At 69.6% G+C, this 56,115-nt stretch carries 53 protein-coding genes and 1 tRNA gene (2 of these 54 cut by a window edge); 23 read left to right on the plus strand and 31 right to left on the minus strand.

What is annotated here, in order from left to right:
* Positions 1 to 23, plus strand: the final stretch of a protein-coding gene (locus tag WI697_RS00820) for an Lrp/AsnC family transcriptional regulator (protein WP_345957072.1). 469 nt of this gene lie to the left of the window's left edge; only the last 23 of its 492 coding nucleotides appear in the window; its start codon lies off the left edge, out of view; the stop codon is at positions 21 to 23.
* Between the two features lie 18 nt (positions 24 to 41).
* On the opposite strand, the gene pdxY is transcribed toward WI697_RS00820, so the two are convergent.
* Positions 42 to 908: a pyridoxal kinase gene (gene pdxY / locus WI697_RS00825; RefSeq protein ID WP_345957073.1), complete on the minus strand. Its 867-nt coding sequence runs from the start codon at positions 906 to 908 to the stop codon at positions 42 to 44.
* Positions 909 to 1,355: 447 nt separating this feature from the next.
* On the opposite strand from pdxY, the gene WI697_RS00830 reads away from it, so the two are divergent.
* From WI697_RS00830 to WI697_RS00860, 7 genes are all read left to right on the plus strand, one after another.
* Positions 1,356 to 2,228 (plus strand): HpcH/HpaI aldolase/citrate lyase family protein, encoded by an 873-nt coding sequence (locus tag WI697_RS00830; protein ID WP_062770486.1) that lies wholly within the window; start codon positions 1,356 to 1,358, stop codon positions 2,226 to 2,228.
* Between the two features lie 10 nt (positions 2,229 to 2,238).
* Positions 2,239 to 3,306 carry a MaoC family dehydratase gene (locus WI697_RS00835; protein WP_345957074.1) on the plus strand — a complete coding sequence of 356 codons (1,068 nt, stop codon included), beginning with the start codon at positions 2,239 to 2,241 and terminating at the stop codon, positions 3,304 to 3,306.
* Positions 3,307 to 3,535: 229 nt separating this feature from the next.
* Entirely contained in the window at positions 3,536 to 3,922 is a 387-nt protein-coding gene (gene sdhC, locus WI697_RS00840) for a succinate dehydrogenase, cytochrome b556 subunit (RefSeq protein ID WP_062770480.1), read from the plus strand.
* A gap of 49 nt (positions 3,923 to 3,971) precedes the next feature.
* Positions 3,972 to 4,352 carry a succinate dehydrogenase, hydrophobic membrane anchor protein gene (gene sdhD / locus WI697_RS00845; RefSeq protein ID WP_014746789.1) on the plus strand — a complete coding sequence of 127 codons (381 nt, stop codon included), beginning with the start codon at positions 3,972 to 3,974 and terminating at the stop codon, positions 4,350 to 4,352.
* A gap of 7 nt (positions 4,353 to 4,359) precedes the next feature.
* Complete coding sequence (gene sdhA, locus WI697_RS00850; protein WP_014746790.1) at positions 4,360 to 6,150, plus strand: succinate dehydrogenase flavoprotein subunit; 1,791 nt, start codon at positions 4,360 to 4,362, stop codon at positions 6,148 to 6,150.
* A 43-nt stretch (positions 6,151 to 6,193) separates the two neighbouring features.
* Positions 6,194 to 6,967, plus strand: coding sequence for a succinate dehydrogenase iron-sulfur subunit (locus tag WI697_RS00855; RefSeq protein ID WP_062770477.1), 774 nt, complete (start codon positions 6,194 to 6,196; stop codon positions 6,965 to 6,967).
* Positions 6,968 to 7,148: 181 nt separating this feature from the next.
* A tRNA-Ser gene (locus WI697_RS00860) sits at positions 7,149 to 7,238 on the plus strand.
* A gap of 81 nt (positions 7,239 to 7,319) precedes the next feature.
* Here the strand turns inward: WI697_RS00860 and WI697_RS00865 are convergent.
* From WI697_RS00865 to WI697_RS00875, 3 genes are all read right to left on the minus strand, one after another.
* Positions 7,320 to 8,621, minus strand: coding sequence for a cation:proton antiporter domain-containing protein (locus WI697_RS00865; RefSeq protein ID WP_345957075.1), 1,302 nt, complete (start codon positions 8,619 to 8,621; stop codon positions 7,320 to 7,322).
* A gap of 84 nt (positions 8,622 to 8,705) precedes the next feature.
* Positions 8,706 to 8,951, minus strand: coding sequence for a DUF1272 domain-containing protein (locus tag WI697_RS00870; protein ID WP_062770471.1), 246 nt, complete (start codon positions 8,949 to 8,951; stop codon positions 8,706 to 8,708).
* A gap of 112 nt (positions 8,952 to 9,063) precedes the next feature.
* On the minus strand, positions 9,064 to 10,209 hold the full coding sequence (locus WI697_RS00875; protein WP_062770468.1) for a Fic family protein: 1,146 nt from the start codon (positions 10,207 to 10,209) through the stop codon (positions 9,064 to 9,066).
* 323 nt (positions 10,210 to 10,532) lie between these two features.
* On the opposite strand from WI697_RS00875, the gene WI697_RS00880 reads away from it, so the two are divergent.
* Positions 10,533 to 11,831, plus strand: coding sequence for an Hsp70 family protein (locus WI697_RS00880; protein WP_345957076.1), 1,299 nt, complete (start codon positions 10,533 to 10,535; stop codon positions 11,829 to 11,831).
* A 22-nt stretch (positions 11,832 to 11,853) separates the two neighbouring features.
* Here the strand turns inward: WI697_RS00880 and WI697_RS00885 are convergent, their stop codons facing one another.
* Positions 11,854 to 12,660 carry a YggS family pyridoxal phosphate-dependent enzyme gene (locus tag WI697_RS00885; protein ID WP_345957077.1) on the minus strand — a complete coding sequence of 269 codons (807 nt, stop codon included), beginning with the start codon at positions 12,658 to 12,660 and terminating at the stop codon, positions 11,854 to 11,856.
* A gap of 121 nt (positions 12,661 to 12,781) precedes the next feature.
* Positions 12,782 to 13,750, minus strand: a complete 969-nt coding sequence (locus tag WI697_RS00890; protein WP_345957078.1) for a hypothetical protein — start codon at positions 13,748 to 13,750, stop codon at positions 12,782 to 12,784.
* A 142-nt stretch (positions 13,751 to 13,892) separates the two neighbouring features.
* On the opposite strand from WI697_RS00890, the gene WI697_RS00895 reads away from it, so the two are divergent.
* Entirely contained in the window at positions 13,893 to 14,774 is an 882-nt protein-coding gene (locus WI697_RS00895; RefSeq protein ID WP_345957079.1) for a hypothetical protein, read from the plus strand.
* A gap of 7 nt (positions 14,775 to 14,781) precedes the next feature.
* On the opposite strand, the gene WI697_RS00900 is transcribed toward WI697_RS00895, so the two are convergent.
* On the minus strand, positions 14,782 to 15,579 hold the full coding sequence (locus WI697_RS00900) for a DODA-type extradiol aromatic ring-opening family dioxygenase (RefSeq protein WP_345957080.1): 798 nt from the start codon (positions 15,577 to 15,579) through the stop codon (positions 14,782 to 14,784).
* Positions 15,580 to 15,628: 49 nt separating this feature from the next.
* On the minus strand, positions 15,629 to 16,072 hold the full coding sequence (locus WI697_RS00905) for a DoxX family protein (protein WP_062770438.1): 444 nt from the start codon (positions 16,070 to 16,072) through the stop codon (positions 15,629 to 15,631).
* Positions 16,073 to 16,260: 188 nt separating this feature from the next.
* On the opposite strand from WI697_RS00905, the gene WI697_RS00910 reads away from it, so the two are divergent.
* Complete coding sequence (locus WI697_RS00910; protein ID WP_062770435.1) at positions 16,261 to 17,217, plus strand: LysR family transcriptional regulator; 957 nt, start codon at positions 16,261 to 16,263, stop codon at positions 17,215 to 17,217.
* Here WI697_RS00910 and WI697_RS00915 read toward each other — a convergent pair.
* The 3 genes from WI697_RS00915 to WI697_RS00925 form a co-directional block, all read right to left on the minus strand.
* Positions 17,192 to 18,022: a PhzF family phenazine biosynthesis protein gene (locus WI697_RS00915; protein ID WP_345957081.1), complete on the minus strand. Its 831-nt coding sequence runs from the start codon at positions 18,020 to 18,022 to the stop codon at positions 17,192 to 17,194. The genes WI697_RS00910 and WI697_RS00915 overlap by 26 nt on opposite strands.
* A gap of 17 nt (positions 18,023 to 18,039) precedes the next feature.
* Positions 18,040 to 18,849 (minus strand): SDR family NAD(P)-dependent oxidoreductase, encoded by an 810-nt coding sequence (locus WI697_RS00920; protein WP_014746812.1) that lies wholly within the window; start codon positions 18,847 to 18,849, stop codon positions 18,040 to 18,042.
* 66 nt (positions 18,850 to 18,915) lie between these two features.
* A complete protein-coding gene (locus WI697_RS00925; protein WP_345957082.1) occupies positions 18,916 to 19,893 on the minus strand; it encodes a DMT family transporter in 978 nt (325 codons plus the stop codon).
* A 230-nt stretch (positions 19,894 to 20,123) separates the two neighbouring features.
* Here WI697_RS00925 and WI697_RS00930 point away from each other — a divergent pair, with 230 nt between their 5' ends.
* Positions 20,124 to 21,080, plus strand: coding sequence for a LysR substrate-binding domain-containing protein (locus WI697_RS00930; protein WP_345957083.1), 957 nt, complete (start codon positions 20,124 to 20,126; stop codon positions 21,078 to 21,080).
* Positions 21,081 to 21,149: 69 nt separating this feature from the next.
* On the opposite strand, the gene WI697_RS00935 is transcribed toward WI697_RS00930, so the two are convergent.
* Complete coding sequence (locus tag WI697_RS00935; RefSeq protein WP_345957084.1) at positions 21,150 to 22,268, minus strand: alkaline phosphatase D family protein; 1,119 nt, start codon at positions 22,266 to 22,268, stop codon at positions 21,150 to 21,152.
* 170 nt (positions 22,269 to 22,438) lie between these two features.
* On the opposite strand from WI697_RS00935, the gene WI697_RS00940 reads away from it, so the two are divergent.
* On the plus strand, positions 22,439 to 24,166 hold the full coding sequence (locus WI697_RS00940; protein ID WP_062770417.1) for a monovalent cation:proton antiporter-2 (CPA2) family protein: 1,728 nt from the start codon (positions 22,439 to 22,441) through the stop codon (positions 24,164 to 24,166).
* Positions 24,167 to 24,190: 24 nt separating this feature from the next.
* Here WI697_RS00940 and WI697_RS00945 read toward each other — a convergent pair whose 3' ends face one another.
* Entirely contained in the window at positions 24,191 to 24,820 is a 630-nt protein-coding gene (locus WI697_RS00945; protein WP_345957085.1) for a carbonic anhydrase, read from the minus strand.
* 255 nt (positions 24,821 to 25,075) lie between these two features.
* Between WI697_RS00945 and WI697_RS00950 the strand changes: the two genes are divergently transcribed.
* From WI697_RS00950 to ugpC, 5 genes are all read left to right on the plus strand, one after another.
* Positions 25,076 to 25,858: a glycerophosphodiester phosphodiesterase family protein gene (locus WI697_RS00950; RefSeq protein ID WP_345957086.1), complete on the plus strand. Its 783-nt coding sequence runs from the start codon at positions 25,076 to 25,078 to the stop codon at positions 25,856 to 25,858.
* 96 nt (positions 25,859 to 25,954) lie between these two features.
* A complete protein-coding gene (gene ugpB, locus WI697_RS00955) occupies positions 25,955 to 27,283 on the plus strand; it encodes a sn-glycerol-3-phosphate ABC transporter substrate-binding protein UgpB (RefSeq protein WP_062770408.1) in 1,329 nt (442 codons plus the stop codon).
* A 96-nt stretch (positions 27,284 to 27,379) separates the two neighbouring features.
* The gene (gene ugpA, locus WI697_RS00960; RefSeq protein ID WP_345957088.1) at positions 27,380 to 28,267 is read left to right on the plus strand and encodes a sn-glycerol-3-phosphate ABC transporter permease UgpA; all 888 of its coding nucleotides are present in this window, start codon (positions 27,380 to 27,382) and stop codon (positions 28,265 to 28,267) included.
* A gap of 21 nt (positions 28,268 to 28,288) precedes the next feature.
* Positions 28,289 to 29,137, plus strand: coding sequence for a sn-glycerol-3-phosphate ABC transporter permease UgpE (gene ugpE, locus WI697_RS00965; RefSeq protein WP_041606774.1), 849 nt, complete (start codon positions 28,289 to 28,291; stop codon positions 29,135 to 29,137).
* Between the two features lie 250 nt (positions 29,138 to 29,387).
* A complete protein-coding gene (gene ugpC, locus WI697_RS00970) occupies positions 29,388 to 30,545 on the plus strand; it encodes a sn-glycerol-3-phosphate ABC transporter ATP-binding protein UgpC (protein WP_345957090.1) in 1,158 nt (385 codons plus the stop codon).
* 17 nt (positions 30,546 to 30,562) lie between these two features.
* On the opposite strand, the gene WI697_RS00975 is transcribed toward ugpC, so the two are convergent.
* From WI697_RS00975 to WI697_RS00985, 3 genes are all read right to left on the minus strand, one after another.
* Positions 30,563 to 31,465, minus strand: a complete 903-nt coding sequence (locus WI697_RS00975) for a mechanosensitive ion channel family protein (RefSeq protein ID WP_345957091.1) — start codon at positions 31,463 to 31,465, stop codon at positions 30,563 to 30,565.
* Positions 31,466 to 31,531: 66 nt separating this feature from the next.
* Positions 31,532 to 31,876: a TM2 domain-containing protein gene (locus WI697_RS00980; RefSeq protein ID WP_014746823.1), complete on the minus strand. Its 345-nt coding sequence runs from the start codon at positions 31,874 to 31,876 to the stop codon at positions 31,532 to 31,534.
* Positions 31,877 to 31,983: 107 nt separating this feature from the next.
* Positions 31,984 to 33,093, minus strand: a complete 1,110-nt coding sequence (locus tag WI697_RS00985; RefSeq protein WP_345957092.1) for an NAD(P)H-dependent flavin oxidoreductase — start codon at positions 33,091 to 33,093, stop codon at positions 31,984 to 31,986.
* 121 nt (positions 33,094 to 33,214) lie between these two features.
* Here WI697_RS00985 and WI697_RS00990 point away from each other — a divergent pair, with 121 nt between their 5' ends.
* Positions 33,215 to 34,072: a LysR family transcriptional regulator gene (locus tag WI697_RS00990; protein ID WP_345957093.1), complete on the plus strand. Its 858-nt coding sequence runs from the start codon at positions 33,215 to 33,217 to the stop codon at positions 34,070 to 34,072.
* Positions 34,073 to 34,078: 6 nt separating this feature from the next.
* Here the strand turns inward: WI697_RS00990 and WI697_RS00995 are convergent, their stop codons facing one another.
* Positions 34,079 to 34,783: an alpha/beta hydrolase gene (locus tag WI697_RS00995; RefSeq protein WP_345957094.1), complete on the minus strand. Its 705-nt coding sequence runs from the start codon at positions 34,781 to 34,783 to the stop codon at positions 34,079 to 34,081.
* Between the two features lie 37 nt (positions 34,784 to 34,820).
* Positions 34,821 to 35,585 carry an alpha/beta hydrolase gene (locus WI697_RS01000; RefSeq protein ID WP_345957095.1) on the minus strand — a complete coding sequence of 255 codons (765 nt, stop codon included), beginning with the start codon at positions 35,583 to 35,585 and terminating at the stop codon, positions 34,821 to 34,823.
* A 138-nt stretch (positions 35,586 to 35,723) separates the two neighbouring features.
* On the opposite strand from WI697_RS01000, the gene WI697_RS01005 reads away from it, so the two are divergent.
* On the plus strand, positions 35,724 to 36,152 hold the full coding sequence (locus WI697_RS01005; protein WP_345957096.1) for a nuclear transport factor 2 family protein: 429 nt from the start codon (positions 35,724 to 35,726) through the stop codon (positions 36,150 to 36,152).
* A gap of 132 nt (positions 36,153 to 36,284) precedes the next feature.
* A complete protein-coding gene (locus WI697_RS01010) occupies positions 36,285 to 37,010 on the plus strand; it encodes a MarC family protein (RefSeq protein ID WP_014746830.1) in 726 nt (241 codons plus the stop codon).
* A gap of 53 nt (positions 37,011 to 37,063) precedes the next feature.
* Here the strand turns inward: WI697_RS01010 and WI697_RS01015 are convergent, their stop codons facing one another.
* A complete protein-coding gene (locus tag WI697_RS01015) occupies positions 37,064 to 38,602 on the minus strand; it encodes a Ppx/GppA phosphatase family protein (RefSeq protein WP_345957097.1) in 1,539 nt (512 codons plus the stop codon).
* A gap of 69 nt (positions 38,603 to 38,671) precedes the next feature.
* Positions 38,672 to 41,059, minus strand: a complete 2,388-nt coding sequence (locus tag WI697_RS01020) for an RNA degradosome polyphosphate kinase (protein ID WP_082828831.1) — start codon at positions 41,057 to 41,059, stop codon at positions 38,672 to 38,674.
* A 145-nt stretch (positions 41,060 to 41,204) separates the two neighbouring features.
* On the opposite strand from WI697_RS01020, the gene WI697_RS01025 reads away from it, so the two are divergent.
* Positions 41,205 to 41,723: a SixA phosphatase family protein gene (locus WI697_RS01025; RefSeq protein ID WP_296712867.1), complete on the plus strand. Its 519-nt coding sequence runs from the start codon at positions 41,205 to 41,207 to the stop codon at positions 41,721 to 41,723.
* Here WI697_RS01025 and WI697_RS01030 read toward each other — a convergent pair.
* From WI697_RS01030 to WI697_RS01045, 4 genes are all read right to left on the minus strand, one after another.
* Positions 41,717 to 42,061, minus strand: coding sequence for an antibiotic biosynthesis monooxygenase family protein (locus tag WI697_RS01030; RefSeq protein ID WP_014746834.1), 345 nt, complete (start codon positions 42,059 to 42,061; stop codon positions 41,717 to 41,719). The two genes, WI697_RS01025 and WI697_RS01030, sit on opposite strands and share 7 nt — an antisense overlap.
* Positions 42,058 to 43,359: a serine hydroxymethyltransferase gene (glyA, locus tag WI697_RS01035; protein WP_345957098.1), complete on the minus strand. Its 1,302-nt coding sequence runs from the start codon at positions 43,357 to 43,359 to the stop codon at positions 42,058 to 42,060. The genes WI697_RS01030 and glyA overlap by 4 nt, the downstream gene beginning before the upstream one ends.
* Before the next feature lie 35 nt (positions 43,360 to 43,394).
* The gene (locus WI697_RS01040) at positions 43,395 to 44,552 is read right to left on the minus strand and encodes an aspartate aminotransferase family protein (RefSeq protein WP_345957286.1); all 1,158 of its coding nucleotides are present in this window, start codon (positions 44,550 to 44,552) and stop codon (positions 43,395 to 43,397) included.
* Between the two features lie 77 nt (positions 44,553 to 44,629).
* Positions 44,630 to 45,865, minus strand: a complete 1,236-nt coding sequence (locus WI697_RS01045) for a benzoate/H(+) symporter BenE family transporter (protein ID WP_345957099.1) — start codon at positions 45,863 to 45,865, stop codon at positions 44,630 to 44,632.
* Between the two features lie 318 nt (positions 45,866 to 46,183).
* Between WI697_RS01045 and pdxR the strand changes: the two genes are divergently transcribed.
* Entirely contained in the window at positions 46,184 to 47,647 is a 1,464-nt protein-coding gene (gene pdxR / locus WI697_RS01050) for a MocR-like pyridoxine biosynthesis transcription factor PdxR (RefSeq protein ID WP_062768989.1), read from the plus strand.
* A gap of 295 nt (positions 47,648 to 47,942) precedes the next feature.
* Here pdxR and WI697_RS01055 read toward each other — a convergent pair whose 3' ends face one another.
* The 7 genes from WI697_RS01055 to argE form a co-directional block, all read right to left on the minus strand.
* Entirely contained in the window at positions 47,943 to 48,770 is an 828-nt protein-coding gene (locus WI697_RS01055) for a glycerophosphodiester phosphodiesterase family protein (RefSeq protein WP_345957100.1), read from the minus strand.
* A 4-nt stretch (positions 48,771 to 48,774) separates the two neighbouring features.
* Positions 48,775 to 51,528, minus strand: a complete 2,754-nt coding sequence (locus WI697_RS01060) for a bifunctional acetate--CoA ligase family protein/GNAT family N-acetyltransferase (protein ID WP_345957101.1) — start codon at positions 51,526 to 51,528, stop codon at positions 48,775 to 48,777.
* Positions 51,529 to 51,648: 120 nt separating this feature from the next.
* Positions 51,649 to 52,521 (minus strand): TIGR01459 family HAD-type hydrolase, encoded by an 873-nt coding sequence (locus tag WI697_RS01065; protein ID WP_062768945.1) that lies wholly within the window; start codon positions 52,519 to 52,521, stop codon positions 51,649 to 51,651.
* 66 nt (positions 52,522 to 52,587) lie between these two features.
* Positions 52,588 to 53,877, minus strand: a complete 1,290-nt coding sequence (locus tag WI697_RS01070; protein ID WP_345957102.1) for an EAL domain-containing protein — start codon at positions 53,875 to 53,877, stop codon at positions 52,588 to 52,590.
* The gene (locus WI697_RS01075) at positions 53,846 to 54,928 is read right to left on the minus strand and encodes a quinone-dependent dihydroorotate dehydrogenase (RefSeq protein WP_345957103.1); all 1,083 of its coding nucleotides are present in this window, start codon (positions 54,926 to 54,928) and stop codon (positions 53,846 to 53,848) included. Before WI697_RS01075 ends, WI697_RS01070 begins: the two co-directional genes overlap by 32 nt.
* Complete coding sequence (locus WI697_RS01080; RefSeq protein WP_345957104.1) at positions 54,925 to 55,326, minus strand: DUF952 domain-containing protein; 402 nt, start codon at positions 55,324 to 55,326, stop codon at positions 54,925 to 54,927. Before WI697_RS01080 ends, WI697_RS01075 begins: the two co-directional genes overlap by 4 nt.
* 55 nt (positions 55,327 to 55,381) lie before the next feature.
* On the minus strand, positions 55,382 to 56,115 hold the 3' portion of the coding sequence (gene argE / locus WI697_RS01085) for an acetylornithine deacetylase (RefSeq protein WP_345957105.1). 553 nt of this gene lie beyond the right edge of the window; only the last 734 of its 1,287 coding nucleotides appear in the window; its start codon lies off the right edge, out of view — the gene reads right to left on this strand; it ends in the stop codon at positions 55,382 to 55,384.

Consider the following 56,115-nt stretch of genomic DNA (forward strand, 5'->3'; position numbering starts at 1 on the left):
ACGGCTGGCAGCGCGACGGCTGAGGCAAGGGCAGGCCGACGTCAGAGCGGATGGACCCCGACCGCACGGTAATCGGCGGCCAGCATCGCCTCCTGCGCCGCCACCAGGGCCAGTTCCGGCCCGCCCAGCTTGCGGCTTTCCTCCACCACCGCCCAGGTGGCGGCGACGGCCCGGCGGATGGCGCGGGCCAGGTCGCGATGGGTCAGCCAGTCGGCGAGCAGCACGGCCGAGAACATGTCGCCGGTGCCCGAGAAATGGACCGGCACCAGCGGGGTCTCGATCCGGAAGCGGCCGGCGCGGCCGACCGCGATCACCTCCACCGACCCCGCCGCCGTCTCGGCAACCTTGACCGAGGTCGCCACCGCCATCTCGGGCCCCATGGCCGCCAGCCGGTCCAGCGCCTCGATCACCTCGGCGCGGGTGCGGGTGTGGCGGCCGGTCAGGTGGTCGAGTTCGAAATGATTGGGCACCACCAGATTGGCGCGTGGCAGCAGGTGTTCGACCATCGCCTCGGCCACGCCCGGCTGGACATAGCGCCCGCCCGGATAGTCGCCGATCACCGGATCGAACAGGTAGAAGGCCCCGGGCACCCGCCGGCGGACGCGGTCCACCGCATCCGCCGCCACGGTCACCTGGCCGGCGCTGCCGAAATAGCCGGTCAGCACCGCCCGCACGAAACCGAGCCCGCCGCCCGCCTCTTCGGGCAGGGCGTCCAGCCCCTCGACGATGCCACGCATCTCGGTCTCGTCGACCACGGTGCCTCGCCAGCCGGGATAGCGGGGGTTGCTGCTGAACCGCACCGTGTCGATCGGGCAGACCTCCTGGCCCAGCCGCTCCAGCGGCAGTGTGGCGGCACAATTGCCGACATGGCCGAAGCTCACCCGTGACTGGATGCTGAGGACAGTCATCGGCGGTACTCCCAAAACGCAGGGTCCGGCAGCGCATGCGGCATCGCGCGGGCTGCACCGGACATAGAGGGGATCAGGGGCGGGAGACGGAAGTCGGGGGTGGCGACCGGCTTCCGGCGGCAGCCCGTGTTCGCAGGCGCCGCGGACCTGGATGCTTGCACGGCCGGGCCGGAGGCTTCAACCCCTGCGCACCGTCGGCGGCTGCAGCCCGGACCTGCACCTCCTGCAGGCGCGGGTCGGCAACTTTGTTGCGCTGCGGAACGGATCTGCGCAACGCTTTCGCAGCGGCACAAGGTGGTTTATAGTCGCGCGCGAGCCGGCCGGGCCTTCTTCCCGTCCCGCCGCACGGATCCCTGCCCGCGGATCCGGCGCCGCGGGTGCGGCCTTCTCGGGGTCCGGCCGGGGATCGCCTTTCCGCCATTCACCCCAGCCACGGAAGCCCGCGACATGGCCAAGACCAATCGTCCCCGCCGCAGCATGCTTTATATGCCGGGTGCCAATACCCGCGCCCTCGACAAGGCCCGTAGCCTCGCGGCCGACGCGCTGATCCTGGACCTGGAAGACAGCTGCGCGCCGGATGCGAAGGATGCCGCCCGCGCCAATGTGGTGGCGGCGCTGGCCGAAGGCGGCTACGGCAATCGCGAGCTGATCATGCGCGTGAATGCGCTCACCACCCCCTGGGGCCATGCGGATCTGGTCGCGGCGGCGAAGAGCGGCGCCCATGGCGTGCTGGTCCCCAAGGTCGACGGCGCCGAGGGCGTGCGGCAGGCGGAAGCCGTGCTGCGCGATGCGGGTGCGCCCGACGATCTGAAGCTGTGGGTGATGATGGAAACCCCGCTCGCGATCCTGAGGGCCGAGGAAGTCGCCGGCGCCACCCCGCGCCTTGCCGGCCTGGTGCTCGGCACCTCGGATCTCGCCAAGGATCTCCACTGCGCCCATACCCCGGAGCGCCTGCCCTTCCTCGCCAGCCTGTCGCTGTGCATCCTGGCCGCCCGCGCCTTCGACCTCGCGGTCATGGACGGCGTGCATCTGGATCTGGACGACGAAGAGGGCTTCGCCCGCGTCTGCCGCCAGGGTGCGGAACTCGGCATGGACGGCAAGACCCTGATCCATCCCAAGCAGCTCGCCGCCGCCAACGAGGCCTTCGGCCCGTCGGAAGCCGATATCGCCAAGGCCGGGAAGATCATCGCCGCCCATCAGGCCGCGGTTGCCGAGGGCAAGGGCGTGGTCGTGGTCGACGGCAAGCTGGTCGAGAACCTGCATGTGGTCGGCGCCCGCCGCCTGCTCGACATGGCAGAGCAGATCAAGACCCTGGGCTGAGGCGGAACCGATGGCACAGAAGACCAATCCCGGCCGCTTCTTCGAAGACTTCACCCTGGATGAGGAAATCGTTCACGCCACCCCGCGCACGGTGACCGAGGGCGACCAGTCGCTGTATACCGCGCTCTACGGCACCCGCTTCGCGGTGAATTCCTCGGCCGAATTCGCCCGCGGCCTGGGTCTCGGCGGCGCGCCGATCGACGATCTGCTCGTCTTCCACGTCGTCTTCGGCAAGACCGTCCCCGACGTCTCGCTGAACGCGGTCGCCAATCTGGGCTATGCCGGCGGCCGGTTCGGCGTGCCGGTCTTTGCCGGCGACACGCTTTCCACCCGCTCCACCGTCATCGGCCTCAAGCCCAACGGCAACGGCCAGACCGGGGTGGTCTGGGTGCGCTCCACCGGGCGCAATCAGCGGGGCGAGATGGTGCTGGACTACGTCCGCTGGGTGATGGTGAAGCGCCGCGCCCCCGGCACCGACGTCTCGGCCACCCATGACTGCCCGCCCGCCGATCTGCCCAGGGCGGTCGATGCCGCCGATCTGGTGGTGCCGACCGGGCTGGATGCCCGCGGCTTCGATTTCGCCCTCTCGGGTGAACCGCACGCCTTCGAGGACTACAGCCCCGGCGAGCGCATCGATCATGTCGACGGCATGACCATCGAAGAGGCCGAGCATCAGATCGCGACGCGCCTCTATCAGAACACCGCCAAGGTCCATTTCAACCAGCTGGAAGCCAATGGCAACCGCTTCGGCCGGCGGCTGATCTATGGCGGTCACATCATCAGCCTGGCCCGGTCGCTGTCGTTCAACGGCCTGGCCAACATCGTCCGGGTGGCGGCGATCAATGCCGGTGCCCATGCCAACCCCACCTTCGCCGGCGACACCATCCACGCCTGGTCCGAAGTGATCTCGGCCGACGCCCTGCCCGGGCGCACCGATCTGGGTGCATTGCGACTGCGTCTCATTGCCACAAAGAATCGGGCCGCCGCCGACTTCCCGCTCAAAGATGCCGACGGCAAATATCTTGCCGACGTCGTTCTCGACCTAGATTACACCGTGCTGGTGCCGCGCCGCGGCTGAACAGCACCGCCGCCCACAACCTTCGGGCGCCCGGTTCCGGCCCCCTGTGCCTGCGCATGGCACGGGGGGTGCGACTTTCGCCGGGCTTTCGTTGACTTGGGCGGCGGGTGGGCCTATTCAGTACGGCGTGACGAAAGGCGTGCGTTTTCAAGCCGTAAACGTTGAGCCGCCCGGCGGGGTACCCTCGCCATGCCGGGACGAGCCCCTGGAGTGCAGGTTCTAGAAGCCCATGGCCAAGACCGACAACCGACCGCTTTCGCCGCATCTGCAGGTCTACCGCCTGCCGCTGACGGCGCTCATGTCGATCTCGCACCGCGCCACCGGCGTGGCGTTGAGCGTCGGCACCCTGCTGCTCGCCTGGTGGCTGATCGCCGCCGCGACGGGCGCTGAGTCTTTCGAAACCGTGCAGGGCTTTCTTGGCTCGTGGTTCGGCATGCTGCTGATGTTCGGATGGAGCCTGGCGCTGTTCTACCACATGGCGAACGGCATCCGGCACCTGGTCTGGGATGCAGGCTACGGCTTCGACATCAAGCAGGCCGAGAAGATGGGCCGCATCGTGCTGGTCGCCGCCGGCGGCCTGACCCTGCTGGCCTGGATCATCGGCCTGTCGGTCTGATGGGCGAGAAAAGACTGCAGAAACTGCGGCTGGTTCGAGGACGATCAAGATGAGCTTGCGCAATCCCCTCGCCCGCGTTCGCGGGCTGGGCTCGGCTAAAGAAGGTGTCCAGCACTGGTGGCTTCAGCGGGTGACCGCCATGGCCATGGTGCCGTTGACCCTGTGGTTCGTGATTTCGGTGATCGCGCATCTGGGCGCCGGCCGGCTGGAGATGGTGGACTGGATGTCCTCGCCGGTCTCCGCCGCACTGATGATCGCTTTCCTGGTCAGCCTGTTCTGGCATGCGAAACTGGGCCTGCAGGTCGTCATCGAGGATTACGTGCACAACGAGGCATGCAAGATCGCGTCGCTGACCGCCATGACCTTCGCCGTGGTCATCGTCGGCATCGCCTGCGTCGTCTCGGTGCTGAAGCTCGCCTTCGGAGGCTGAACGCGAAATGACCACGGCTTACAAGATCATCGACCATGAATACGACATCGTGGTCGTCGGCGCCGGCGGCGCCGGTCTGCGTGCGACCATGGGCATGGCCGCGAAGGGTCTGAAGACCGCCTGCATCACCAAGGTGTTCCCCACCCGCAGCCACACCGTGGCGGCGCAGGGCGGCATCTCGGCCGCGCTCGGCAACATGGGCGAGGACGACTGGCGCTGGCACATGTACGACACCGTCAAGGGGTCGGACTGGCTGGGCGACCAGGACGCCATCGAATACATGTGCCGCGAGGCGATCCCCGCGATCATCGAGCTCGAGCATTTCGGCGTGCCGTTCTCGCGCACCGAAGAGGGCAAGATCTACCAGCGCCCCTTCGGCGGCATGACCACCCGCTTCGGCCAGGGCCGCGCCCAGCGCACCTGCGCCGCCGCCGACCGCACCGGCCACGCCATCCTGCACACCCTCTACCAGCAGGCCCTGAAGAACGACGCCGAGTTCTTCATCGAGCATTTCGCGCTCGACCTGATCATGGACGACGAGGGTGCCTGCCGCGGCGTGATGAGCTGGGATCTGGCGACCGGCATCCTGCACCGCTTCCGCTCGCATCTGGTCGTGATCGCCACCGGCGGCTACGGCCGGGCCTATTTCTCCTGCACCTCGGCCCATACCTGCACGGGTGACGGCAATGCGATGGTGCTGCGCGCGGGCCTGCCGCTGCAGGACATGGAGTTCGTGCAGTTCCACCCGACCGGCATCTACGGCGCCGGCTGCCTGATCACCGAGGGCGTGCGCGGCGAGGGCGGCTATCTCACCAACTCCAATGGTGAGCGCTTCATGGAGCGCTACGCCCCCTCGGCCAAGGATCTTGCCTCGCGCGACGTCGTCAGCCGCGCGATGACCATCGAGATCCGCGAGGGCCGCGGCGTCGGCAAGCGCAACGACCACATCCATCTGCACCTGGAGCATCTCGACCCCGAGATCATCCATCAGCGCCTGCCGGGCATCGCCGAAACCGCGAAGGTGTTCGCGGGTGTCGACGTGACCAAGGAGCCGATCCCGGTGCTGCCGACCGTCCACTACAACATGGGCGGCATTCCGACCAATCATCGCACCGAGGTCGTCCGTCCCACGGCCGGCAATCCGGACGAGGTCGTGCCCGGGCTGATGGCGATCGGCGAGGCGGCCTGCGTGTCGGTGCACGGCGCCAACCGTCTGGGCTCCAACTCGCTGCTCGACCTGGTGGTGTTCGGCCGCGCGGCCGCGATCCGCGCCGCCGAGATCGTCACCCCCGGCCAGCCGCACAAGGCGATCGGCGCCGATGCCTCGGAACGGGCGATCGCCCGCTTCGACAAGCTGCGCCATGCCAACGGCACCGTCTCGACCGCGGAGCTCCGCGACGAGATGCAGCGGACCATGCAGAACAACTGCGCCGTCTTCCGCACCGGCGAGGTGCTGGAAGAGGGTCTGGCCGAGATGCACAAGATCTACGCCCAGCGCGACAACCTCCGCGTCACCGACCGCTCGCTGGTCTGGAACTCGGATCTGGTCGAGACGCTGGAGCTGGACAATCTTCTGGGGCAGGCGCTGGTCACCATCGCCGGTGCCGCCAACCGGCCGGAAAGCCGGGGCGCCCATGCCCGCGAGGATTATCCGGACCGCGACGACAAGGACTGGATGAAGCACACCGTCGCCTACTGCTCGGACGAGGGCGAGGTCGCCTTCGACTATCGCCCGGTGCATATGACGACGCTGACCAACGAGGTCGAGGTGTTCCCGCCGAAGGCGCGCGTCTACTGACGCCGCCTTAACGACCCCACGTCGACCGAGGACGAGACGAGCGATGGCCCAGTTCCGGCTTCCCAAGAATTCGCAGATCCGCCAGGGCAAGACCTACAAGGCGGACGGCGCGAAGAACGTCAAGGTTTTCAAGATCTACCGTTGGAACCCCGACAGCGGCGAGACGCCGTCGGTGGATACCTACGAGGTCGATCTCGATCATTGCGGCCCGATGGTTCTGGACGCGCTGATCAAGATCAAGAACGAGGTCGATCCGACCCTCACCTTCCGCCGCTCCTGCCGCGAAGGCATCTGCGGCTCCTGCGCCATGAACATCGACGGCGGCAACACGCTCGCGTGTCTGAAGCCGATCGAGGACGTGGCGGGCGAGGTGAAGATCTACCCCCTTCCCCACATGCAGGTGGTGAAGGACCTCGTTCCCGACATGACCAACTTCTACGCCCAGTATGCGTCGATCAAGCCCTGGCTGCGCAGCCAGAGCCCGGCGCCGGCGCGCGAACGCCTGCAGAGCCCCGAAGAGCGCGAGCAGCTCGACGGTCTCTACGAGTGCATTCTCTGCGCCTGCTGCTCGACCAGCTGCCCCAGCTACTGGTGGAACAGCGACCGCTATCTGGGTCCGGCGATCCTGCTCCAGGCCTATCGCTGGCTGGCCGACAGCCGCGACGAGGACACCGGCGACCGCCTCGACACGCTCGAGGATCCGTTCCGCCTGTATCGCTGCCACACCATCATGAACTGCGCGAAGACCTGCCCCAAGGGCCTGAACCCGGCCAAGGCGATCGCGGAGATCAAGAAGATGATGGTTGCCCGCCGCTGAGGCGGGACGATGATCGCCCGCCGCTGAGGCGGGACGATGATCGCCCGCCGCTGAGGCGGGCTGCCTGCCATCGGTCCATGAAAACGGCCGGCCCTGGTGACGGGGCCGGCCGTTTTCATTCCGTCACAGACAGGGCTTGCGCCCCTGCCCCTCTTCGGATAAGGTCCGCGCCGTCCCGAGCGGAGAGGTGCCAGAGTGGTCGATCGGGGCGGTCTCGAAAACCGTTGTGCGCGCGAGCGTACCGTGGGTTCGAATCCCACCCTCTCCGCCATTCGCTCCCGCCGGTTCCGGCGGTGAACGGACGACCGGTTTCGAACGGCCCGGCGCTGCAAAGTGCCGGGCCGTTTCGTATTCAGGACCGATCGTCCCGGGCGGCCCTGGCATAGAGCCGGGTGAACGGCGCCGCGGTCAGCCCATGGGCAAGAATGGAGCCGGCGATCAGGAAGCTGGTGATCGGCCAGAGCCGCGGATCCGCCAGTTCGCGATGGGCCGCACCGGCATAGAACATCGCCGACAGGCCGATCGGGCCGAACCAGCCATAGAACCAGACATCGCGCGGCGCCCGGAAGGGGCGCGGGTCGACCCCGTCGCGTGCCTGATCCGCCGCCGAAGGTGCCGGCCGTCCCGCGCCGGGCTTCAGCAGCACATAGAGCAGCCAGATCGCGGGCAGCCGCCGGAAGGCCAGCACCAGGCCGAGCGCCAGCAGGCCGGCCCCCCAGATGCCGCCCCACGCCCCCCAGGGCACCGCCATCGCGAACAGCATCAGGGCAGGCACCATGGCCAGATTGTTGCCGCCCTCCTCGTACTGGTCCGCCGCCTCGCGCACCTCGTCGCCCAAGGCCGTCGCCAGGGCCAGCCCGGCCAGGAAGGCGGCCCAGATGCTGTCGGTGTCGATCAGCTTCATCAGGCCCAGCAGCCCGACCATGAATGTCAGGCTGGCCAGCATCAGCGAGCGGCGGCCGATCTGCCCCGCCGCTCGCGCGGCCTTCAGCGCCCGGCCGGCCCCGTGGCCGAGCCCGAGCCCGATCACCCCGGCCGCCACCACCTGCCAGAGCCCGACCCGCAGCAGCCAGTCGCCCCAGCCGGGGCCGCCCCAGCCGTCGGTCGCATCATGAAGCAGCAGGATCGGCAGAAACATGAACAGGAAGGCCAGCCCGTCATTGCCGCCCGATTCGAAGGACAGCATCTGCCGGATCCGCGCCGGGATATGCCGTTCGGCGAAGGGGCCGGTAACGATCGACGAGGCGATCACCGGGTCGGTCGGGGTCAGGATCGCGCCGATCACCGCCGCGACCAGCAGCGGCAGGCCGAAGATCCAGACGACGATCATCGTGGTCACCACCCACATGCCGGCCATGGCCACCAGCACCAGAACGCCGCCGGTGCCGAGCAGGCTGCGGATATCCCGCCCCCTCAGCCTGAGGGCGATCGAGGCGACGCCGAAGCCGACGGCGAACCAGCACAGGGTCTCCATCAGGCCGAGCAGCTCGTCGCGGGGCATCACCTGCCCGAAGATCAGGCGATGCAGGGCGCCCGCCGCCAGCGCCAGCAATGGCGGGGCAATCACACGCTTCATCCGCTTGCCCGTCAGGCCCAGCAGCCAGATGGTGGCGCCGGCCAGAAGAACAAAGGCGAAGAAGGCAGGGCTGTGCATGACGGAAATCCCGTGGGCGCGCGCGGAAGAGACGTGGTCGGGGCTTGTCCGGCTAATCCCGCCACGCCTGCCGATGTTCCGCCCTCACCCGACCTGGCAGCCCTCCGCCTTCACCACCCGCCGGGTGGAGGCGGGATGGCGGCCGAGCAGTGCCGTCGGCCGCACCGGCCGCGCCACCAGCCCGCCCCCGCAATTCGGGCAGATCCCGCCAAGCCGGCCCCCGGCGCAGCTCTCGCAGAAGGTGCATTCGAATGAACAGATGAAAGCCCCCGGCGCATCCGCCGGCAGGTCCACATCGCAGCACTCGCAGCCGGGTCGCATGTCGAGCATCAGGCAGCCTCCCTTATCCTGACAGGGCCCCCATGGCCCCGCTGCCCCAGGATGGGGCCGGTCCGCACGACCGGACAAGGCGGCGTAGCCCACTTTTCCGGTCGCAGGCGCCTCAGCCGCGCACCAACGAAATCAACGGCTCGAAGGCATAGAGCGCCGGTCGTCGCCCAGCCGCTGGTTCCAGCGTGTTTAACAGGCCCGCATCAAGCAGATTCTTGGTAAATTTATGTGCTGTCGGCGCAGGAATGCCGGATCGACTGGTGAACGTATTGTTCCGAAACACCGGGCGCGTAAAAATAAAATCAAGAGCCGTAATGGCCCACTTTGAGGACAATGTTTCCCTGAAGTGGCCTTTCATTTCCTCATAGAGCGTTCGGATCTGCTCGGCTTTTTCCAGATTCTGCCGCGCCTGGGACTCGATTGCCGTCAAAAAGAATACGACCCACTCTTCCCATTTTCCGGAAGCAGAGACGTATCTCATGCGATCAATATATTCATCTTTGTTTTGTTCGAAGAACTCGCTGATATAAAAATACGGCTCGGAAATCTTGCCGGATTTCCAAAGCATCAATGGGATCAGCATGCGGCCGATACGGCCGTTCCCGTCCTTGAAAGGATGCAGTGCTTCGAACTCCAGGTGTGCGATGGCAGTGCGGATGTGAATTTCGCAGTCGTCATCCTTCAAAAAATCGAAAAAGCGATCCAGGCCTTCATCCAGTCGCTGCGGGCTGATGGGAATAAACAGAATCTTCCGGCTCCCCCGATCCGCCAGATAATTCTGCTCTGTCTTAAATTCACCGGGGGAAAGATGCGACCCTCGGCCAAAACCGAGCAGAACCTTATGTGCAGAACGAATCAACCACTTTGACAGGGGTGCCCCATCCTTCATGGAATCCTGCGCCATCTTCATGGCCCGGCCGTATAGAAAAACCTCGATCGTTTCGCTGCGGGCGTTCGTATGCTCGACGTCGCCATCATCCTCCTGCTCCGCTTCCAGGCGCAGAACTTCATCAAGAGTGCTGACAGTCCCTTCCATGCGGGATGAAATCACAGCCTCGCGGCTGCGGAGGGGCGCCAGCAGAATATCGCTGCTGTGCATGCCCTTGAGCATCTGATCGTAACGGGCCAGTGCTGCCGCAGCCTCCGACATGGGCTTGATCAACCGTGCGTGATCGAGCATCCGCGGCGGAAACCGATCATAGTGATACTGAACGGCATCGCTCGGATCGAAACCGGCGGGAGAGCGGGCGTCATTCATGTTGGCTCTCGCTTTTCGGCTTATTCGAAACACAACTGCGTTAGCGTCGACTCTGAGAGAAGCAAAACATGTTGTCTATCGAATTTTCCCAACCGTGATAGACAAAATCGTTTGTGTCTCGTATCTGAGAGGCCAACGGAGTTGAGTCTCTGCGGCGCGCGAAAACGAGAGGCAATCCCCCACCGCCCGTAACAACTCCCACCTTGCACAATCCGCCGCCCGCGCCTAGTCTTGCCTCCCCCAAAACCGCATAAGCCATTGATTTCCCTGAAATCACTCTGGCGACATGCCGGAACGGGCCCTTCGACCTCGGAGACAGGACCATGCGGCAGATCACGGACGGGGTGCTCGGCCTCGATTTCGGCACCACCAACAGCGTCGCGGCACTGGCCACCGCGCCCGGGGTGTCGGAGCTTGTCGAGTTTCAGGGGGCGAAGGCGACCGGGGCCGTGTTTCGTTCGGCGCTGTGCTACTGGCAGGACGATGAGGTGAAGGGCGGCATTGCCCACGAGGCCGGTCCCTGGGCCATCGCCGAGTATCTGGCCTTTCCGCAGGACAGCCGCTTCATCCAGTCGTTCAAGAGCGTGGCCGCCACCCCGCTCTTCGAACACGCCACCATTTTCGACAAACGCTACCGCTTCGAAGAGCTGGGCCGGATGTTCCTGGGCCGCCTGACGGCCCATGCCGGCGGCCGGCTCGACCGGCGGCCGGAGCGGATCGTGGTCGGCGTGCCGGTGGAATTCGCCGGCTTCCGCGCCGATCCCGCCCTCGCCCGCGAGCGGTACGACCGCATGTTCGAGACCTTCGGCACCCGCATCCACTATGTCTACGAGCCGCTGGGCGCCGCCTTCAGCTATGCCGCGGGTCTGGACCACGCCGCCACGCTGCTGGTGGCCGATTTCGGTGGCGGCACCAGCGACTTCTCGGTCGTGCGGGTGGCGGAGCCGGGTGCCGCGCGGCGCTGCCTGCCGCTCGGCTCGGCCGGTATCGGCATCGCCGGCGACCGGTTCGACTATCGCATCCTCGATCGGCTGGTGCTGCCCTTCCTCGGCAAGGGCGGCCGCTACCGCTCCTTCGACAAGGTGCTCGACATCCCCTTGAGCTTCTTCTCGGATTTCGGCGACTGGTCGAAGCTCGCCCTGATGCGCAATCCGAAGACCATGGATGCGCTGGAGCGCCTGCGCCGCGCGGCGCTGGACCCCGAGGCGGTCGGCCGGATGATCACGGTGATCGAGAACGAGCTCGGCTACCCGCTCTATGACGCGGTCGGCCAGGTGAAGCGCAGGCTCTCCACCGAGACCGAGGCCGATTTCACCTTCAGCGCCCCCGGCCTCGACATCAATGCCCGGGTCACCCGCGCCGAGTTCGAGGACTGGATCGCCGAAGACGTCGCCCGCATCGCCGCCACCGTCGACACCGCCCTCGCCAAGGCGGAGGTGGAGGCCGCCGCCATCGACCGGGTGTTTCTCACCGGCGGATCGTCGCTGATCCCCGCCATCCGCCGGCTGTTCGAAGACCGCTTCGGCCGCGAGCGCATCGCCACGGGCAACGAGCTCACCTCCATCGCCCACGGCCTCGCCCTGATCGGCCAGGAAGAGGACGTGACGGAGTGGGCGGTCTGAGTCGACCGTGACCTGACCGGTTTTACGCCTCCACCAAGCCCGGCCAGAAATGGCTGTCGGGCAGCTTCCGGGCGCCGAAGATCGCCTGGCCGACGCGCACCACGGTCGCGCCTTCTTCGATCGCGATCTCGAAATCGCCCGACATGCCCATCGACAGCTCGTCGAGGGACAGCCCGGCCGGGGCGTCCTGACGCAGCCGGTCGCGCAGATCGCGGAGCAGCACGAAGCAGCGCCGCACCCGGGCGGCCTCGGCCGAGAACAGGGCGAGCGTCATCAACCCGCGCACCTTGAGCGCGCTGAAAGCCGGCAGCTCCTTCAGGAAACCCGCCACATCTTCCGGCGGCAGGCCGTATTTGCTCACCTCGTCGGAGGTGTTCACCTGCACGAAGACGTCGAGACTGCGGCCTTCGATCTGCAGGCGGCGATCCAGCGCTTCGGCTGCCCGCAGATTGTCCAGCGCCTGGAATTCCGCGGCAAAGCGCGCCACCAGCTTGGCCTTGTTGGTCTGCAGATGACCGATCACCGACCATTGAAGATCGGTCAGATCCGCCATCGCCTCCCATTTGCGCGCAGCTTCCTGAACCTTGTTCTCGCCCAGCAGCCGGCAGCCGGCGGCATGGGCCAGGCGGATATGCGCCTCGTCCATGGTCTTGCTGACCGGCAGCAGGCGCACCGTCGCCGGATCCCGCCCCACCCGCGCCGCCGCAGCGGCGATGCGGGCATGCACCGCCGCCAGATTCTCCCGGAAATCCTCGACCGATTCGGCGCGCGGCCAGCGGTCGTGAAGATCGTGGCGGGTCTCTGTGTCGAGAACGGAGGTGTCGGTCATCGCTAAGGCCTCGTCTGATCGGCGCAGCGGCGCGCCGGCCCGGACATGCCGGACATGTCCGGCCGCCATCATCGACCCGAATTCGCCTCATGCCAAATAGAATATTGACCTAGGTCAATATTCAGGCCTGTCGTCCGAGCAGCGGCGCCAGGGCCGCGATCCCGGCATCGATCCGGTCGAAGCCGAGCGGGCGTGTCAGCCGCCAGACCGGCAGCCGGGCCGCCAGATTGAAGCTGAAGGCCCTGAGCCCCGTCACCCCCAGCAGCGCCTGGGACAGGCCCGGACGGTAAAGCGCGCCATGGATGGCGCGGATGGCATCCAGCCCGGTCAGCCGATCCAGACGCGCCGGCATCTGGGGATCGGGGGCCGCAGCCAGCTCCACCAGGGCAGTCAGCGGCCCGGGCGCACGGTCGGGCCTGCCCCTGCCGCCCAGCGGCAGCAGGGCGCCGCTCTTGCTCCGTCCTTCCACCGGCACCCAGTCGCCATGCCCAAGACCGAAAGCCGCGATCGCCTCATCCGACAGCCGGAGCCGTGGCACCCCCGGCCAGCCGGCGACGGTGGTCGCAGGCCCCGTCCGTATCAACCCGGCCACATCGTCGATCTGCAGCAGATCGTCGGCGAGCAGGGCGTGGCCGCGAGAGAGCAGCGCCCCGGCCATGGTCGACTTGCCGGCCCCCGACGGCCCGGTAATCGCAACCAGGCCCGAGGCCGTCCGCAGGCTCGCCACATGCAGCGGCATCAACCCGCGCTGCAGCAGCACGGCGGCGAAGACGCTGCCGTAAAGCCAGTTGAGCAGCCGATCCGGGTGGCTGTCGTGGTCGGGCCCGGGTGCCACCCCGATCGACCGTCCGCCGCGGACCAGATAGCGGCCCGCCTCCCCCAGGGAAAACAGCACCTCGTCGCCGGATGCCTGCCACAGCAGGCCGGTCTTGTGGGGGTCGGGCAGAGCCTCGGGCACCGCTTCCAGCCGCAGCCTCACGGCGGTCGCATCGAAACCGGCGGGATCGGCAGGGGTGACGGCATCGCTCACCAGATCCGGCAGTGCCAGATCCGAGACCAGCCCGAAGGCGCCGTGACGATACCGGTACATCGGATCCCGCTCGTGGTTCTTGTCCGGACAGAGGCTTAACACGCAAGAGGGGCCGCTGTCGACGCGGCGGCGCCGATGGCATGTCACGATGTGCGCACCGGGCGTGCTAGACTATCGGCAATCCCCGCAGAGAGGAGATGCCATGCCCGAGGCCGCCTTTACCCATCTCGTCGCTTCTCGCGAGGGGCTCTATGTCGCAGGGATCGCCGGCTGCGAGCGCCGCCGGGACGGGCTCTATTTCGGCGCCACCATCCGCGACGGCGCGGCCTGGGTGTTCGAGACGCTGGACGAGGATCTGCACGCCCGCACCAATCGGGGCCGGATCCTGCGCATGACGATCGATCCGGCGACCACCGCCTTCGGCCCGGCCGAGGTGGTGGCGGACGGGCTCGACAATGGCTGCCATCAGATCGATTTCGTCCGCGGCCGTCTGGTGGTGGTCGACACCTATCGCCAGAAACTGCTCGTCTTCCGCGAGGATTTTTCGGAGGTCGACCTCCATTATCCGGCCGGACGGGCCGATGCCGATGCCAAAGACGATCCCGGCTATGTGCATATGAACGGGATCGGCGGCGACGGACGCGATCTCTATGTGCTGCTCAGCCATGCCGGCGTTCAGCCGGCGCGACCATCCGAAGTCCTTCGGCTCGATGCGCAGTTCAATCAGGTGGAGCGCTTCACGCTCCCGGGGCTGATGTGCCACGATCTGGTGGTGCTGGAAGACGGGCGGCTGATCGCCAACGGCTCGATGGGCGGTTTTCTGATCGACCGCCAGGGCATCATCGCCCAGATCGACAATCTGCTCACCCGCGGCCTGTCGATCGGGACGGACGATGTCGTGATCGGCAGCTCCACCTTCGGCGATCGCGAACGCCGGATCGCCGCCACCGGCCGGCTCACCTTCACCGGCCGCGACCTCGCGCTCCGCGCCCGCTATGACCTGCCGGCCGCCCCCACCCAGATCCGACGTCTGGATGGGCGCGATCTCTCAATCTTCGACTATCGCGCCATGACCGGAAACTGAGCCGGCCTCAAACCCAGCCCCAGGCGTCCAGACGCAGAACCCGGCCCTCCACCGCCCGGTGAAGCAGGCGGGGGCTTCGGCCGGCGCCGGCGCCGGCGGCCACCATCAGCGGCATCAGATGCTCGTCGGTCGGGTGGTTGTCGGGGCCGTGGGGCGCACGCTTCCGCCAGTCGGCAAGGGCGTCGAGATCGCCGGTCGTCACCGCCTCCGCCACCCAGTCCGCGAAGGCGGCGGCATAATCCGCCTCGCCGCCGCCGGCCGCGCGGTGGCGGAAGAAGCCGCGAAGGTCATGGGTCAGGCTGCCGCTCGCCAGTACCAGCACGTTCTCGTCGGCAAGCGGCGCCAATGCCTCACCGATCGCAAGATGGCCGGCAGCATCGGTCTCGGCCAGCGACAGGCCGACCACCGGCACATCGGCTGCGGGCCAGGCCAGCATCAGCGGCGTCCAGGCGCCGTGATCCAGCCCCCGCTCTGCATCTTCGGCGACGGGCAGGCCCGCGGCCAGCAGAAGGTCGCGGACCCGCGCCGCCAGAGCGGCATCGCCCTGCGCCGGGTAGTGCAGGCGGTAAAGCGGCTCGGGGAAGCCGTAGAAGTCGTGGATGGTCGCGGGTCTTGCCGCGGTTCCGACCGTCGGCACCCCGGCCCGCCAATGGGCCGAGACCACCAGAATGGCCCGGGGGGCCGCCGGCAGCAGCCCGCCGAGACCCGTGAGAAAGGTCCGGGTCGGGCTGCGGCCCAGCACCATGTCCGGGGCACCATGCGACACGAACAGAACCGGCTGACGGGGGGCGGGACGATCGGTCATGGGCGGGGTGCTCCGGACGGACGAGAGGGGATGGTCGGAGACGCTGTGATCAGGCCCGGACGGGGCTGCGGCTGCCGCCGGTCGCGCGACCATAGAGCTTCGGGCCCAGGGCCGCGGCGCCGTCGCCCAGCAGGACCTGCACGCCCAGGGCGGCGATCCAGAACACCGGGAACTCCCAGCCGCCATTGGGTGCCGAGAACACCCAGCCATTGCCGGCATGGACCAGGGCCGCGCCGATCAGAACCGGGATCTGGCCAAGCGCCACCAGCCGGGTCGCGATGCCCAGGATCAGCAGCAGGCCGCCGCCGATTTCAGCCGCGATGGTGAGATAGGCGACGATCGGCGGATAGCCGAGCGAGCCGAAAAAGGCGACCGTGCCCGGCACGGTGAAGACGAAGACCTTCATCAGGCCGTGGGCAATGGCGGCGATGCCGAGGGTAAGGCGCAGCAGCAGGGCTGCCTGAGACGGGTTGGAACCGCTGAGCAGGGACATGGCGAAACCTCCAGGACGCATGAGACGAGCGGCGGCGGAGACGATGGCTTCAGGCTTCCGTCTTCCCGTCGCCCCGGGTGTGACATGAAGCTGCCATCGGGCGCCTCATAACTCAAATCACCTGCTTGAAGGTTCGATATTGCTGATGGGAATATCGTGGTGAAGCCCACGGATGGGGAGACAAGCCCTTGGATGCGCGTGATCCGGATCGCATCGATCTCAACCTGCTCAAGGTCTTCGCGGCGGTGATGACCGAACGCAATGTCGGCCGGGCGGCACAACGGCTGGGCATGACCCAGGCCGGGGCCTCGAATGCGTTGCGGCGGCTGAGGCGGATCTTCGATGACGAGCTGTTCCTGCGCACGCCCCGGGGGGTGGAGCCCACCACCCGCGCCGCCGAGATCTGGCCGGGCATTTCCGCCGCCCTCGGCCAGATGCGCGCCGCCCTGACCCCGGCCACCCCTTTCGACCCCTGCACGGTGACCGGCGAGGTCGGCATCGGCGTCACCGAGATTGCAGAACTGGTGATGGGGCCGGCGATCGTCCGCCATCTTCAGGCAGAGGCGCCGGGGCTTGCGCCCCGCTTCCACCACATCGATCGCCGCGATGCCGCCCGGGCGCTGGATGACGGCGAGATCTGGCTGGCGCTGGGCATGCTGCCCGACCCGCCGCCCCGCATCACCCGCATCTTTCTGCGCCGCGACCCGCTGCTGACCCTGGTGCCCGACGGGCTCGACATCGACACCGTGCCGCCGGACCCGCGGGACGGGCCGGAGGCGCTGCCCCTGATCAGCCTCGACGCCTTCGCGGCGGCACCGCATGTGCTGGTCTCGGCCACCGGCAGCGCACAGGGGGTGATGGACCGGGCGCTGGCCGATCTGGGGCGGGAGCGCCGGCTCCTTGCCGTCGCCTCCACCCTGCCGGGTGCCGCCGAGATCGCGGCATGCGCCGGGGCCCTGCTCACCGCGGTCGGCCCCACCGCCTTCACCATCGCACGCCGCGGCGGCTTCACCGTCATGCGCCCCCCGGCCGAGCTGAACCCGCAGCCGGCACGGCTGGCGCTGATGTTCCATCGCCGCGACGAGGGGCTGCCCGCCCATCGCTGGCTACGGACAGAAATCACCCGGCTGGCGCGGACGATCTGAAGCGGGCGGCGATCCCGGGGTGAAGCCTGGCATCAAAGACGGTGACCGCCGGGCCCGCCACCCGCACCCGCATGGGCTCGACGGTGCAGACCAACCGGCCGCCGCGCGGCGAAGCCTGAACGGCCTGCAGCACCGTCAGGCCCAGACGTTCCGCCCACCAGGGGGCCAGCGTCGCATGGATCGATCCGGTCACCGGATCCTCAGGGATCCCCCAGCCGGGGCAGAAGAAGCGCGACACGAAATCGATGCCGCTGCCCGGCTCAGCCGGCGCGGTGATCACCAGCCCCTCGGGATGGATGCCGCCGATCACCGTCTGGTCGGGCACGAAATCCCGCACCAGGCCGGCCTCGGCCAATACCACGAACAGGTTTTCGAAATTGCGACCCACGAAGACCGGCGGCTCGGGGAAGATGCCGGCCAGCGCCTCGGGCAGGGCCGCCGCCGCCATGTCGAAGCGCGGCAGATCGAGTTCATAGCCGGCCGGGGTCGCCGCCACCCGGATCGGCCCGACCGCGGTCTCGAAGGCGAGCGGCCCCGCTTCGCCCAGTTCCGCGATCAGGACATGGGCGGTGGCCAGGGTGGCATGGCCGCAGAAGGGGGCCTCGTCGACGGGGGTGAACCAGCGCAGCCGCCGCACCCCCGGCCGGCCCGGTTCGGGCCAGGTGAAGGCGGTCTCGGCCAGGTTGTTCTCGGCCGCCAGCGCCTGCATCGCCGCAACCGGCGCCGGCCCGTCCAGCACCAGCACCGCGGCCGGGTTGCCGGCAAAGGGCCGGTCGGTGAAGGCGTCGACCTGGAACATCCGCATCCGCGGGCCTCCCTGCGTCAGCGTGCGACCAGCGGCGTGAAGAACAGATGCGCCCCGCCATCGACCATCAGCGTCTCGCCGGTGACATGGGGCGTGTCGACCAGCGCCAGGATCGCGCGGGCGACGTCTTCGGGCGCTGCCACCCGGCGCAGCGGCGTGGTCTTCTCAAGCTTCGCCTTCTGGGCGTCGTAGCGGTCGGCCCCCATGCCCTCGCGCAGCCACCGGCCCTCGATGAAGCCGGGGCAGACCGCATTCACCCGGATCTCGGGCCCCAGCACCCGGGCCAGCGACAGGGTCATGGTGTTGAGCGCGCCCTTGGATGCCGCATAGGCGACCGACGAGCCGACACCCGCAATGCCCGCGATCGACGAGACATTGACCACGGCGCCGCTGCCCGACTGCTTCAGCGCCGGCGCACAGGCCCGGGTCATCTGGAAGGCGCCGACCACGTTGACGGCATAGAGATCCAGGAAATCCTGCGCCTGCAGCCCGTCCAGATCGGCATGGTCGCAGAAGCGGGTGGTGCCGGCATTGTTGATCAGCCGGTCGATGCGCCCGAAGGCCTCTTCGGCTCCGGCGGCGATCCGGCGGCAGTCCTCGTCGGAGGCGATGTCGCCCATCACCACCACCGCCCGGCCGCCGGCGGCCCGCACCATCCCGGCCGTCTCTTCCGCCGCGTCGCGGCTGCGGGCGGCATTCACCACCACCGCCGCGCCGCGGGCGGCGAAAGCCAGCGCCACTGCGCGGCCCACCCCGCTGCCCGATCCGGTCACGACGGCGACCTCGGCAGGCGCGCCCTGGTTGCTGGTCTCGGCAGGTGTGGTCATGGGGTGCGTCTCCTCCGGTACGGCGCGCGGTCTGGTCGCCGCGTGCGCTTTGTCTGCACCTTCCGGTTATCGCGCGGCCAGGGGGGCGGGTCCAGTGCGACGCCATGCCGGCCGCACTGCGGGATTTGCCGTCGCCAGGGCCGCCAGCAGCAGCATGGCGCCTGCGACCTGCACCAGGCTCGGCATCTCGCCTTCGATCGGCCAGCCGAATGCCGCGGTGATCACCGGCTGGATCAGCAGCAGCAGCGAGGCGGCGCCGACCGGCAGGCGGCCGAGTGCCGCTGTGGCCAGGCCCTGGCCTCCGGCATGGGCCAGGATGCCCAGTGCCGCGACGGCGGCCCAGCCGGCAAGGCTGGAGGGCATCAGAACCTCGCCCGATGCCACCGCAAGCAGGCCCAGCCCCACAGCCGAGACCGCCGTGGTGACCAGCATGGTGGTTCCGGCGGCGATGCTGCGCCGGGCCGCCTTGATCGCGATCAGATAGGCGGCATAGCAGGCCGCCGCCGCCACGGCCGACAGGTCGCCCATGATGTCGGCCCCGGCACGGTCGCCGGTGTCGCGAACCAGCAGCCAGGCGCCGGCAAGGGCCAGCCCCAGGCCGGCGATCAGCCCGCGGCCCGGGCGCTCGCCGCCGAAGATCCACAGGGCTGCCACCACCATCACCGGCGCCAGCTGGCAGAGCAGGGCTGCATTGGCGACGGTGGTGGTCCCGATGGCGCGATGGAAGAAGAACAGGTCGCCGGTGAAGGCGAGCCCGGCCGCGATCGCGGCAAGAAAACCACGCCGGCGGGCGCCGGATGCCGGTGTCGCAACCGGCTGCCGCCGATCGATCGTGGCCGACCAGGCGGCCAGCAGCGGCAGGGCCAGAACCATGCGCCAGAAGCCGGCGGCACCGGGCCCGACATCGGCAGCGCGGACCAGGAAGGGAACGAAGGCGAGGCAGACGACGGCCGCGATCATCATCAGCCAGGCCATGCCGGTACCGGCAGCCGTGGCGACGACAAGGCGCCCGCCGCCGGGAACGGCGGGGGAGGATGAGATCATCGGCAGGGGAACTTCGCGTGCGGGGGAGCGGGGGGAGTGCGAAGCGCCGGATCGCGCCGGCATCCGCCACCGGAACGGGGGCCGGGCGGCGGATGCGGATCTGCGGGGGAGAGGGGGGGAGGGCGGCGCAATCCGGCAGTGGCCACTCTGCCGTCGCTTCCGCTATGATGAAAGTGAATGTTTCTAATGACAGCATCACGGATCGTGATGCTGAAACGGAGATGACGCCGATGGGCACCGCCGAACTCGCCCTTGCCCGTGCCGGCCTGCCCGGCCGCCCGGACCCCGTGCTGCCGGCGCTGGATATCGACCTGCTGCGCGCCCTGGTGGCGGTGATCGACCAGGGCGGCTTCACCGCCGCGGCCGAGCGGCTGAACCTGACCCAGTCTGCCGTGTCGATGCAGCTGAAGCGGCTGGAAGACCGGCTGGATCGCCGGCTGGTGGAGCGCGACCGGCGGGGCGTGCGCCCCACGGCCGATGGCGAGGTGCTGATCGGCTATGCCCGGCGCATGCTGGCGCTGAACGACGAGGCGGTGCTGCGCCTGCTGGATGCCGGTGCCCGCGGCCGGGTGCGGATCGGTGCGCCCGACGACTATGCCAGCGTCTTCCTGCCGCCGATCATCGCCCGGTTCGCGGCCGCCAATCCCCGGGTCGAGATCGAGGTGCGCTGCGCCCTCTCGCGCGAGCTGGAGGCCGAGCTTGCCCAGGGCGGCCACGACCTGATCCTGGTCACCCGCCGCGACGGCCATGGCGGCGGATCCCTGGTCCGGCGCGAGCCGCTGGTCTGGGCGGCCGCCGCCGATCACCGGCCCGAAACGGCAGAAACCGTGCCGCTTGCCCTCTTCCCCGAGGGCTGTGCCTTCCGGCCCCATGCGCTCTCGGCGCTCGACCGGGCGCAGAAACCCTGGCGGGTGGCGCTGACCAGCGGCAGCCTGTCGGGCATCCAGTCCGCGGTGGCGAGCGGCCTTGCCCTCACCGCCCTCGCCCGCAGCACGGTGCCGCCGGACTGGCGGATTCTGGGGCCCGAGGACGGCTTCCCCGCCTTGCCCACGGTGGATATCGCCCTCAAGACCGCCGAGCGTCCGTCAGAGCCGGTGCGGCTGATGGTCCGCCACCTGCTGGACGCGCTGGGCGCGCCGACCATCGTGCCGCCGGTGCCCATCGCGCCGCCGATCGCCCTGGGTTGAGACCGGCAGGGCTGAGACCCGGCGGGGTTGAGACCGGCGGGGCTGGGGCCGGCGGGGCGGAAAGATCGGTCAGGCGATGTCCCCCATGGCCACACTCACCCGCCGCCGCGGGATGCCGCCGGCATCGACCACGGCCAGATCGACACGCCCCGCCCACCAGTCGATGTCGATCCGGCCCCAGTTCTCCAGCGGCCAGATCGGCGTCAGCCGGTTCGGCCCCGGTTCGTCGACGATCGCGAGATTGGGCAGGTTGACGCTGCTCGACGTCAGTTCCGTCACCGGATAGGGCGGCCCGTCCGGCCCGGCCGCGCGGCGATAGATCGCCCCCAGATGCCGGTCGCCCGACAGCAGCACCACGCCGCGGGCACCGGTATCGCGCATCAGGCGCCAGAACCGGGCCCGCTCGTCCGGCATGCGGGACCAGCCTTCCCAGCCATGGCCGTCGGCCACCAGCTGCACCGAACTGACCACCAGCCTCAGATCCGCCGGCTGGCGGAAACATCCGGCCAGCCAGGCCCATTGATCCTCGCCCAGCATCCGGGCGCCGGGTCCGGCGGGCAGATAGCGGCCGCCGCCGGGGATGGTGGTGCCCTGCGGCGCGGGGCGCAGGGCGGTGCGGAAACTGCGCAGATCCATCAGGATCACCTGCAGCCGGCGACCCTCCGGACCAAAGACCATGGCATGATGGAGCCCCGGCCGTGCCGACCGCGGATCTCCGGCCTCGACCTCCCAGAACTTCAGGAACAGGGCCTTTGCCGCCGCCTTGTGCGGAAAATCTGCGCCGCCGTCGTTCAGGCCGTAGTCGTGATCGTCCCAGATCGGCATCACCGCCCGGTTGCGGCGCAGGGCGGCAAGCGCCGGCCGGCCGGCGGCAAGGTCATAGGCAGCCGCGAGTTCCGACATCGCGGGTCCGCTGACATCGCCATAGACATTGTCGCCGGCGAAGATCGCGACCTGGGGGTCATAGGCCAGAACATGGTCGAGCGCCGGTGCCGGCCGGGCCTGATGGATGCAGGACATCAGCGCCACGCGTGAGACCGGCACCGCCGTGGGATCGGGCGCCGCCGGCAGCCCTATCGCCGGCAGGCCGGCCAGTACCAGCCCGGCGGCACCGGCCCTGATCAGGCCGCGACGGCCGATCCGGGCCGAGACGATCGTGGCGTCATGACGGGAAGGGGGTATCGACAAGGGCACCGGCTCCTCGACCGCCGGGAGAGATCGGCCCGGACAGGACGAGTCTAGGCGATGCCGGCGTCAGATGCATGACAAGAGCCCCGCCCCGTCATTTTGCGGTTGACGTCGACCCGGGGCTGCTGTTCTGGAACAGAAGACCCCACCGCCACCGGAAGCCCCTGCCCATGAGCCAGCTCGGCCCGCTCGTCGACATCGTCACGGCACTTGCCGCCGCCGTGGTCATCGTGCCGGTGTCGATCCGCATCGGCGCCTCGCCGGTGCTGGGCTATCTGGCCACGGGCCTTGCGGTCGGCCCCCATGGCTTCGGCCTGGTCGAAGAGGGCCCGGCACTGCATCTCTTTGCCGAATTCGGCGTGGTCTTCCTGCTGTTCTCGATCGGCCTCGAACTTTCTTTCGAACGCATCCGGACCATGCGGCGCCTGGCGCTGGGGCTGGGGGCCGCGCAGGTGGTGGTGACCGCCGCCGTCATTGCGGCGATCGGCACGGCGCTGGGCCTGGCGCCGATGACCGCCGGCATTCTGGGCTGCGCCCTTGCGCTCTCGTCCACCGCCGTGGTGCTGCAATTGATGGTGGAACGCGGCGAACAGGTCACCCGCATCGGCCGGGTCGCCATCGCCGTGCTGCTGTTCCAGGATCTGGCGGTGGTGCCGATGCTGGCCGCCCTGCCCCTGCTCGGCACCCCCGGAGAGGATGCGCTGGTGGCGCTGGGCCTGGCGGTGGCCAAGGCGGCGGTGGCGCTGGTCGGCATCTCGCTCGCCGGCCGCTATCTGTCGCAGCCGGCCTTCCGGCGGATCGCGGCGCTGCGCAACCCGGATGTCTTCATGGGGGCCACCCTGCTGGTGGTGCTGGGCACCGCCCTGCTGACCGCGCTTGCCGGCATGTCGCTGGCGCTGGGGGCCTTCCTGGCCGGCGCCCTGCTGGCCGGCACCGCCTTCCGCCATCAGATCGAAGGCGATATCGAGCCGGTGCGCGGCCTGTTCCTGGGCGTGTTCTTCCTGTCGGTGGGCATGGGCATCGATCTGGCGCTGGTCCTGCGCGAACTGCCGCTGGTGCTGGGGCTGACCGCCGGGCTGATCCTGGTCAAGGCGGTGGTGCTGGGCGGCCTTGCCCGCGGCTTCGCCCTGCCGGTCTCTCTGTCGGTGCGATCGGGCCTGCTGCTCGCCCAGGGCGGCGAGTTCGCCTTTGTGGTGATGGCGACCGCCGGCAGCTTCGGCCTGATCGCCCCGGCCGAGGCGGCGCCGATCGTGGCGGCCGTCGCCTTCTCGATGGCGCTGACGCCGCTTCTGGATGCCGCCGGCCGGCGGCTGGAACAGCGGCTCACCCCGCCGGTCGCCACGCCCCAGACGGCGCTGGGCGACGAGGCGGCCGATCTTGAGGAACATGTGCTGGTGCTGGGCTTCGGCCGGGTCGGCCGGACCTTGGCCCATGTGCTGGAAAACAGCCGCCGCCCCTATCTGGCGCTCGATCTGGACAGCGAGCGGGTGACCCAGGGCCGCACCCAGGGCCACAACGTCTTCTTCGGCAACGGCGCCCGCCGCGACGTGCTGCGCGCGGCCGGCATCGAACGCGCCACGGCGGTCGTGGTGACCATCGACAATGCCGGCGCGGCCGAGCGTGCGGTCAGGACCATCCGCCATGCCGCACCGGGAGTGCAGATCATCGCCCGCGCCCACGATACCCGCCATGCCGACCGGCTGCGGGTCGCCGGCGCCGATCGCGTGCTGCCCGAGACCATCGAGGCGAGCCTGATGCTTGCCGCCGCAACCCTCGATGCCGTCGGGCAGTCGGCCGAAGAGACCGAAGCCTGCCTGGGCCAGCTCAGGGCCGACGGCTACGCCCAGCTGCTGCCGCTGGTGGTCGGCCGCCATCAGGATGACGGCGCCGACCACTGATCCGCCGCCCTGCGGGGCACAGGCTTACATCGGCTTGAAGTCGTCGCTCGCAGCGTCATAGGCCATCAGCTGGGCGCGGCCGATATCGTAGTACCAGCCATGGAGCTGCAGCGCCCCCTGCTCCAGCCGCTCGGCGATCCAGGGGAAGGTCGCCAGATTCTTAAGCGACACCTTGATCGATTCCAGTTCGCAGAGATGCTGGTGCTCGTGGGCATCGACATGGGCGTGATCATGCAGCACCTGCTCGCGCACGCCGTCGATCTGCGACATCCAGACATCGATGAAATCGGTGCTGGGCTGGGTGGGATCGCGCTGGAGCAGGGCCCGGATGCCGCCGCAGCCGGCATGGCCCATCACCACGATATGCTCGACCTTCAGCCCGTCGACCGCGAATTCCAGCGCCGCCGAGGTGCCGTGGCGGGCGCCGTCGGGCTCGAAAGGCGGGACCAGATTGGCCACATTGCGCAGGATGAACAGATCGCCCGGGTCGGCGGAGGTGATGATCGCCGGATCGACGCGGCTGTCGCAGCAGCCGATCACCATCACCTTGGGCGTCTGCTGACGGGCCAGTTTTTCAAAGAATTCCGGCCGGGTCTGAAGGGCATCGTCACGAAAGCGGCGAAAGCCGTCGATCACCTTTTCGAGCGCGTTCACTGTCGTCTCCTCGGGCACCCACGACGCCCGAAGGCGCGGTCTGGCTCTGGACTTCCCCCATCTCTCCAGCCTTCTAGATAGCATCGCCCCCCAGGCGGCGAAAGTCCCCGCCTTGCGCAGTGGTGCAACGCCATCGGCGGGCGATATCACGCTGCGGTAACATCGCCGCCACGAAACCGTCAAAAGGCCACGGTAGAACCGCGACCAGTCGACGGTTCTGCACCTTCGTCTCAACCGTCGATCCGGTGATCCATCATGAGCACATCCGACGCCGTGTCCCGTCCTGCTTCACGCGCCAGCCTGCCTGCCGGCTTCGTCATCGGCCATCGCGGTGCCAGCGGTCATGCGCCCGAGAACACGCTGCCGGCGATCCGCCGCGCGGCGGAGCTGGGTGCGCCAATGGTGGAGTTCGACGTGAAGCTCACCCGCTCCGGCGTGCCGGTGCTGCTGCATGACGACCGGGTCGACCGCACCACCGACGGCCGCGGCCCGGCGGCGGGCTTCGAACTGGCGGCGCTGAAGGCGCTGGATGCCGGCGCCTGGTTCGCCCCCGCTTTCGCCCGCACCCGCATCCCCACCCTGGCCGAGACCGTGGCGCTGCTCTCTGAAACCGGTCTCGATGCCAATGTCGAGATCAAGCCCTGCCCCCATCGCGAGATCGAAACCGCGGCGGTCGTGGCGGAAGAGCTGCGCCGTCTCTGGCCGGCGGGCAAGCGGCCGCCGCTGCTGTCCTCCTTCGAGATGGCCTCGCTCCGCACCGCGCTGAGCGTCGCCCCCGACCTGCCGCGGGCCCTGCTGTTCGAAGGCCTGCCCGCCCCCCATACCCTGGATGCGCTGATCGGCGAGCTGCGCCCCGTCGCCCTGCATCTGTGGGAACGGGTGATCGACGAAGACCTGGTCGCCTGGGCGCGCCTGCGCGGCCTGGATGTCAGGGCCTGGACGGTCAACGACCCCGCCCGTGCCGCATGTCTGCACGCCCTTGGCGTGACCGCCGTGTTCACCGATTTCCCCGACCGGATGCTGTCCGGGGCAGGCTGACCCCCGCCCGCTGCCGCAGACGATCCGGTCGACCCGCACCTGTCCCCAAGACCGACACCGGAAGACAGCACCTCCGGACCCTCAGGGAGCGTCGTCATGAACAAGACCTGGATCGTCGCCGCGGCCGTGGCCGCCGGCTTCACCGTCGGCGGTTTCGCCGGTGCCGCCGATGCCGCCACCAAGGTGGAATGGTGGCATGCCATGGGCGGCGAGCTTGGCCAGAAGGTCGAGCAGATCGCCAAGGACTTCAACGCCGGCCAGTCCGACTACGAAATCGTCCCGGTCTACAAGGGCAATTACGCCGAGACCATGACCGGTGCGATCGCCGCCTTCCGCGCCGGCCAGCAGCCCGCGATCGTGCAGGTGTTCGAGGTCGGCACCGCCACCATGATGGCGGCCAAGGGCGCCGTGAAGCCGGTCTATCAGGTGATGGAAGAGGCGGGTGAGCCCTTCGATCCCAAGGCCTATCTCCAGGCGGTGACCGGCTATTACAGCACCACCGACGGCCGCATGCTGTCGATGCCGTTCAACAGCTCGACCCCGGTCATGTATGTGAACCTCGATGCGGCAAAGAAGGTCGGCATCGACTACAAGACCGATCTCGCGACCTGGGAACAGGTCGGCGACTATATCAAGAAGGCGCAGGCCGCCGGCTATACCTGCGGTCTGACCACCGGCTGGCCGTCCTGGACCCAGCTCGAGAACGTCTCGGCCTGGCACAACCAGCCCTTCGCCAGCAAGGAAAACGGCTTCGGCGGTTTCGACGCCGAACTGACCTTCAACGGCCCGGTGCAGGTGAAGCACCTGGAGACGCTGGGCGAATGGCAGAAGACCAAGGCCTTCGACTACGGCGGACGCCGCAGCGATGCCCGCCCGAAGTTCATCTCGGGCGAATGCGTGCTCTATATCGACAGCTCCGCCTCGCTCGCCGGCATCCGCAACGGCGTGAAGGACTTCACCTTCGGCGTGACCATGCTGCCCTACTGGAAGAGCGCGGTCGAAAAGCCCCAGAACTCGATCATCGGCGGTGCCAGCCTCTGGGTGCTGAACGGCAAGTCGGCCGAAGAGTACAAGGGTGTCGCGAAGTTCTTCAGCTACCTGTCCTCGCCCGAGGTCCAGGCCGACTGGCACCTGTTCACCGGCTATCTGCCGATCACCACGGCCGCCTATGACTACGCCAAAAAGCAGGGTGCCTACGACAAGACCCCTGAGGCCGAAGTCGCGATCCATCAGATCAACCTGAACCCGCCCACCGCCAACTCCAAGGGCCTGCGCCTCGGCAACTTCGTCCAGATCCGCGACGTGATCGAGGAAGAGATGGAGCAGGTCTTCGCCGGCAAGAAGACCGCGAAGGCGGCACTCGACGATGCCAAGACGCGCGGTGACGAGCTGCTGCGCCGGTTCGAGCGCACCGCCGGCAACTGATCGCCCGAAGATCCGTGCTGCCGGCCCGTGCGGGGGCATGTCCCCCGCACGGGCCGCATCGCTTCGCCTCCCATCCGCCCGGAACCCGTCCGCCCCATGGCCACACGCTCGCTCTTTCGCGGCAGAGCCCTGCCGCTTGCCCTGGTCGCGCCCCAGATCGCCATCACCCTGGTCTTCTTCGTCTGGCCCGCGGCCCAGGCGCTGAAACAGTCGATGCTGATCGAGGATGCCTTCGGCTTCGGCTCGGAATTCGTCTGGTTCGAGAATTTCGAAAGCGTGCTGACCGATCCCGGCTATCACAACGCGATCGCGGTCACGGCGCTGTTCAGCATCGGCGTGATGCTGGTCTCGCTGAGCCTGGGGCTGCTGCTGGCGGCGCTGGTCGACGGGATCACCTCACGGCGGGTCGGCGCCATCTACCGGGCGATTTCGGTCGCGCCCTACGCCATTGCCCCGGCGGTCGCGGGCGCGCTCTGGTTCTTCATCTTCAACCCCACGGTCGGCATCGTCACCCATTGGCTCGGCCTGGTCGGCATCGACTGGAACCATGTCCGCAACGGCGATCAGGCCCTGCTGCTGGTGATCCTCGCCGCCGCCTGGAAGCAGATCGCCTATAATTTCGTGTTCTTCCTGGCCGGGCTGCAATCCATCCCCCGCTCGCTGATCGAAGCGGCGGCGATCGACGGGGCCGGGCCCGGGCGGCGTTTCGTCAGCATCGTCCTGCCCCTGCTCTCGCCCACCGCCTTCTTCCTGATGGTGGTGAACCTGACCTATGCCTTTTTCGACACCTTCCCGGTGATCCACGCGGTCACCCAGGGCGGCCCCGGCAATGCCACCGAAACCCTGGTCTACAAGGTGTTCCGCGACGGGTTCATCGGCCTCGATCTCGGCCGGTCGGCCGCGCAGTCGGTGATCCTGATGGTGGTGGTCGCCGCCATGACCGTGGTCCAGTTCCGCTGGGTCGAGCGCAAGGTCCACTACTGAGCGAGGAGTCCTCCCATGGCCATGGTCGAAGGCGGCACCCGCTCGCGTCTCGTCCGTCATGCCCTGATCTGCGGCCTGCTCGCCGCGATCGTCTTTCCGGTCTACATCGCCTTCGTGACCTCGACCCACGAGGCCTCGACCATGCTGCAGGGCGTGATCCCGCTCCTGCCCGGCCCCGACCTGGTCCCGACCTATGCCCGGGTGCTCGCCACCGGCATTCCGACCTTCGGCGACCTGCCGGTGGCGACCATGATGCTGAACTCGCTGGTCATGGCGCTCGGCATCGCCATCGGCAAGATCGTGATCTCGCTGCTCTCGGCCTATGCGATCGTCTTCTTCCGCTTCCCGCTCAGGATGCTGTGGTTCTGGATGATCTTCGCCACCCTGATGCTGCCGGTGGAGGTCAGGATCGTGCCGACCTTCCAGGTGGTGTCGGATCTGGGGCTGCTGAACAGTTTCGGCGGGCTGATCGTGCCGCTGCTCGCCTCCGCCACCGCGACCTTTCTGTTCCGGCAGTTCTTCCTGACCATCCCGGACGAGCTGATCGAAGCCGCGCGCGTCGACGGGGCCGGGCCGATCCGCTTTCTGGTCGACGTGATCCTGCCCTTGTCGCGCACCAACATCGCAGCGCTGTTCGTGATCATGTTCGCCTATGGCTGGAACCAGTATCTCTGGCCGCTGATCGTGACCACCGATCCGCAGATGACCACGATGCTGATCGGCATCCAGCGCGCCCTGTCCGGCAGCGACGAGCTGACCCCCTGGAACCTGGTGATGGCGATGAGCCTGCTCGCCCTGCTGCCGCCGCTCGCGGTCGTGCTCGGCATGCAGCGCTGGTTCGTCAAGGGCCTGGTCGACGCAGAGAAGTAGTTGCTGGCGAGGGAGTCTTTTAGTCCCTCGCCGGGCGGGCGCTCCCGCGCCCTTGGCCGCCGCCTCAATGGCGGCTGTTTGACGACCCTCGGCCCAAGCGGGTGCTGCCGCCGCCTCAATGGCGGGAGTGTTTTAGCCCCTCGGCCCAAGCGGGTGCTGCCGCACCCTTGGCCGCCGCCTCAATGGCGGCTTGTTGACCACCCTCGTCCGTATGCGGAATCCCGTCTTAATCCGAAGGCAGAGCTGTCCCATGAGCACGCTGACCCTGGCCGATCTGCGCAAATCCTATGCCGACACCCCGGTCATCCATGGTGTCGATCTCGATGTCGCCGATGGCGAGTTCGTGGTGCTGGTCGGGCCGTCCGGCTGCGGCAAGTCCACTTTGCTGCGCATGGTGGCGGGGCTGGAGACGGTCACCGCCGGCCGGATCCTGATCGACGGCCGGGTGGTGAACGAGCTGGAGCCCCGGGATCGCGACATCGCGATGGTGTTCCAGAACTACGCGCTCTACCCGCATATGACCGTGTTTCAGAACATGGCCTACGGGCTCAAGATCCGCGGCATGACCAAGGCCGAGATCCGCCGGCGGGTGGACGAGGCCGCCGCCATGCTGGGTCTGGGGGCCCTGCTCGACCGCCGGCCGGCGGCCCTGTCGGGCGGCCAGCGCCAGCGCGTCGCCATGGGTCGCGCCATCGTGCGTGAGCCGAAGCTCTTCCTGTTCGACGAGCCGCTGTCCAATCTGGATGCCAAGCTCCGGGTTCAGATGCGGCTGGAGATCAAGCGCCTGCATCAGCGCCTGGGCGTCACCAGCCTCTATGTCACCCATGATCAGGTCGAGGCGATGACCCTCGCCGACCGGCTGGTGGTGATGAACGGCGGGCGGGCCGAACAGATCGGTCGGCCGCTCGATCTCTATCTCCGGCCCGCCACCCGCTTCGTCGCCGGCTTCATCGGCTCGCCGGCCATGAACTTCATGCCCGCAGCCCTGTCGTCCGATGCGGTTCTGGTGCAGGGCGACCGGCCGATCCGGGTCGATCCGGCGGCCATGGGCCTTCAGGGTCTGACCGGTAAGGCCGGGAATGACGCAGCCGGGGATGGCGCCGTGCTGGGGCTCAGGCCCGAAGACCTGCACCGCCCGGGCGCCAGTGCGCTTGCCGGCGCACCGGTGATGGAGCTGGGGCTGGAGGTGATGGCGGTAGAGCCGCTGGGGGCCGATACCCTGATCCACGGCCGGCCGACCGCCCCCTGCGGCACGGCGCTCGCCGATGCGGCGGGCGAGGCCCGCGGCCTCGTCACCGCCCGCCTGGCCGGCGCGGTCGAGGCGGCGCCCGGGGCGCATCTGGCCCTCCAGGCGCGGCTCGACCGGCTGCATGTCTTCGGCGGTGACGGCCGGCGCCTCGGCGCCTGACCGCCCGCCCGAGATGATCAGCCGACCTGCGGCGGCGCCGTGCGCGCGCTCTCGGTCCCATTCTCCGGGGCAAGCCCCACGGTGACGCCCTTGGGCGCGATCAGATGCACGTCGCGCTGCGGGAAGGGGATGCTGCAGCCGGCGGCTTCGACCGCCAGCTTGGCGCGCTTCATCATGTCCCAGCGCAGGCTCCAGTAGTCGCCGATCGCCGCATTGAAGCGCATGGTGATGTCGACCGAGCTTTCGCCCAGATTGGTCACCATCACCTGCGGTGCGGGATCCTTCAGCACCCGTTCATCCGCCGCCAGAACCGCCGACAGCGCCTCGATCGCCGTGTCGATGTCGTCGTCATAGGCGATGCCGACCACGATATCCATGCGCCGGATCGGGTTGCGGGCGTAGTTGGTGATCGGCTGCCCCCAGACCTGGCTGTTGGGCAGGCTCATGAACACCCCGTCCGCCATCTTCAGCTCGGTGGTGAACAGATTGACGTTGATCACCGAACCGGCGCGGCCGCCGGCATCGATGAAATCGCCGATCCGGAACGGCCTGAGGAAGAGCAGCATGATGCCCGCCGCCACATTCGACAGCGTGCCCTGCAGCGCCAGGCCGATGGCGAGGCCGGCGGCGCCGAGCACGGCGATGATGCTGGCGGTCTGCACCCCGAACTGGCCGAGGACGATGATCACCGTCAGGACCAGGATGCCATAGCGCACCAGGCTGGCGATGAACGGCCGGAGCGTCGGATCCATGTGGCTGACCCGGCCGAGGGAGCGGTCCACCCCCTTCTCCAGCCAGCCTGCGATCAGCCAGCCGCCGATCAGGATCGCGATGGCGCCCAGAACCGCCATGCCATAGGTCACCGCCAGCGTGCTGAGAGCCGCAATCACGGCATCGATTTCGGTCGTCACCTGATCCATGCGGACGAGGTCTCCTTATCGGTCCATCCATGCCGATATCGTCCGGGTCGGGCGACTGACCAGATGTCAGCGGGTCAGGCGGCCGATCAGCTCCTCGTTACGACGACGGACCATGCCCGGAATCAGGAACAGGTCCAGGAACAGCCACAGAGCAAGCAGCGCATAGCCGAGATATCCGACCAGGAAAAACACCAGCACGGCAGATATGCCGTTCAATGCCAGCATGATCAACCCCGACACCCAGGATCCCAGATACATCCGGTGCACACCGAACCATCCCAGGAAGAACCAGAGGAGATAGGCGAGCAGCGCGCTCTTCTTCTCGTTGTCATAGCGCATCATCATGACGGTCTGGTCGGTTCCGCCGGTGCGGCGCTCTTCCGGCCGGAGAAAATCTTCGTCTCTGCTCATGGGATGGTCCGTCCTGAACGCGGCTGCGGGATGCGGCCGGGGGGTTTCACATGGAACCATGCCCCCTTGCGCACCGCAACCTCGGCACCGGACACAAGGGCCCGGCCCTACCGGTCGGACCGTGTCAGACCCTTGAGCGCTGCGGCCAGTTCCTGCCCCAGCCGCTCGACGAGCCCGGCCACCGGCAGCGACCGGGAAAGCCCGGCCCCCGCCCCCGCCCACCAGGCCTGTGCCTCGGGCACGCCCGCCGCATCGGCGCGGGCGCGGATCGGTTTGGTCAGCCCGTGCTGGGCCGGAAACGCCGCCAGCTCTGCCGGTTCCACCGGCATCGCCTCTCCGGCCGCCAGCAGCTTGCGGGCCTGACGCGCGGTGAAGGCGCGGGTGAGCACCGTCCGCCCCTCGCCGGCCGCCGCCGCCTCGGCCAGAAGCCGGCGATGGCCGGGCTTCGTGCCGGCCTCTGCGGTCGACAGAAAGGCCGTGCCCAGCTGGGCGCCGGCAGCCCCCATGGCGAGCGCGCCGGCAACGCCGCGGCCGGTCATGATGCCCCCGGCCGCGATCAGCATCACCCCGGCGGCTGCCGCCTCTGCGGCCAGCGCTTCCAGCAGGGCCGGCCAGCCGAAGGCCGGGGGCGGCCCGTCCGCATCGAACATGCCGCTATGCCCGCCGGCATCGGCGCCCTGCAGCACGATCATCTCCACCCCCGCCACGATCAAGGCCCGGCCTTCCAGCGGCGTGGTCGCGGTGCCGATCAGCGCGATGCCGCGCGCCCGCGCCGCCTCGACCAGCCCTGCCGGGGGCAGACCCATGGTGAAGCTCAACGCCGCCGGCGCCTCGTCGAGCACGGCCCGGATCTGGGCATCGAGCGGCGGCGCGGCATCCGATACATCCGCAGGCAGCTCCGCCCCCACCCGCGTCGCCAGCGGTTCCAGCGCCCGGCGTGCGGCCGCGATCTCGTCTGCCCCGGCGATCCGTCCCTGATGGAAGAACAGGTTGACCGCGAACGGCCGGTCGGTCTGCGCGCGGATGGCCCGGATCTCGGCCGGTATGTCCTGGGCACGGGTATAGGCGGCGCCAAGCGATCCCAGCACCCCGGCCTCGCTGGCCCCGGCCACCAGCCCGGCCGTGGTCGGCCCCCCGGCCATGGGGGCCTGGATCACCGGCAGGGCAAGACCGAAGCGACGGGTCAGATCGGTGGTGACGACGGGATGGGCGGGCATGGCGGGCGACCTCCGGCAGGGGCTTCTGGACCGTCTTCAGCCTACCCCCCCTTGCTGCTTGCACACCAGCGACGATCGATGGATCCTGTTTGCAGATTTTGTGCAATCAGGAGCGCCCGTCATGGACCTCGCGGATCTGGCGGCAGTGAAGGCGGTGGCGGAACTGGGGGGCGCCACCCCGGCGGCCGAGCGGCTGAACTGCGTGCCCTCGGCCGTCACCGCCCGCCTGAAGCGGCTTGAAGCCGAACTCGACGTCGCCCTGTTCCGCCGCCGCTCCCGCGGGCTGGATCTCACCGAGGCCGGGCAGCGGCTGAAAGACTATGCCGACCGGCTGCTGATGCTGGCCGAAGAGGCCCGCCACGCGGTGGCCGGTGGCGGTATGGCCGGTCTGCCGGTCCGGATCGGTGCGATGGAAACCATCGCCGCTACCCGCCTGCCCGGCATTCTGGGCCGCTTCCGTCGCCAGGCCGGCAGCGGCGCCCGGCCGATCGGCCTTGCCACCGGCACCACCGACGAACTGGTCGCGGATCTTCTGCGCCATCGCCTGGATGTGGCGCTGATCGCGGGCCCCCTCGACCACCCTGCCCTGGCCAGCCGCCGCGTCTGGACCGAACGCCTGGTCCAGGCGGCCCCTGTCGCCGGGGCAGAGACCGGCAGCGACGGGCTGCCCCTGCCGCTGATCGGTTTCCGGTCGGGCTGCGCCTATCGGGCGCGGGCCGAGAAACTGCTGCGAGAGGCGGGCCGCCTGCCGGTCCGGGTGCTGGAGCTGGGCACGCTCGACGGTGTGATCGGCTGCGTGGCGGCGGGGCTCGGCTTCACCATCCTGCCGGAACGGGTCTTCCAGGGTCATACCGGCCCCGGCATCGCCCTCACCCCCCTGCCCGCCGCCGCCGCAGAGGTCGAGGTGCTGGCGGCCTGGCCGCGCGGGCGCGGCGACGGTCCGGCCGAAGCCTTCGCCGCCGCGGCAGAGGCGGCCTAGGCGCGGTCAATCCTGCGGCAGCCGCTCCATCAGGAAGCGGGCCGCCGCCTCGGCGCCCTGCTGGTCGATGCCATGGGCAAGGCCGGGCCGGCGGATCAGCGCCGCCTGGATGCCGGCCGCCTCCAGCTTGGCAAGCGCATGGCCCGAGGCCTCGACCGGCACGACCGGGTCGTTGGTGCCATGGATCAGCAGCACGTCGGGCCGGCGCGCGCCCTCGGCCATCGGCGGCACCTGGCCCAGCATGGCCCCCGAAAAGCCCACGATCGCCGCCGGCGGCTGGTCGAGCGCCAGCCCCACCCCCAGCGACATCATCGTGCCCTGCGAAAAGCCGATCAGGGCCAGCCGGTCGGCGCCCAGCCCGTGGATCTTCAGCTTCTCGGCCAGAAACGCCCTGAGCGGCGCCGCGGCGCGGGCAACCCCCGCCGCCATCCTTGCATGGGCCGCCGCCATGTTGGCCGGGTCGCGGCGCAGCATGTCGGGGTCGTAATCGTCCAGGCCGAACCACTGCCGGCCGAAGGGCGACATCTCGCACGGATACGGCGCATCCGGCGCATAGAAGGCGGTGTGCGGCAGCGCCTGGGCAAAGAACGGCGCCAGCCCGATCAGGTCCTGGCCGTCGGCGCCATAGCCATGCAGGAAGACCACGATCCGTCGGACGATGCCGTCCTTGGGCAGAAGATCGGGGCCGGTCAGGGTGGCGGGCGCGGTCATGGGTCTGGTCTCCCGAAAGGACAGGCGGTCGGATGGGTCACTGCGGCAGGTGATCGTCGAGGAAAGCGGTCGCCGCCGCAAGCCCGGCGAAATCGACCCGGTGATCCAGCCCCGGCCGGGCCAGAAGCTCCACCCGAAAGCCGGCCGCCCCAAGCCGCGCCTGCACCCAGCGTGCCGAGGCGAAGGGCACCACGTCGTCGGCCTCGCCATGGACCAGCATCACCGGCGGCCGGGGTCCCCCCTCCGGCAGGTCCGGCAGCGCCCCCAGCAGCGTGCCCGAGAACCCCACCACCGCAGCCGGTGCCGGCTGCCCCGTGGCCAGCCGCGCCATCATCATCGCCAGCGACATCATCTGCCCCTGCGAGAAGCCGGCGAAGGCGGTCGCGGCGGCCGGCACCTCCAGGGCCGCCAGCAGGCCACGGATCCGGGCATCGAGTGCCGGGCAGACGGCCGCGGCATTCCGGCCCATCAGGGCATGGCCCGCGGCATCTGCGGGCGGCATCGCCGCCGGATCGCCCGCCACCCAGCCCGGGCGGAAGCCGGGGGTGGAGAACCACTGCCGGCCGCTCACCCCGTCCGGGCAGGTTTCGCCGCCATCGGGGCAGAAGAAGGCCGCCGTGGTCATCCGCCGCGCCATGCGCCGGGCCAGCGCCATCATCTCGCGGCCGTCGCCGCCATAGCCGTGCAGCAGAACGACCAGCCGCCGCACGGGGCCATCCTCGGGCAGAAGCAGTTCATGAGCCTGGACGGGACGGCCGCCCTTGAGGGGACTGGCTGCCTGGACGGGACTGGCGGATGACATGCGGGCTCCGTGGCGTCAGGATCATGCGGGCCGGGCTGGCGGCGATGCCGCCGAGCCTGGATCAGATCCCCGTCGGGTGCAATCATCCGATCGGGGCAGACTGCCCGCGACACATTGCCGGCCAGGGATGCCGCACCGATGAGCGACGAGACCGAGACCCGGCAGCGGGCCGATATCCAGGCCCTGCTGCGTGCCCATGCCGCCTTCTACGAGGCCTTCGCAACCCGCGATTTCACCACCATGCAGGCGATCTGGGCGGCGCGCCTGCCGATCGCCTGCATTCATCCCGGCTGGGGCGCCCTGGTCGGGCGCGAGGCGGTGATGGCCAGCTGGCGGACGATCCTGGCCAACCCGTCGAGCCCCACGCTTGCGGTCGACCTGATCGACGTCACCGTCTATGACAGCACCGCCCGCATCCTGGCCTATGAGCGGATCAACGATGCGGTGCTGATCGCGACCAACCTGCTGGCGCGCGAGGACGGGGCCTGGAAGATTGTCCACCACCAGTCGGGCCCGACCCCGCCGCCCACGGAATACGCGACCGTCCCGCCGCATCGCCTGAACTGAGCCGGTCGGCCGGCTGATCCGAGCCGCGCTTATCCGCCCGCCAGCCCCGCGGCGGGGTTGCGACCGTCACATGCCCCGTGACATCGTCGGTCTGACGGCGCGGCTGCCGCGCGGCCCCAAAGGGAGAGTGCGATGCTGGAACTGGCGATCAGTGCCTTCGTCACCCTGTTCGTGGTGATCGATCCGGTCGGGCTGGCGCCGATGTATGGCGCGCTCACCCGCGAACATACCGAGGCGCAGCGCCGGCGGATGGCCTGTCGCGGCGTGATCGTGGGCGGGCTGGTGCTGCTCGGCTTCGCGCTGGGCGGCGAGGCGCTGCTGAATGCGATCGGCGTCTCGCTCGATGCCTTCCGGGTGGCGGGCGGCATCCTGCTGTTCGTCGTCGCCTTCGACATGGTCTTCGAGCGGCGCACGGAACGGCGCAAGCGTCAGGTCGAAGCCGCCCATGCCGCCGACACCCAGGCCGGGGCCGCGGCGATGCTGGCGGCGGAATCGGCCTTCGCCGCCCCCGAACTTCTGGAAGAGGCTTTCGAGCACGAACACGAGGATGTCTCGGTCTTCCCGCTCGCCATCCCGCTGATCGCGGGCCCCGGCGCCATCACCTCCACCCTGCTGCTCACCACCCGTGCCGGGGGCGACTGGGTGGCGACGCTGCTGGTGCTGGGCATCCTGGCCCTGGTTCTGGCCTCGACGCTGGGCGCGCTGCTGATCGCCGGCCGGCTGAACCGCCTGATCGGCGAGACCGCGGCCGCGGTGATCAGCCGGGTGCTGGGCATCCTGCTGGCGGCGCTTGCCGCGCAATTCGTGCTCGACGGCGCGGCAGAACTGGTCGTCGGGGTAATCCGCCAGGGGGCCTGATGGCCCGGGGATCTGAGTGCCCGGGGATCTGAGCGGTCGGGCGCCAGAGGCGCTCAGGCGCCCTCGGCCGTCATCCGCCAGCGGCGGCGCATCACCTTGGCCACGGCCTCCAGCCGGCGTTCCACCACCTCGCCCATCAGGTCGCGCCCGCCCGGGCGGGCGCGCAGGGTCAGCGCCTGGGGCGTCAGCTCCAGCTCTCCGCGGTCGAGCAGGGCGGGGGCGCAGCCCGAGAAGGTGTCCCCCAGCCGCAGGGCCAGGCCGATCAGCCGGGCGCGGGCCTGGGCCGGCTGGTCGAGCAGATCCCGCGCCGGCCGGGCATGCAGCCCGGTGATGTTGCCGGCATAGCGCGCATAGACCGCCAGCGCCAGAAAGGCGCGCTCGCGATGGCGCAGCGGCAGGAAGGGCATGGTCAGGATCTCTTCGATCGCATGATCGGCCCGCCGGTCGGGATGGGCGGCGACGGCGATTTCCGACAGCAGACAGGCGGCATGGCGCAGGCGCAGATCATTGGGCGTCTCGCCGGCAAACAGCGGCGCGATCCAGTCATGGACCCGGTCGCCATAGGCGCCGAAGCCCGAATGCTGATCGGCGATGTCGCGGCAGGCGGCCATCAGCGGATCGGCCGCCCTCAGTGCCGCCGGCAGGTTCTCGTAGAGCACGCCCTCGCGCAGGCCATAGGTGGAGAACACCACCTCGGACGGCTTCACCCGCCGCACCAGCCCGGCCAGCGCCGCCGCGGCATGGGGCAGGGTCGCCAGCCGACGGGCCGGTGCCGCCTTGAGCCGGGCGAGATCGGCCGGCTTCATGCCCATCACCTTGTCGGCCAGCGCCAGGGTCTGGGTCATGTCGAGCGTGTAGCGGTGAATGGCGGCGATCGGATGGCGGGTCTCCGCGATATGGACCCGCGCGATGGCGCGCCAGCCGCCGCCGACCAGATAGAGCCCGCGCGCGGCCGCCTCTGCGGCCCAGGGGGCGTCGTCGAGCGCCTTCTCCACCGCCTCGGTCCAGGCCCGGGCGTCGGAGCCGCGGGCGGCCAGGCGCAGCGCCCCCACCGGCAGGGTGATCTGGCGACCCACCGCCCCCTGCTCCACCCGCACCAGTTCCAGCGAACCGCCGCCCAGATCGGCGACCAGCCCGTCGGCCTCGGGTTCCGAGGACAGCACGCCCAGGGCCGAGAGCGTCGCCTCTTCGACACCGGTCACGATCCGGATCGGAATGCCGCACTCCCGCTCCACCCTCTGGATGAAGGCGGGGCCGTCGGCGGCATCGCGCACGGCCGCGGTCGCCACCGCAATGATCGCATCGCCGGCAAGCTCGCGGCCGATGGCGGCGAAGCGGCGCAAGGCCAGCGCCGCGGCGTCGGCCCGTTCAGGGTCCAGCCGGCCGGTATCGGCCACGCCGGCGCCCAGCGCGCACAGCGCCTTTTCATTGAAGATGGGCTGCGGCATGCGCTTCAGCCCGTCGAAGATCACCAGCCGCAGCGAGTTCGAGCCGATATCGATCACGCCCAGGCGGCGCGGGCCGTTGCCGGGAAGACGCAGATCCGGCGCCGCATCGGTGCCGGCCGTGGTCGGGAATACCCGTTCGCTCATCCACTCCGTCCGCTTGGGGTGTGCGGTCCGTCCATCCTGTCACCAGCCACGGGCAACGCGGCCGACCCGTCAGGTCAGCGACAGGTGGGGCACTTCCCCCCGCTTCCGCAGCGCCTTGCCCCGGCCCGACAGGCTGGGATTGGTCATGAAATATGTATGCGCCGAGAAGCCCTCGCCAACCGGGGCCATGCGCTTATACACGCCGTCGGGACCGAGCGTCCAGCTCTGGAGCGTGTCCTTCAGATTGGCGACCATGATCTGATCCAGCACCTGCTGGTGCACGGTCGGGTTCTCGATCGGCACCAGGGTTTCCACCCGCCGGTCGAAATTGCGCGGCATCCAGTCCGCGGAAGAGATGAACAGTTTCGCCTGGGGCGAGGGCAGCGCCTGGCCATTGCCGAAGCAGACGATGCGGCTGTGCTCCAGGAAGCGGCCGACGATGCTCTTCACCCGGATCCGCTCCGACAGCCCCGGCACGCCCGGGCGCAGGCAGCAGATGCCGCGGATGATCAGGTCGATCTCGACACCGGCCTGAGAGGCGCGGTAGAGCGCATCGATGATCAGCGGATCGACCAGGCTGTTCATCTTGGCCCAGATCGCCGCCGGCCGGCCGGCCTGGGCATTGGCGATCTCGCCGTCGATATGCTCCAGCAGGCGCAGGCGCACGCCGCGCGGGCTGACCGCGATCTTCTCGAAATGCGACGGCTCGGCATAGCCGGTCAGATAGTTGAACAGATAGGCCGCATCGCGGCACAGCGCCGGATCGTCGGTGAAGAAGGACAGGTCGGTATAGATCTTGGCGGTGATCGGGTGATAGTTGCCGGTGCCGAAATGGACATAGGTCGTCAGCCCCTCGCCCTCGCGCCGGACCACCAGGCTCAGCTTGGCGTGGGTCTTGAGCGAGATGAAGCCATAGACCACCTGCACGCCCGCACGCTCCAGGTCGCGCGCCCAGCGGATATTGGCCTCTTCGTCGAACCGGGCCTTCAACTCGACCAGGGCGGTCACCGACTTGCCGGCCTCGGCGGCGGCGACCAGCGCCTTCACGATCGGGCTGTCGTTGCTGGTGCGATAGAGCGTCTGCTTGATCGCCACCACATTCGGATCCATCGCCGCCTGGCGCAGGAACTGCACCACCACGTCGAAGCTCTCATACGGGTGATGGACGATCATGTCCTTCTGGCGGATCGCCGCGAAACAGTCGCCGCCATGCTCGCGGATGCGCTCGGGGAAGCGGCTGTTGAAGCTCTGGAACTTCAGGTCCGGCCGGTCGTCGATGATCAGCTGGCGGATGTCGGCCATGCCGGGCATGGCGGTCACCACCACCATGTCGGGGCTCTTCACGCCCAGTTGCGCCGACACGAAATTGCGCAGGCCTTCCGGCATTTCATCGTCGATCTCGAGATGGATCACGCTGCCGCGGCGGCGGCGCTTCAGCGCGCTCTCGAACAGCCGCACCAGGTCTTCGGCCTCTTCTTCGATTTCCAGATCGCTGTCGCGCAGCACCCGGAACTCACCCGAGGCGATGACGTCATAGCCCGGGAACAGGCCGTCGATCAGCAGCAGGATCGTGTCCTCGATGCCGATCATCCGGACCTCGTCGGTCTCGGGCAGGCGCACGAAACGGCCGACCTGGGCCGGCAGGCGGACCAGCGCGTTCATCATCGTGCCGTCGGCCTTGCGGCGCAGTTCCAGCACCAGCGCCAGACCGCCATTGGGGATGAAGGGGAAGGGATGGGCCGGATCGACGGCCAGCGGGGTCAGCACCGGGAAGATCTGGTTGCGGAAATGCTCGTCCAGCCAGACCCTTTCCTTCTTGGTCAGCTCGGACGGCGAGACCACCCGGATGCCCTGCTCCTTCAGCTCCCGGCGCAGCATGCGCACCGAACGCTGCTGCTCGCGCATCGTGTCGTGGGTGCGCTGGCGGATCTGGCGCAGCTGCTGGGCCGGCGTCAGCCCGTCCTGGCCGATCAGCTCGATACCCATCTCCACCTGGCTCCACAGCCCCGCCACGCGGACCATGTAGAACTCGTCCAGATTGTTGGCCGAAATCGACAGGAACCGCACCCGCTCCAGCAGCGGATGGCGGGTGTTCCAGCTCTCTTCCAGAACCCGGTTGTTGAAGGCCAGCCACGACAATTCACGGTTGATGAAGCGCTGCGGCGAGGTGATGTCGATCCGCCGCTGGCCGCGGGCGGGCCGGCTTGCCGCCGGGGCCGGGGCTGCCACGGGTTCCACCGCAACCGTCGCCGCCGCCACCGCCCGGGCCTCGACCTCGGCCGCACTCTCGGCGGAACTCGGCACCACGCTTGCGGCACCGGCCGCCGCTGCGGCCTCGGCCGCAGCCGCCTCGCCGCGGGTGGCGGAAGTCCCGGCCTCGGCGGCCGTTTCCACCGCCGGGGCCGCGGCGGCGTCGGTTTCGGTGGCAGGCTGCGCGGCGCGGGGGGTGGTCGGCAAGATGGCTCTCCTGGGCGGGTATCAGGCGTGAAAACAATGTTCACGATAGCGGATCTTTGTTGCGGATGCATGATCGAGATGCCATTTCGCGCCTGAGCCCGCGGATCGGACCGCGCCCCTCACCTGCCCGGGAGACTGCCCCCGAATGCCGCGCCTGATCCTGCTCCGTCATGCCAAATCGGCCTGGGACGACCCCGCCCTCGCCGATCACGACCGGCCGCTCAACCGCCGCGGCCGCGCCGCCGCCCGGCTGATGGCCAAACCTGTGGCCGAGGCGGCCCCGGACCTGGTGCTCTGCTCCACCGCCCGCCGCACGCGGGAAACGGTGGAGCATATGGTCGATGCCGGTGCCTTCCCCGCCGGCCGCGTGGTCCATGACGCGGCACTCTACCACGCCGCCCCGGCCGCCATCCTGGCCGTGGTCGGCACCCATGCGGCCGACCACGCGGCGGTGATGGTGGTCGGCCACAACCCGGGCCTGCACGAGCTGGCGGCATCGATGGCGACCGCCGGCGACGACCAGGCCCGCGCGGCCCTCGCCGCGAAATTCCCCACCGCCGCCCTCGCCGTCCTCGATCTGGCGGGCCCCGGATGGCGGCCGGGCGACGCCCGCCTGACCCGCTTCGTCACCCCGCGGATGCTGGAGGCCGCCGCCGGTCAGTGACGGCCGATCAGGCTGTCCTCCGGCGCCTCGGCACGCTGGTGCAGGCCGTAATCCCTGAGCACCGTCATCACCCGTACATGGTAATCATGGAAAATCCGGTCGCGCCCGGCCTTCTGAGCCGAAAGATGAGGGTCCAGATTGCGCCAGCGCAGGACGGCCGCCTCGTCTTCCCAGATCGTCACCGACATCACTTTGGCCGGATGGAGCGTGCTCTGGAAGCATTCGACCGAAATGAAGCCCTCCATCTTCTGCAACATCGGCTGCAGCCGGTTCACCATGTTCACATAGGTCTGATTCTGTCCGGGCACGGCTTCGAGTTCGAAGGTCACGACGATCACTGAACGACTCCTCGCTGGTTTAAGTGAATGGCAGGGCGATAGACCGGGTGGCGGCGGCAAAGGGTCACGACCTGCTCCCGGACCCGATCGCGAACGGCGGGGGCCGCACCGGTCCCCAGGGCGTCGAGCACATCGGCCAGCCAGCCGGCCAGAGCCTCGCAGTCGGCGATGCCGAAGCCGCGGGTGGTGACGGCCGGCGTGCCGATGCGCAGGCCCGAGGTCACGAAGGGGGAGCGCGGATCGCCCGGCACCGCGTTCTTGTTGGCGGTGATCCAGGCATCGGCCAGTGCCGCATCGGCATCCCGACCGGTGAAGGCGCGATCGGAGAGATCGATCAGCATCATGTGATTGTCGGTCCCGCCCGAGACGATCCGGTAGCCGCGATCCATGATCACCCGGGCCATCGCCCGGGCATTGGCCAGAACCTGTTTCTGATAGGTCCGGAACCCGGGCGAGAGCGCCTCTCTGAACGCGACCGCCTTCGCTGCGATCACATGCATGGCCGGCCCGCCCTGGATGCCGGGGAAGACCGCGCCGTCGAGCTTGCGGTAGAATTCCTCCCCCTGCCCCTTGGCCAGGATCAACCCGCCGCGGGGGCCGCGCAGGGTCTTGTGGGTGGTGCTGGTCACCACATGGGCATGCGGCAGGGGGTCGGGGTATTCGCCCGCCGCCACCAGGCCCGCCACATGGGCCATGTCGACCCAGAAGATCGCCCCCACCTCGTCGGCAATTGCCCGCATGCGCGCCCAGTCCTTGCGCCGGGAATAGGCCGAAAAGCCGCCGATCAGCATCCGCGGCCGGGTCTCGCGGGCGATGCGGGCCATGTCGTCATAATCGATCAGCCCGGTGTCGGGATTGAGCCCATAGGGCACGATCCGGTAGTGCCGGCCCGAGAAGTTGGCCGGGTTGCCATGGGTCAGATGGCCGCCCTCGGACAGGTTCATGCCCATCACCGTGTCCCCGGGCCGGACCAGCGCCAGGAAAATCGCCGCACTCGCCTGGGCACCGGCATGGGGCTGGACATTGGCATAGTCGCAGTCGAACAGGGCTTTCGCCCGGTCGATCGCCAGCCGCTCGGCGACATCGACATGCGCGCAGCCGCTGTAGAAGCGCCGGCCGGGATAGCCTTCGGCATATTTGTTGGTGAAGACCGAGTTCTGCACCGCCATCACCAGCGGGCTTGCATAATTCTCCGAGGCGATCAGCTCGACATGATCTTCCTGGCGGTCTTCCTCGGATGCGATCGCCCGGGCAAGCTCGGGATCGACATCGGCAAGGCGGATGGACGGATCATACATGGCGGGAAGCTCCCATCTGTCCGGAAGAGGCGGGGTCAGTCGAGGGTGGCCAGCAGGCGGGCCAGGCGGGTGACCACCTCGTCGATCTCCGCCGTGCCGGCGATCAGCGGCGGCAGCAGGCGGATGGTGTTGGCGCGGGTGACGGTGATCAGCAGCCGTTCCTCCAGCAGCGCCCGGCCGACCAGATCGCCGCAGGGCCGATCCAGTTCGATACCGGCCATCAGGCCGATCCCACGGATGGCGACCACCCGCGGATGCCCGGCAAGCGCCCCCCTTAACCCGGCGAGCAGTCGCGCGCCCAGCATCGCCGCCCGCTCGGGCAGCCGGTCGCGGGTCATGACGTCGATCACGGTGCAGCCCACCCGGCAGGCCAGCGGGTTGCCGCCGAAGGTGGAGGCATGATGACCGGGGGAGAACAGCGCCGCCGCCGGGCCACGGGCCAGGCAGGCACCGATCGCAACCCCGTTGCCCAGCCCCTTGGCCAGCGTGATCACATCGGGGGCCACACCGGCATGCTGATGGCCGAACCAGGTGCCTGTGCGGCCCATGCCGGTCTGGACCTCGTCGATCATCAGCAGCCAGCCGTGCCGGTCGGCAAGGGCGCGCAGCGCCCTCAGATAGCCGGGAGAGGCCGGGTGCACCCCGCCCTCCCCCTGCACCGGCTCCAGCAGCACCGCGACGATGCCGGGCTGTTCATCGGCAAGCCTGCGGACGGCATCGATATCGTCATAGGGCACGCGCAGGAAGCCCGGCATCAGCGGCTCGAACCCCCGCTGTACCGCCGGATTGCCGGTCGCCGCCAGGGTGGCGAGGGTGCGGCCGTGGAAGGCGCCTTCCATCACCACCACCTGCGGGGCGGCCACCCGCATCGCCGCGGCATGCAGCCGGGCGAGTTTCAGCGCCGCTTCGTTCGCCTCGGCGCCGGAATTGCAGAAGAAGGCCCGGGTCATCCCCGACAGGGCGCAGAGCCGGCGGCCCAGCTCCTCCTGCCAGGGGATGCGGAACAGGTTCGAGGTGTGCAGCAGCTCGGCCGCCTGCCCGGCGATCGCCGCGGTGATCTCGGGATGGGCATGGCCGAGACCGGTGACCGCGACACCCGAAATGGCGTCGAGATAGTCGATGCCCGCCTCGTCCTGAAGCTGCATGCCCCGGCCGCGCACGAAGGCGACGGGCAGGCGGGCGTAGGTCTGCATCAGACAGGCGGTGCCGGTTTCGGTGGCGGCGCCGGTCGCAGGGGTGGTGTCGCTCGCGGGGGCGGTGTCGGGATGGATCACCGGGCGGCTCCTTCCCGCGAGGGCCGGGGGGCGACCGGCCGCGCCGACGGGCCGCGGCGGCAGAGCGCCAGATGCGCCAGAAGACCGATCAGCAGGCCCCAGAACGCGCCGCCGATGCCGAGCATCGTGATGTTGGCGGCAGCCGCCAGGAAGGTGATCAGCGCCGCCTCGCGGCCGGCCGGTTCGGCGAGCGCCGAGGCCAGGCTGCCGCCGATCGTGCCCAGCAGGGCAAGCCCGGCGAGTGTGGTGATGAAGGTTGCGGGCAGGGCCATGAAGACGGCGGCCAGGGTCACGCCGAAGACGCCGACCAGGATGTAGGCGACCCCCGCCGCGATGCCGGCGATCCAGCGCTTCGACGGGTCCTCGTGTGCCTCGGGCCCGGTGCAGATCGCCGCCGTGATCGCCGCCAGATTGAAGGCGTGGGAGCCGAAGGGCGCCATCAGCAGAGAGCCGAGCCCGGTGACGGTCACGATCGGGCTGGCGCTGGTCTTGTAGCCGTCATTGCGCAGCACCAGCATGCCCGGCATGTACTGGCCGGTCAGCGTGATCAGGAACAGCGGCAGGGCCACCGACAGCAGGGCGTTGAGCGAAAATGCGGGCAGGGTGAAGACGGGGGCCGCGACCGCAAGCTCCAGCCCCTCCAGATCCACCCGCCCCTGGATCAGCAGGAAGCCCAGCCCCAGCACCAGGATGCCCACCACCGCATAGCGGGCGGTGAAGCGCTTGATGGTCACATAGGCCAGGATCAGCAGCCCGGCGAGCAGCGGATCGATGCTCATGCCGCCGAAGGCGCCGATGCCGAACTGGAGCAGGATGCCGGCAAGCAGGCCGGCCGCCACCCCCGGCGGGATCAGCCGGATCACCCGGTCGAAACAGCCCGAAAGGCCGAGCACCACGAAGCCCGCGGCCGAGATCAGATAGGCGCCGATCGCCTCGGCATAGGGTGTGGTCTGCAACGCCACCACCAGAAAGGCGGCGGCGGGCGTCGACCAGGCGGTAATGATCGGGGCGCGGAACCGCCAGCTGAGCAGAAGCCCGGTGATGCCGACGCCGATCGACACCGACCACACCCAGGACGCCGTCAGCGCCGGGTCGAGCCCGGCCACACGGGCCGCCTGGAAGACCAGGATGAAGGTCCCGCCGTAGTTGACGATGACCGAGACGAGGCCGGCCACGACCGGATGGATAAGGTCGGTGGGGCCGATGGCGCGCGGTTGAGCGGATGAGCGCATGGCGTCGGGGATCCTCCGTAGCGAGGGGACCGCCCGCTCCCGGGCGGCGCGCCACGTGATAGCGCGCCAATGGCTGGTTGAGCCCGGACACTTTCCGCAGGATGACCAGACCACTTTGTCCGACCGCCGCGGAAGCGCATGCCGATGGCGCCGATCGCGGTGGCTGCATAGAATGTCCGGGTTTCGCGCCCTCTTCGGCGGCACCCCCGCCCCATCTCCGGCGGCACCCCCACCCCCTCCCCGCCCCCGTCAGTGAAGCCGCACGCCCTGAAGACCTTCGAACTCGACACGCTGAAGATCCGGCTGGCGGATGCCGAGATGCAGCGCCTCGACCTGCATCAGCGCATCCAGCGGGCGTTGAGCGGGTTGATCCTCGACGGGGCGCTGGCCCCGGGCATGAAGCTGCCGGCCAGTCGCCGGCTGGCGGCCTCGCTCGGCATCGCCCGCGACACGGTGGAAAACGCCTATGTCCAGCTGCACCGCGACGGCTTCATCATCCGGCGCGAAGGCTCGGGCAGCTATGTCTCCCCCACCCTGGGCACGGATCTGGAAGGGGTTGCCCGCCGCCGGCTCCGCCGGCAGGCGGAGGCGCGCCACGACCCGGCCGGCGGACAGGGGTTGAGCCGGCGCGGCCGGATGGTGCTGGACAGCGGCGGCATCGCCGACCAGCGCGCGGTCCGCCCCTTCGTGACCGGTTTGCCCGAGACCTGCACCTTCCCGACCGAGATCTGGGAACGTCTGCAACGCCGGGTGATCCGCGACCATCGCGACGGCATTCTGCTGCATGGCGACCCGCAGGGGGCCGAAGCCCTGCGCGAGGCGATCGCCGCCTATCTCACCCTGGAGCGCGGCGCCGGTGTGGCCGCGGATCAGATCCTGGTGCTGAGCAGCACCCGTCAGGCGCTCTATCTCTGCGCCCAGCTTCTGGTCGATGCCGGCGGGCCGATCCTGATGGAAAATCCCGGCTATTTCGGCGCCCGCAAGGCCTTCGAGGCGGCCGAGGCGCGGATCGTGCCGATCCCGGTCGATGCCCGGGGCATCCGGACCGATCTGGTCAGGGCCGATCAGAGCGGCGCGGCCTGCGTCTATGTCACGCCGTCACACCAGTATCCGACCGGCGCCACGCTGTCGCTGGACCGCCGGATCGACCTGATCGCCTGGGCCGCAGAGACCGGTGGCTGGATCATCGAAGACGATTACGACAGCGAGTTCCACTATGACGGCCTGCCGACCGCCTGCGTCCAGGGCCTGGACCGCGACCGGCGGACGATCTATATCGGCACCTTCGCCAAGACGCTCTATCCCGGGCTGCGGCTCGGCTATATGGCCCTGCCCCCGACGCTGGTCGAGGCCTTCACCCGCGCCCGCAGCATCATCGACGGCCACACCCCGCAGCTGCAGCAGCTCACCCTCGCCCGCTTCATGGCCGACGGGCATTACAATGCCCATATCCGGGCCATGCGCAAACTCTATGCCGGTCGCCGGCAGGTGATGCTCGATGCCATCGCCCGGCATCTGGACGGCATCGCCACCGCCACCCGCCCGCCCGGCGGCCTGCAGATCCCCTGCATCCTGGAGCCCGGCTGGCCGGAAGCCGATACCATCGCCCGCGCCGCCGCAGCCGGGCTTGTGCTGCCGGGCCTGGGCCGCCTGCATATCGGCCCCGGCGCCCGCCCCGGCTGGCTGCTGGGCTACGCCTCCCTCGCCGCCCACGAGATCGAGGCCGCCATGCTCCGCCTGGGGGGCGTGTTGCGCCAGGGGCACAGCAACGGGGTGCCGTAAGGCATAAGGCTCTGTCGTCCCGCCCCCTGCCATGTTCTTATACCCGACAGGATCATATCCGCAGCGGCTCGACGCAGAGGCACCGCATGCCCTTTCCGGCACTGAACAATGATGATGAGGCAGGCACCGCCACAACCCGGTCACGCCGCGCCCTGCTCCAGAAACTTCGCGTCGCAGCTTCAGCAAAAGCGACAGTGGGACCGACCGCGGCCCGCAGTCAGGATTTTCTGTACGATGAAGCGGGTCTCCCGCGGTCTGACGGAAACAACACCGCCTGACGGCAGCCCCCTGGTCCTCAACCTTTCCCCGACCACCGGTTCCGCAGCCGGCGCAGCCAGACCGGCAGAAGTGGGGTGGGGAGCGGGGCGCCCAGGATGCGGTCGGGGGCGTCGACGATCGCGGCGGCGGCGCCGGCGCGGATCAGCCGGCGCAGGCGGCGGCGGCTGTCGGTGCCATAGACCAGCACCAGCGGCGGATCGGCGCGGCTGCGGAGCGCCCTGATCGCGCGCGGGCCGAAGCGGCGGGCGTTCACCACCACCAGATCCGCCTTAGCGATCACCCCGGCCATCGCGGCGGCATCGGCCGGCCGGCGCAGCACCGGCCCGACCGGCAGGGTCGGCAACAGGCGCGCGGCCAGGCTCATCACCGCCGCCGAGGTCGAGGTCACCACCAGCCGGCCGGGGGGCAAAGGCGCGGCCTCGATCGCGCGCGCCACGGCGGTCACCAGCCCGACTGCCGCGTCTTCCCCCGCCTCAGCCGGCGGCTTCAGTTCCAGATTGAGACCAAGCCCGATCCGGGCGGCCAGCGCCAGGGCGCGGGCCAGGGTGGCCGGCGGCTCTGCCACCGCCCCTGCCCCGAACCAGAGCGCCGCATCCATGCGGGCAAGGTCTGCCGCCGCCACGGCCGCGAGCGGCCCGCTGCCGCTGGTGGTGGCGTCGAGATCCGGGTCATGCAGCAGCACCGGCGTGCCGCAGCCGGTCAGCCGCACATCCACCTCGGCCCAGTCGGTGCCAAGCATCGGCACGCCGGCCAGGGCCTGAAGCGTGTTCTCGGGCGCATGGGCGCCCCCGCCGCGATGGGCGATCAGCCGCCCGCGCGGCAGCAGGACCGGCCGGCGCGCCACCGGTTCAGCGCGATACCGGCGGCGCGGGGCTCTCTGCGGTCTTGCGCAGGTCCAGCACCACTTCGACCACGTCGTCTTCCAGCGAATCGCGCACGGTGAAGCCCAGCGTGACCATCAGCTTGCGCATCGGCCGGTTGTCGCGCAGCACCTGCCCCACGATCCGGTGGATGCCGCGGGCCCGGCAATAGGCGATCACCTTGTTCATCAGCCGGATGCCCAGGCCGCGGCCCTTCAGGTCCGATCGCACCACCACGGCGAATTCGGCATCCACCGCATCCGGATCGAACACCACCCGCACCACGCCCACCGTCTCGGCCCCGGTCTCGTCGGGCAGCACGCCGGGCTTCACCGGCGGGATGTCGCCGCCGTCGAAGCGGGTGCGGGCGATGAAGGCCATCTCGCGGTCGTAATCGATCTGGGTGAAGCGGGCCATTTCGGTGTGGCTGAACTCGCGCACCACGCCGAAGAAGCGGTAGCGGATGTCCTCGGGCGTCAGATGGCGGACGAAATCCTGATGGCCGGGCTCGTCCTCGGGCCGGATCGGGCGCAGCACCGCATGGCGGCCGTCGGCCATCGTCACCGTTTCCACCAGATCCAGCGGATAGGGCCGGATGGCCAGCGGGTTGCGGGCGCCGCCGCCGGGGAAGACCTCGACATGGGCGTCCAGCACCAGCACGCCCATGTCGTCGGCGATCAGCGGGTTGACGTCCAGGCTGCGCATCTCGGGCAGGTCGACCACCATCTGTGCCACGCGGATCAGCACGCCCGAAATCTCGTCCAGATCCGCCGCCGGCCGGTCGCGATAGCCCAGCAGCAGCTTGTGCACCCGGGTGCGCATCATCAGCTCGCGCGCCAGCACGGTGTTCAGCGGCGGCAGGGCCAGGGCCCGGTCGTCGACCAGTTCCTCGGCGGTGCCGCCCTGGCCGAAGCTGATCACCGGGCCGAAGACGGGGTCGTGGATCACGGCGATCCGCAGCTCGTGCGCCCGCGGCCGGCGGATCATCCGCTGCACCAGAAAACCGTCCAGCGGCGCGCCGGGCGCGCGGGTGCGCAGCCGCTCGGCCAGGCTGGCGGCGGCACCGCGCACCTCGTCGGCATTCTGCAGGTCGACCACCACACCGCCCACCTCGCTCTTGTGGGTGATGCCGCTGGAGGCGACCTTCAGCACCGCCGGGAAGCCCAGCGCCGCGGCGGCGGCCACCGCCGCCTCGGCATCGGCCGCAAGCCGGGTCTCGATGGTCGCGATGCCATAGGCGCCGAGTATCCGGCCGGCCTCGATCTCGGTCAGCCGGCTGCGGCCTTCGGCACGCGCGCCGGCGATCACCGCCCGGGCGGCCGCGACATCCGGCGTGAAGGTCTCGGGCACCGAGGACGGCGTCTCCATCAGCATGTCCTGGATCCGGCGATAGCCGACCCGGTGCATGAAGCCGCGCACGGCATGATGGGGCGTGTCATAGGTGGCGATGCCGGCCTCGTTCAGCACCCGGCGGGCCGGGGCCGCGCCCTGCCCGCCCAGCCAGCTGGTCAGGATCGGCCGGCGGGTGCGCTCCGCCGCCTTGGTCACCACCCGGGCGACATCGGCGCCGTCGGCAACGCCGGTCGGCGCATGCAGCACCAGGACCGCATCGGCCCCCTTGTCCTCCAGCAGGATGTCCAGCGCCTCGGCATAGCGCGCGGCATCGGAATCGCCGCCGATATCGACCGGATTGCCGCCCGACCACACCCCCGGCAGCACGCCGTCGAGCTTCGCCACGGTTTCGGGTGCCAACTCCGCCAGGCTGCCGCCGGCGGCGATCAGGCTGTCGACCGCCATCACCCCCGGCCCGCCGCCATTGGACAGGATGGCCAGCCGGTCGCCGCGCGGCGGCTGCAACCGGTGCAGGGTCTCGACCGCGTCGAACAGCTCGTCGATCTCGCCCACGCGCAGAATGCCGGCGCGGCGCAGCGCCGCCTCGTAGACCTCGTCCTCGCCGGTCGCGGCGCCGGAATGGGTAAAGGCCGCGCGGGCGCCTGCCGGTACCCGGCCGGATTTGATCGCCAGCACCGGCTTGTTGCGCGCCGCCGCCCGCGCCGCCGACAGGAAGCGGCGGGCGGAATCGATCGCTTCGACATAAAGCAGGATCGCGCGGGTGGCGGGGTCGCCGGCCAGATAGTCGATCACGTCGGCGAAACCGACATCGCGGCAGTCGCCCAGGCTGATCATGGCCGAAAAGCCGATGCCGTGGGCGACGGCATGGTCCATGACCGCGGTGCCGATCGCGCCCGACTGGGTCAGGAAGGCGATGCGCCCGCGCGGCACCCGGGCGGGCGCGAAGCTGGCGTTCAGCCCCACTTTCGGCACCACCAGCCCCAGCGTGTTGGGGCCCACCAGGCGCAGCCCCGTCGGCCGCGCCGCCTCTACCGCCGCCTGGGCGAGCGAGGCGCCGCCTGCGGTATAGGTCCGCCCCAGCCCCGCCCCGATCAGCACCGCGGCACGCACGCCGCGCTGGCCCGCCTGGCGGACCATCTCCGGCACCTGTTCGGGCGGGGTGCAGATCAGCGCCAGATCGGGCGTCACCGGCAGATCGGCGATGGTGCGATAGGCCAGCACGCCTTCAACCGAATTGTAGCGCGGGTTGACCGGCATGATCGGGCCGGCGAAACCGCCATCCAGCAGGTTGCGCATCACCATGCGCCCCACGCTGCCCGGCCGGGTGCTGGCGCCGATCACGGCCACCGCCTTGGGGTCGAAGATCGCGTCGAGATTTCGGATGGTCATGTGGGTGGCCGCTCCGGTCCGGTCGCCGCGGATGTGATGCACATCACCCTATATCAGGATGGCGTCGATCGCGAGACGGTGCGTCGTCGTGGCGCGGCTGCCCACGGGCTACGGCGTCCGTCAGCGCGCCCAGACGAAGGCCGGCAGCATGGCGGTGGGCATGAAGCCCTCTTCGGCGCAGACCCGTTCGGCCCGGTCTGCGTCGGGCAGGTCGCCATGGGCCAGGCCCAGCTTCTCGGCCATGATGCCGCCGGCGATGAAATAGCCCGGGATGCCGAAGCCGGTGGCCCCCTGGATATCGGTATGGGGGCCGTCGCCGACGGCGGCCACCCGCTCGCGCGGCAGGTCCAGAATGGTCAGGCAGCGCTCGTAGACCGAGGCATAGGGCTTGCCGAACGAGATCACCTTGCCGCCGAGCCGCTCATAGGCCTCGGCCATCACGCCCGCGCAGGGAAACCGCGAACCGTCGATGCGCACGATCACCATGTCCGGATTGGCGCAGATCATCGGCAGGCCGCGGGCGGCCGCCGCTTCCAGTGCCGGCATCAGCGGTTCCAGCCGCGGATCCTCGTCGTCGAAGCCGGTGTTGAGCACCAGATCGGCCCCGGCGGCATCGTCGACGTCGACGAAGGGCAGGTCGTCGAGCAGGCCGGCATCGCGCGGCGGGCCCAGATGCAGCACCCGCCGGCCGATCTCCCCCGCCGCCAGCATGGCGGCTGCGGCATCGCGCGCGGTTTCGCCCGACGACACCACCCCGTCATAGAGGCCGCGATCGACGCCGAAACGGTCCAGCTGCTCGATCACCCGCGAGGCCCGGCGGGGCGCATTGGTCAGGAACACGATCCGCCGGCCGGTTTCGCGCAGCCGGGTCAGGCAGTCGACGGCGCCGGGATAGAGCTGGCGGCCGTCATGGATCACACCCCAGAGGTCGAGGATGAAACCGTCATGGGCGGGCGCGATGGCGGCGACGCCATCATATACGGTCATGGACATCGGAGAGGCGGATCCGTTCTGGGCAGCGGGGAGGGAGAGGGCGGGGGGAGGGAGAGGGCGGGCAGGTCAGCCGAGGCGCCGCGGTTCGCCGAACAGATAGCCCGCACCGTATTCGATGCCAAGGTCCAAGAGGTCGATCAGCCGCTGCTCGTCGTCGATATGGTCGACCACCACCCGGATGCTGCGGGCGCGCAGTTCGCGCAGCAGGTCGCGGAAGGCGGCCGCCCCGTCGGGCGTGCGGGCGCCGGCCAGCGCCACCGCGGCCGGGATCTTCACATAGGCGAGCAGCCGGCCGCGGGCGAGGATATCGGTGCTCATCCGCTTCGGGTCGACCCCGTCGGCCAGGAAGCGGCAGCCCAGCCGTGTCAGCCGCTGCAGCGCCTCGATCTGCGGATCGCCGAGCGCCATCCAGGTCGTGGCCGGGGCGGCGACGATCACCGAGGACGGCACGCCCGCATCCTCGGCCAGATAATCGGCCAGATCCTCGTGCACCAGCGGGTCGGCCAGGCCGTGGCCGGTGACATAGGCCACCACCGGCAGGTTCGGCTCCCCCGCCCTGGGCCGGCGGCCGACGCGCAGTGCGCGCAGCAGAAGATGGTTGTCCAGCCGCTGGGCCAGCCCCGGCACCTTGGCCCGGTCCTCCACCACATCCAGGCCGATCACGCGGCCGTCGGGGCCGTGGACCACGGCGCGGGCCTCGACCAGCGCCGGGCGCCGGCTGGGCAGGCGGACGATGGAGGTCACCATCACGTCGATCGCCCCGGCACCGACCGCGGCATCCAGCACCGCTTCGGGGTCGAGCGGCGGCATCGGCGGCGGCGGGCGCGTGTCGGCAGGGCTGGCCTGGGCCGTGGCCCGGGCGGTCGCGGTGGCGCGGGCGGGCCCCGTCGCCGGCTCGCGCCGGTTGCGGGCCAGTTCGGGCAGCAGGCGCTGCAGGCTGCGCAGCTCGTCGACCAGATCGCCCGACTGGCCGCCGCTCTCGATCCGGGCGACCCGGTCCGACAGGGCGCGAAGGTCGATGGCCAGCTGCATCCGCTCCCGCTTTTCGACCGCAAGCCTGGACAGCAGGGCGACGACCAGATGGGCCAGCGCCAGGCCGCCCGAGGCCGCCGCCCAGACGATCAGCCGGAACAGCACGCCTTCGGCGGGGATCAGGGCGGCGGGCAGCAGACCCACGGCGGCATAGCCGGCCATGTACAGACGGTCGCGCCGGTCGAGCGCGAAGGGCTCCACCGGCGGTGGCACCGGCCGGCCGGTTACGTCGACGGCATCGACATCCCCCAGGACATCGTCCTCGACCAGGTCTTCGGGGGCGATCCGTGGTTCACGCCGCCCGGCCGACGATCTCCCCAACATCCCTTACCCCCTCGGCGGCGATGCGCCGGTTCAGGCCTTCGACGATCCGCCCGACCAGCCCCGGCCCCTCATAGACCAGCGCCGAATAGAGCTGGAGCAGGTCGGCGCCGGCCGCTAGCCGGTCCCAGGCATCGTCGGCGGTCTCGATCCCGCCGACGCCGATGATCGGCATGGTGCCGTCCAGCGCCCGGAACACCTCGCGGGTCAGCGCCAGGGCCCGGGCCTTCAGCGGCCGCCCCGACAGGCCGCCGGTCTGGCCGCGATGGGGGCTTTGCAGCGTGTCCGGCCGGGCGATGGTGGTGTTGGCGACCACCATGCCGTCGATCCCGGCATCGCGGGCGGCATCCACCGTGTCGGCCAGGCCCGCCTCGTCCAGATCGGGGGCGATCTTGACCAGGATCGGCGGCCGCGCCGTGCCGGCGATCCCCTGGTCGCGCGCCGCCTTCAGGCCGCCGAGCAGGCCCGAGAGATGCGCCCGCCCCTGCAGGTCGCGCAGCCCCGGCGTGTTGGGCGACGAGACGTTCACCACCACCGCGTCGACCAGCGGCCCCAGCTTCGCGAGCCCCGCGGTATAATCGGCCAGCGCATCCTCGCTGGTCTTGTTCTTGCCCAGATTGGCGAAGACCGGGCCGGTCGTCCGCCGGCGCGGGGCGCGGGCGGCCAGCCGGCCGGCCACCACCTCCAGCCCGTCATTGTTGAAGCCCATGCGGTTGATCACCGCCCGGTCCTCGGTCAGCCGGAACAGCCGCGGCCGGTCGTTGCCCGGCTGGGGCCTGGGCGTCACGCCGCCGATCTCGATGAAGGCGAAGCCATAGCCGAACAGCGCATCCACGGCGACCGCGTTCTTGTCGTAGCCGGCGGCCAGGCCCAGCGGATGGGCGAAATCCAGCCCCCAGAGCCGGCGGCCGAGCGCCGGCACCGGCCGGGCCGGGTGCGGCGGCACCGCCAGCCGGGCCAGGCCGCTGGTCAGGCCGAACAGCGACAGGCCGTGGGCGCGTTCCGGGTCCAGGCGATAGACGAGCGGCGCAAGCCGCCCCCAGGCATCGCTCATGCCCCGGCTCCGCCGGCCCCGGCATGGGCGGGGAAGATGTGCAGCCCGTCGGGGCCCAGCGGCAGCGGATCGGTGCGCACCACCGCCACCGACGGCAGCGGCCCGTAGATATGCGGAAACAGCTGCCCCCCGCGGGACGGTTCCCAGCGCAGCAGCGCGCCCAGCCGGCGGACGTCGATCGTCAGCAGCAGCAGATCGTCCCGGCCCTTCAGATGCAGCCGGGCGGTTTCGGCCAGCTGACCAGCGGTGGAACAGTGGATGAAGCCGTCTGTCTCGCACAGCCGGCCGCCCCGATAGGCACCCGGATTGGCCGCCGCCCAGCGTGCCGCCTCGGCGAAATGAAAGATCCAGCCCTTGTCCTCGCCCGCCTGGGCGGGCCGGTCGGTGATGTCGGTCATCGGTCGTCTCCCGCCATGGTCTCTCCCCGTCGCATGGTCTCCGCCGTCCGGATCGTCATGCAACCCGCGCCGCAAGGCGCCTGTCCAGCCCGTCGACCAGCCAGCCGTCCAGCTTGTCCAGGAAGGTGATGCACTGGTCCAGCTGTTCGCGGGCGACGAATTCGTCCGCCCGATGGGCCTGGTCGATGCTGCCCGGCCCGCAGACCACCACCGGCACGCCGGCGCGCTGGAAAATGCCGGCCTCGGTGGCGAAGGCCACCACATGGGTGCTGTTGCTGCCGGTCAGCGCCAGCGCCATCGCCTCGGCCGGGCTGTCGGCCTCGGGCGTCAGCGGCTCGACGTTCACGTCCACCACCGTGGTCACGCCGGCCTCGTCCGACACCGCCTTCAGCCGCGGCAGCACCTCGGTCTCCACCCGTGCATCCAGGCGACGGACGATGTCGTCGATCGAATGACCGGGCATCAGCCGGGCCGACCAGTCCAGTTCGGCATCGCGGGGGATGATGTTGACGGCGGCACCGCCCCGCACCATCACCGCGGTCACGGTGGTATAGGGCGGCTCGAAACCGCTGTCGGGCTGGCCGATCCCGGCATATTCGGCCTCCAGCTCCTCAAGGAAGCCGGTGATGCGGGCCGCGGCCGAAATCGCATTGGCACCCAGATGCGGCTGCGAACTGTGTGCCTCCACCCCGGTCACCCGGGTGCGGCACAGGCAGACGCCCTTATGCGCCGTCACCACCCGCATCGAGGTCGGCTCCCCAACCACCGCCAGCCGCGGCCGGGCGGCAA

The sequence above is a fragment of the Tistrella mobilis genome, from assembly GCF_039634785.1.
Lineage (GTDB): Bacteria > Pseudomonadota > Alphaproteobacteria > Tistrellales > Tistrellaceae > Tistrella > Tistrella mobilis.

Coding starts and splice junctions, on each gene's coding strand:
- WI697_RS00990 (WP_345957093.1), top strand. CDS start 33,215: ATGGACCTCGCGGATCTGGCGGCAGTGAAGGCGGTGGCGGAACTGGGG.
- WI697_RS00950 (WP_345957086.1), top strand. CDS start 25,076: ATGAGCACATCCGACGCCGTGTCCCGTCCTGCTTCACGCGCCAGCCTG.
- WI697_RS00835 (WP_345957074.1), top strand. CDS start 2,239: ATGGCACAGAAGACCAATCCCGGCCGCTTCTTCGAAGACTTCACCCTG.
- sdhC (WP_062770480.1), top strand. CDS start 3,536: ATGGCCAAGACCGACAACCGACCGCTTTCGCCGCATCTGCAGGTCTAC.
- WI697_RS00890 (WP_345957078.1), bottom strand. CDS start 13,750: ATGTACCGGTATCGTCACGGCGCCTTCGGGCTGGTCTCGGATCTGGCA.
- sdhA (WP_014746790.1), top strand. CDS start 4,360: ATGACCACGGCTTACAAGATCATCGACCATGAATACGACATCGTGGTC.
- WI697_RS00975 (WP_345957091.1), bottom strand. CDS start 31,465: ATGGATCAGGTGACGACCGAAATCGATGCCGTGATTGCGGCTCTCAGC.
- WI697_RS00930 (WP_345957083.1), top strand. CDS start 20,124: ATGGGCACCGCCGAACTCGCCCTTGCCCGTGCCGGCCTGCCCGGCCGC.
- WI697_RS01015 (WP_345957097.1), bottom strand. CDS start 38,602: ATGAGCGAACGGGTATTCCCGACCACGGCCGGCACCGATGCGGCGCCG.
- WI697_RS00885 (WP_345957077.1), bottom strand. CDS start 12,660: ATGACCGACACCTCCGTTCTCGACACAGAGACCCGCCACGATCTTCAC.
- WI697_RS00925 (WP_345957082.1), bottom strand. CDS start 19,893: ATGATCTCATCCTCCCCCGCCGTTCCCGGCGGCGGGCGCCTTGTCGTC.
- ugpB (WP_062770408.1), top strand. CDS start 25,955: ATGAACAAGACCTGGATCGTCGCCGCGGCCGTGGCCGCCGGCTTCACC.
- WI697_RS00830 (WP_062770486.1), top strand. CDS start 1,356: ATGGCCAAGACCAATCGTCCCCGCCGCAGCATGCTTTATATGCCGGGT.
- WI697_RS00980 (WP_014746823.1), bottom strand. CDS start 31,876: ATGAGCAGAGACGAAGATTTTCTCCGGCCGGAAGAGCGCCGCACCGGC.
- ugpC (WP_345957090.1), top strand. CDS start 29,388: ATGAGCACGCTGACCCTGGCCGATCTGCGCAAATCCTATGCCGACACC.
- WI697_RS00915 (WP_345957081.1), bottom strand. CDS start 18,022: ATGCGGATGTTCCAGGTCGACGCCTTCACCGACCGGCCCTTTGCCGGC.
- WI697_RS00985 (WP_345957092.1), bottom strand. CDS start 33,093: ATGCCCGCCCATCCCGTCGTCACCACCGATCTGACCCGTCGCTTCGGT.
- ugpA (WP_345957088.1), top strand. CDS start 27,380: ATGGCCACACGCTCGCTCTTTCGCGGCAGAGCCCTGCCGCTTGCCCTG.
- WI697_RS00865 (WP_345957075.1), bottom strand. CDS start 8,621: ATGCACAGCCCTGCCTTCTTCGCCTTTGTTCTTCTGGCCGGCGCCACC.
- WI697_RS01000 (WP_345957095.1), bottom strand. CDS start 35,585: ATGTCATCCGCCAGTCCCGTCCAGGCAGCCAGTCCCCTCAAGGGCGGC.
- WI697_RS00900 (WP_345957080.1), bottom strand. CDS start 15,579: ATGACCGATCGTCCCGCCCCCCGTCAGCCGGTTCTGTTCGTGTCGCAT.
- WI697_RS01060 (WP_345957101.1), bottom strand. CDS start 51,528: ATGACCATCCGAAATCTCGACGCGATCTTCGACCCCAAGGCGGTGGCC.
- WI697_RS01040 (WP_345957286.1), bottom strand. CDS start 44,552: ATGCAGACCTACGCCCGCCTGCCCGTCGCCTTCGTGCGCGGCCGGGGC.
- WI697_RS01005 (WP_345957096.1), top strand. CDS start 35,724: ATGAGCGACGAGACCGAGACCCGGCAGCGGGCCGATATCCAGGCCCTG.
- WI697_RS00875 (WP_062770468.1), bottom strand. CDS start 10,209: ATGAATGACGCCCGCTCTCCCGCCGGTTTCGATCCGAGCGATGCCGTT.
- sdhD (WP_014746789.1), top strand. CDS start 3,972: ATGAGCTTGCGCAATCCCCTCGCCCGCGTTCGCGGGCTGGGCTCGGCT.
- WI697_RS00920 (WP_014746812.1), bottom strand. CDS start 18,849: ATGACCACACCTGCCGAGACCAGCAACCAGGGCGCGCCTGCCGAGGTC.
- WI697_RS00940 (WP_062770417.1), top strand. CDS start 22,439: ATGAGCCAGCTCGGCCCGCTCGTCGACATCGTCACGGCACTTGCCGCC.
- pdxR (WP_062768989.1), top strand. CDS start 46,184: ATGCAGCGCCTCGACCTGCATCAGCGCATCCAGCGGGCGTTGAGCGGG.
- WI697_RS01010 (WP_014746830.1), top strand. CDS start 36,285: ATGCTGGAACTGGCGATCAGTGCCTTCGTCACCCTGTTCGTGGTGATC.
- WI697_RS01025 (WP_296712867.1), top strand. CDS start 41,205: ATGCCGCGCCTGATCCTGCTCCGTCATGCCAAATCGGCCTGGGACGAC.
- WI697_RS01080 (WP_345957104.1), bottom strand. CDS start 55,326: ATGACCGACATCACCGACCGGCCCGCCCAGGCGGGCGAGGACAAGGGC.
- WI697_RS00995 (WP_345957094.1), bottom strand. CDS start 34,783: ATGACCGCGCCCGCCACCCTGACCGGCCCCGATCTTCTGCCCAAGGAC.
- WI697_RS01065 (WP_062768945.1), bottom strand. CDS start 52,521: ATGTCCATGACCGTATATGATGGCGTCGCCGCCATCGCGCCCGCCCAT.
- WI697_RS00870 (WP_062770471.1), bottom strand. CDS start 8,951: ATGCTCGACATGCGACCCGGCTGCGAGTGCTGCGATGTGGACCTGCCG.
- WI697_RS00905 (WP_062770438.1), bottom strand. CDS start 16,072: ATGTCCCTGCTCAGCGGTTCCAACCCGTCTCAGGCAGCCCTGCTGCTG.
- WI697_RS00880 (WP_345957076.1), top strand. CDS start 10,533: ATGCGGCAGATCACGGACGGGGTGCTCGGCCTCGATTTCGGCACCACC.
- ugpE (WP_041606774.1), top strand. CDS start 28,289: ATGGTCGAAGGCGGCACCCGCTCGCGTCTCGTCCGTCATGCCCTGATC.
- WI697_RS01075 (WP_345957103.1), bottom strand. CDS start 54,928: ATGAGCGATGCCTGGGGGCGGCTTGCGCCGCTCGTCTATCGCCTGGAC.
- WI697_RS00895 (WP_345957079.1), top strand. CDS start 13,893: ATGCCCGAGGCCGCCTTTACCCATCTCGTCGCTTCTCGCGAGGGGCTC.
- glyA (WP_345957098.1), bottom strand. CDS start 43,359: ATGTATGATCCGTCCATCCGCCTTGCCGATGTCGATCCCGAGCTTGCC.
- WI697_RS00855 (WP_062770477.1), top strand. CDS start 6,194: ATGGCCCAGTTCCGGCTTCCCAAGAATTCGCAGATCCGCCAGGGCAAG.
- pdxY (WP_345957073.1), bottom strand. CDS start 908: ATGACTGTCCTCAGCATCCAGTCACGGGTGAGCTTCGGCCATGTCGGC.
- WI697_RS01045 (WP_345957099.1), bottom strand. CDS start 45,865: ATGCGCTCATCCGCTCAACCGCGCGCCATCGGCCCCACCGACCTTATC.
- WI697_RS01070 (WP_345957102.1), bottom strand. CDS start 53,877: ATGTTGGGGAGATCGTCGGCCGGGCGGCGTGAACCACGGATCGCCCCC.